Source organism: Acinetobacter sp. SFD (assembly GCF_001647575.1).
Taxonomy (GTDB): domain Bacteria; phylum Pseudomonadota; class Gammaproteobacteria; order Pseudomonadales; family Moraxellaceae; genus Acinetobacter; species Acinetobacter pecorum.
In genome coordinates this window covers 173,015-230,685 of sequence record NZ_LSZJ01000011.1, presented here as the reverse complement: position 1 = coordinate 230,685, position 57,671 = coordinate 173,015, and the positions used below count along the sequence as shown (strand labels likewise).

54 protein-coding genes, 2 tRNA genes and 1 pseudogene (2 of these 57 running past the window's edge) are annotated in these 57,671 nt (G+C 41.9%); 32 read left to right on the top strand and 25 right to left on the bottom strand.

Annotated features, from left to right (window positions below; genetic code table 11):
- The 4 genes and pseudogenes from AY605_RS06570 to gltA all read right to left on the bottom strand — a co-directional run.
- Positions 1-1,173, bottom strand: the 5' portion of a protein-coding gene (locus AY605_RS06570; protein ID WP_064095642.1) for a hypothetical protein. 744 nt of this gene lie to the left of the window's left edge; only the first 1,173 of its 1,917 coding nucleotides appear in the window; the start codon lies at positions 1,171-1,173; its stop codon lies off the left edge, out of view.
- Positions 1,170-2,627: a site-specific integrase gene (locus AY605_RS06565; protein WP_064095641.1), complete on the bottom strand. Its 1,458-nt coding sequence runs from the start codon at positions 2,625-2,627 to the stop codon at positions 1,170-1,172. The genes AY605_RS06570 and AY605_RS06565 overlap by 4 nt, the downstream gene beginning before the upstream one ends.
- Positions 2,628-2,762: 135 nt before the next feature.
- Positions 2,763-3,053: pseudogene (locus AY605_RS06560) on the bottom strand (hypothetical protein); the annotation flags it as partial.
- Positions 3,054-3,201: 148 nt separating this feature from the next.
- Positions 3,202-4,476 (bottom strand): citrate synthase, encoded by a 1,275-nt coding sequence (gltA, locus tag AY605_RS06555; RefSeq protein ID WP_064095640.1) that lies wholly within the window; start codon positions 4,474-4,476, stop codon positions 3,202-3,204.
- A 1,006-nt stretch (positions 4,477-5,482) separates the two neighbouring features.
- On the opposite strand from gltA, the gene sdhC reads away from it, so the two are divergent.
- The 9 genes from sdhC to sucD all read left to right on the top strand — a co-directional run bounded on the left by sdhC (position 5,483) and on the right by sucD (position 17,519).
- On the top strand, positions 5,483-5,881 hold the full coding sequence (gene sdhC / locus AY605_RS06550; RefSeq protein WP_081406340.1) for a succinate dehydrogenase, cytochrome b556 subunit: 399 nt from the start codon (positions 5,483-5,485) through the stop codon (positions 5,879-5,881).
- On the top strand, positions 5,881-6,246 hold the full coding sequence (sdhD, locus tag AY605_RS06545) for a succinate dehydrogenase, hydrophobic membrane anchor protein (protein ID WP_064095638.1): 366 nt from the start codon (positions 5,881-5,883) through the stop codon (positions 6,244-6,246). The genes sdhC and sdhD overlap by 1 nt, the downstream gene beginning before the upstream one ends.
- A 12-nt stretch (positions 6,247-6,258) precedes the next feature.
- On the top strand, positions 6,259-8,157 hold the full coding sequence (locus AY605_RS06540; protein WP_064095637.1) for an FAD-binding protein: 1,899 nt from the start codon (positions 6,259-6,261) through the stop codon (positions 8,155-8,157).
- A gap of 14 nt (positions 8,158-8,171) precedes the next feature.
- Complete coding sequence (locus tag AY605_RS06535) at positions 8,172-8,882, top strand: succinate dehydrogenase iron-sulfur subunit (protein WP_064095636.1); 711 nt, start codon at positions 8,172-8,174, stop codon at positions 8,880-8,882.
- 851 nt (positions 8,883-9,733) lie between these two features.
- On the top strand, positions 9,734-12,556 hold the full coding sequence (locus tag AY605_RS06525) for a 2-oxoglutarate dehydrogenase E1 component (RefSeq protein ID WP_064095809.1): 2,823 nt from the start codon (positions 9,734-9,736) through the stop codon (positions 12,554-12,556).
- 18 nt (positions 12,557-12,574) lie between these two features.
- On the top strand, positions 12,575-13,789 hold the full coding sequence (gene odhB / locus AY605_RS06520) for a 2-oxoglutarate dehydrogenase complex dihydrolipoyllysine-residue succinyltransferase (RefSeq protein WP_064095634.1): 1,215 nt from the start codon (positions 12,575-12,577) through the stop codon (positions 13,787-13,789).
- 60 nt (positions 13,790-13,849) lie between these two features.
- The gene (gene lpdA, locus AY605_RS06515) at positions 13,850-15,280 is read left to right on the top strand and encodes a dihydrolipoyl dehydrogenase (protein WP_064095633.1); all 1,431 of its coding nucleotides are present in this window, start codon (positions 13,850-13,852) and stop codon (positions 15,278-15,280) included.
- 169 nt (positions 15,281-15,449) lie between these two features.
- The gene (gene sucC, locus AY605_RS06510) at positions 15,450-16,616 is read left to right on the top strand and encodes an ADP-forming succinate--CoA ligase subunit beta (protein WP_064095632.1); all 1,167 of its coding nucleotides are present in this window, start codon (positions 15,450-15,452) and stop codon (positions 16,614-16,616) included.
- A gap of 12 nt (positions 16,617-16,628) precedes the next feature.
- The gene (gene sucD, locus AY605_RS06505) at positions 16,629-17,519 is read left to right on the top strand and encodes a succinate--CoA ligase subunit alpha (protein ID WP_064095631.1); all 891 of its coding nucleotides are present in this window, start codon (positions 16,629-16,631) and stop codon (positions 17,517-17,519) included.
- Between the two features lie 66 nt (positions 17,520-17,585).
- Here sucD and AY605_RS06500 read toward each other — a convergent pair whose 3' ends face one another.
- From AY605_RS06500 to AY605_RS06490, 3 genes are all read right to left on the bottom strand, one after another.
- The gene (locus tag AY605_RS06500) at positions 17,586-19,292 is read right to left on the bottom strand and encodes a flotillin family protein (protein WP_064095630.1); all 1,707 of its coding nucleotides are present in this window, start codon (positions 19,290-19,292) and stop codon (positions 17,586-17,588) included.
- Between the two features lie 37 nt (positions 19,293-19,329).
- Positions 19,330-19,965 carry a YqiJ family protein gene (locus AY605_RS06495; protein WP_064095629.1) on the bottom strand — a complete coding sequence of 212 codons (636 nt, stop codon included), beginning with the start codon at positions 19,963-19,965 and terminating at the stop codon, positions 19,330-19,332.
- 313 nt (positions 19,966-20,278) lie between these two features.
- Positions 20,279-20,821, bottom strand: a complete 543-nt coding sequence (locus AY605_RS06490; RefSeq protein ID WP_064095808.1) for a hypothetical protein — start codon at positions 20,819-20,821, stop codon at positions 20,279-20,281.
- 323 nt (positions 20,822-21,144) lie between these two features.
- Here AY605_RS06490 and cysD point away from each other — a divergent pair, with 323 nt between their 5' ends.
- The 5 genes from cysD (at position 21,145) to AY605_RS06465 (ending at position 25,486) form a co-directional block, all read left to right on the top strand.
- Positions 21,145-22,059: a sulfate adenylyltransferase subunit CysD gene (gene cysD / locus AY605_RS06485; RefSeq protein ID WP_064095628.1), complete on the top strand. Its 915-nt coding sequence runs from the start codon at positions 21,145-21,147 to the stop codon at positions 22,057-22,059.
- Positions 22,060-22,207: 148 nt separating this feature from the next.
- Positions 22,208-23,821, top strand: coding sequence for a sulfate adenylyltransferase subunit CysN (gene cysN / locus AY605_RS06480; protein ID WP_064095627.1), 1,614 nt, complete (start codon positions 22,208-22,210; stop codon positions 23,819-23,821).
- Positions 23,822-23,966: 145 nt separating this feature from the next.
- Positions 23,967-24,239, top strand: a complete 273-nt coding sequence (locus AY605_RS06475; RefSeq protein ID WP_064095626.1) for a hypothetical protein — start codon at positions 23,967-23,969, stop codon at positions 24,237-24,239.
- 435 nt (positions 24,240-24,674) lie between these two features.
- Positions 24,675-25,193 carry a PadR family transcriptional regulator gene (locus AY605_RS06470; RefSeq protein ID WP_064095625.1) on the top strand — a complete coding sequence of 173 codons (519 nt, stop codon included), beginning with the start codon at positions 24,675-24,677 and terminating at the stop codon, positions 25,191-25,193.
- 32 nt (positions 25,194-25,225) lie between these two features.
- Positions 25,226-25,486, top strand: a complete 261-nt coding sequence (locus AY605_RS06465; RefSeq protein WP_064095624.1) for a DUF2798 domain-containing protein — start codon at positions 25,226-25,228, stop codon at positions 25,484-25,486.
- 18 nt (positions 25,487-25,504) lie between these two features.
- On the opposite strand, the gene AY605_RS06460 is transcribed toward AY605_RS06465, so the two are convergent.
- Both AY605_RS06460 and AY605_RS06455 read right to left on the bottom strand, forming a co-directional pair.
- Complete coding sequence (locus AY605_RS06460; protein ID WP_064095623.1) at positions 25,505-25,849, bottom strand: thioredoxin family protein; 345 nt, start codon at positions 25,847-25,849, stop codon at positions 25,505-25,507.
- Positions 25,850-25,872: 23 nt separating this feature from the next.
- Positions 25,873-26,316 carry an N-acetyltransferase gene (locus tag AY605_RS06455; RefSeq protein ID WP_064095622.1) on the bottom strand — a complete coding sequence of 148 codons (444 nt, stop codon included), beginning with the start codon at positions 26,314-26,316 and terminating at the stop codon, positions 25,873-25,875.
- A 129-nt stretch (positions 26,317-26,445) separates the two neighbouring features.
- Here AY605_RS06455 and AY605_RS06450 point away from each other — a divergent pair, with 129 nt between their 5' ends.
- From AY605_RS06450 to AY605_RS06440, 3 genes are all read left to right on the top strand, one after another.
- On the top strand, positions 26,446-27,438 hold the full coding sequence (locus AY605_RS06450) for an NAD(P)H-quinone oxidoreductase (protein WP_064095621.1): 993 nt from the start codon (positions 26,446-26,448) through the stop codon (positions 27,436-27,438).
- A gap of 245 nt (positions 27,439-27,683) precedes the next feature.
- Positions 27,684-27,884 (top strand): hypothetical protein, encoded by a 201-nt coding sequence (locus AY605_RS06445; protein WP_064095620.1) that lies wholly within the window; start codon positions 27,684-27,686, stop codon positions 27,882-27,884.
- 136 nt (positions 27,885-28,020) lie between these two features.
- Complete coding sequence (locus AY605_RS06440; RefSeq protein WP_064095619.1) at positions 28,021-28,926, top strand: helix-turn-helix transcriptional regulator; 906 nt, start codon at positions 28,021-28,023, stop codon at positions 28,924-28,926.
- Positions 28,927-29,079: 153 nt separating this feature from the next.
- Here AY605_RS06440 and AY605_RS06435 read toward each other — a convergent pair.
- Positions 29,080-29,165: transfer RNA gene (locus AY605_RS06435), tRNA-Leu, on the bottom strand.
- 10 nt (positions 29,166-29,175) lie between these two features.
- Positions 29,176-29,249 (bottom strand) — tRNA-Cys (locus AY605_RS06430).
- Positions 29,250-29,402: 153 nt separating this feature from the next.
- Between AY605_RS06430 and folD the strand changes: the two genes are divergently transcribed.
- Both folD and AY605_RS06420 read left to right on the top strand, forming a co-directional pair.
- Positions 29,403-30,251, top strand: coding sequence for a bifunctional methylenetetrahydrofolate dehydrogenase/methenyltetrahydrofolate cyclohydrolase FolD (folD, locus tag AY605_RS06425; protein ID WP_064095618.1), 849 nt, complete (start codon positions 29,403-29,405; stop codon positions 30,249-30,251).
- Positions 30,252-30,388: 137 nt separating this feature from the next.
- On the top strand, positions 30,389-31,057 hold the full coding sequence (locus tag AY605_RS06420) for a class I SAM-dependent methyltransferase (protein WP_064095617.1): 669 nt from the start codon (positions 30,389-30,391) through the stop codon (positions 31,055-31,057).
- A gap of 61 nt (positions 31,058-31,118) precedes the next feature.
- On the opposite strand, the gene AY605_RS06415 is transcribed toward AY605_RS06420, so the two are convergent.
- The gene (locus tag AY605_RS06415; RefSeq protein WP_064095616.1) at positions 31,119-31,541 is read right to left on the bottom strand and encodes a hypothetical protein; all 423 of its coding nucleotides are present in this window, start codon (positions 31,539-31,541) and stop codon (positions 31,119-31,121) included.
- 134 nt (positions 31,542-31,675) lie between these two features.
- A complete protein-coding gene (locus AY605_RS06410; protein WP_064095615.1) occupies positions 31,676-33,505 on the bottom strand; it encodes a phosphoenolpyruvate carboxykinase (GTP) in 1,830 nt (609 codons plus the stop codon).
- A 415-nt stretch (positions 33,506-33,920) separates the two neighbouring features.
- On the opposite strand from AY605_RS06410, the gene AY605_RS06405 reads away from it, so the two are divergent.
- The 4 genes from AY605_RS06405 (at position 33,921) to groL (ending at position 37,780) form a co-directional block, all read left to right on the top strand.
- A complete protein-coding gene (locus tag AY605_RS06405; RefSeq protein ID WP_064095614.1) occupies positions 33,921-34,859 on the top strand; it encodes a diacylglycerol/lipid kinase family protein in 939 nt (312 codons plus the stop codon).
- Entirely contained in the window at positions 34,840-35,616 is a 777-nt protein-coding gene (locus tag AY605_RS06400; RefSeq protein ID WP_064095613.1) for a metallophosphoesterase family protein, read from the top strand. Before AY605_RS06405 ends, AY605_RS06400 begins: the two co-directional genes overlap by 20 nt.
- A 169-nt stretch (positions 35,617-35,785) precedes the next feature.
- Positions 35,786-36,076 (top strand): co-chaperone GroES, encoded by a 291-nt coding sequence (locus AY605_RS06395; protein ID WP_064095612.1) that lies wholly within the window; start codon positions 35,786-35,788, stop codon positions 36,074-36,076.
- Between the two features lie 69 nt (positions 36,077-36,145).
- Positions 36,146-37,780, top strand: a complete 1,635-nt coding sequence (groL, locus tag AY605_RS06390; protein ID WP_064095611.1) for a chaperonin GroEL — start codon at positions 36,146-36,148, stop codon at positions 37,778-37,780.
- Between the two features lie 399 nt (positions 37,781-38,179).
- Here the strand turns inward: groL and AY605_RS06380 are convergent, their stop codons facing one another.
- Positions 38,180-38,554: a hypothetical protein gene (locus AY605_RS06380; RefSeq protein WP_064095609.1), complete on the bottom strand. Its 375-nt coding sequence runs from the start codon at positions 38,552-38,554 to the stop codon at positions 38,180-38,182.
- 541 nt (positions 38,555-39,095) lie between these two features.
- Here AY605_RS06380 and AY605_RS06375 point away from each other — a divergent pair.
- A complete protein-coding gene (locus AY605_RS06375) occupies positions 39,096-40,904 on the top strand; it encodes a YadA-like family protein (protein WP_064095608.1) in 1,809 nt (602 codons plus the stop codon).
- 69 nt (positions 40,905-40,973) lie between these two features.
- Here AY605_RS06375 and AY605_RS06370 read toward each other — a convergent pair whose 3' ends face one another.
- Positions 40,974-41,468, bottom strand: coding sequence for a copper resistance protein NlpE (locus AY605_RS06370; protein ID WP_064095607.1), 495 nt, complete (start codon positions 41,466-41,468; stop codon positions 40,974-40,976).
- 240 nt (positions 41,469-41,708) lie between these two features.
- Here AY605_RS06370 and AY605_RS06365 point away from each other — a divergent pair, with 240 nt between their 5' ends.
- Positions 41,709-42,863, top strand: coding sequence for a helix-turn-helix transcriptional regulator (locus AY605_RS06365; protein WP_064095606.1), 1,155 nt, complete (start codon positions 41,709-41,711; stop codon positions 42,861-42,863).
- A 388-nt stretch (positions 42,864-43,251) separates the two neighbouring features.
- On the top strand, positions 43,252-43,836 hold the full coding sequence (locus AY605_RS06360; RefSeq protein ID WP_064095807.1) for a 1-acyl-sn-glycerol-3-phosphate acyltransferase: 585 nt from the start codon (positions 43,252-43,254) through the stop codon (positions 43,834-43,836).
- A 68-nt stretch (positions 43,837-43,904) separates the two neighbouring features.
- On the opposite strand, the gene AY605_RS06355 is transcribed toward AY605_RS06360, so the two are convergent.
- The 3 genes from AY605_RS06355 to AY605_RS06345 all read right to left on the bottom strand — a co-directional run bounded on the left by AY605_RS06355 (position 43,905) and on the right by AY605_RS06345 (position 45,958).
- Positions 43,905-44,231 carry a hypothetical protein gene (locus tag AY605_RS06355; RefSeq protein WP_064095605.1) on the bottom strand — a complete coding sequence of 109 codons (327 nt, stop codon included), beginning with the start codon at positions 44,229-44,231 and terminating at the stop codon, positions 43,905-43,907.
- Positions 44,232-44,363: 132 nt separating this feature from the next.
- A complete protein-coding gene (locus AY605_RS06350; protein WP_064095604.1) occupies positions 44,364-45,125 on the bottom strand; it encodes a 3-oxoacyl-ACP reductase in 762 nt (253 codons plus the stop codon).
- Positions 45,126-45,223: 98 nt separating this feature from the next.
- Positions 45,224-45,958: a sulfite exporter TauE/SafE family protein gene (locus AY605_RS06345; RefSeq protein ID WP_064095603.1), complete on the bottom strand. Its 735-nt coding sequence runs from the start codon at positions 45,956-45,958 to the stop codon at positions 45,224-45,226.
- Between the two features lie 237 nt (positions 45,959-46,195).
- Between AY605_RS06345 and AY605_RS06340 the strand changes: the two genes are divergently transcribed.
- Positions 46,196-46,441 carry a hypothetical protein gene (locus tag AY605_RS06340; protein ID WP_064095602.1) on the top strand — a complete coding sequence of 82 codons (246 nt, stop codon included), beginning with the start codon at positions 46,196-46,198 and terminating at the stop codon, positions 46,439-46,441.
- Positions 46,442-46,528: 87 nt separating this feature from the next.
- Here AY605_RS06340 and rsmD read toward each other — a convergent pair whose 3' ends face one another.
- Positions 46,529-47,086 (bottom strand): 16S rRNA (guanine(966)-N(2))-methyltransferase RsmD, encoded by a 558-nt coding sequence (rsmD, locus tag AY605_RS06335; RefSeq protein WP_064095601.1) that lies wholly within the window; start codon positions 47,084-47,086, stop codon positions 46,529-46,531.
- Between the two features lie 2 nt (positions 47,087-47,088).
- Positions 47,089-49,140: a penicillin-binding protein 2 gene (gene mrdA / locus AY605_RS06330; RefSeq protein ID WP_064095600.1), complete on the bottom strand. Its 2,052-nt coding sequence runs from the start codon at positions 49,138-49,140 to the stop codon at positions 47,089-47,091.
- A gap of 238 nt (positions 49,141-49,378) precedes the next feature.
- Between mrdA and AY605_RS06325 the strand changes: the two genes are divergently transcribed.
- The 4 genes from AY605_RS06325 to AY605_RS06310 all read left to right on the top strand — a co-directional run bounded on the left by AY605_RS06325 (position 49,379) and on the right by AY605_RS06310 (position 52,309).
- Positions 49,379-49,894, top strand: a complete 516-nt coding sequence (locus tag AY605_RS06325; protein WP_064095599.1) for a hypothetical protein — start codon at positions 49,379-49,381, stop codon at positions 49,892-49,894.
- Positions 49,895-49,959: 65 nt separating this feature from the next.
- The gene (locus AY605_RS06320) at positions 49,960-51,276 is read left to right on the top strand and encodes a hypothetical protein (protein ID WP_064095598.1); all 1,317 of its coding nucleotides are present in this window, start codon (positions 49,960-49,962) and stop codon (positions 51,274-51,276) included.
- 75 nt (positions 51,277-51,351) lie between these two features.
- Positions 51,352-52,011 (top strand): adenylate kinase, encoded by a 660-nt coding sequence (gene adk / locus AY605_RS06315; RefSeq protein WP_064095597.1) that lies wholly within the window; start codon positions 51,352-51,354, stop codon positions 52,009-52,011.
- A gap of 88 nt (positions 52,012-52,099) precedes the next feature.
- Positions 52,100-52,309, top strand: a complete 210-nt coding sequence (locus AY605_RS06310; RefSeq protein WP_064095596.1) for a hypothetical protein — start codon at positions 52,100-52,102, stop codon at positions 52,307-52,309.
- Positions 52,310-52,344: 35 nt separating this feature from the next.
- Here the strand turns inward: AY605_RS06310 and nth are convergent, their stop codons facing one another.
- A complete protein-coding gene (nth, locus tag AY605_RS06305) occupies positions 52,345-53,058 on the bottom strand; it encodes an endonuclease III (RefSeq protein WP_064095595.1) in 714 nt (237 codons plus the stop codon).
- A gap of 1 nt (position 53,059) precedes the next feature.
- The gene (locus AY605_RS06300; protein WP_064095594.1) at positions 53,060-53,851 is read right to left on the bottom strand and encodes an RnfABCDGE type electron transport complex subunit B; all 792 of its coding nucleotides are present in this window, start codon (positions 53,849-53,851) and stop codon (positions 53,060-53,062) included.
- 349 nt (positions 53,852-54,200) lie between these two features.
- Between AY605_RS06300 and gdhA the strand changes: the two genes are divergently transcribed.
- A complete protein-coding gene (gdhA, locus tag AY605_RS06295; RefSeq protein WP_064095593.1) occupies positions 54,201-55,544 on the top strand; it encodes an NADP-specific glutamate dehydrogenase in 1,344 nt (447 codons plus the stop codon).
- A gap of 67 nt (positions 55,545-55,611) precedes the next feature.
- On the opposite strand, the gene AY605_RS06290 is transcribed toward gdhA, so the two are convergent.
- The 3 genes from AY605_RS06290 to rlmH all read right to left on the bottom strand — a co-directional run.
- Positions 55,612-56,394, bottom strand: coding sequence for an META and DUF4377 domain-containing protein (locus tag AY605_RS06290; protein WP_064095592.1), 783 nt, complete (start codon positions 56,392-56,394; stop codon positions 55,612-55,614).
- Positions 56,395-56,529: 135 nt separating this feature from the next.
- Positions 56,530-57,306, bottom strand: a complete 777-nt coding sequence (locus AY605_RS06285) for a dioxygenase (protein WP_064095591.1) — start codon at positions 57,304-57,306, stop codon at positions 56,530-56,532.
- A gap of 106 nt (positions 57,307-57,412) precedes the next feature.
- On the bottom strand, positions 57,413-57,671 hold the 3' portion of the coding sequence (gene rlmH, locus AY605_RS06280; protein ID WP_064095590.1) for a 23S rRNA (pseudouridine(1915)-N(3))-methyltransferase RlmH. Its footprint extends 224 nt past the window's final position; only the last 259 of its 483 coding nucleotides appear in the window; its start codon lies beyond the right edge, outside the window; it ends in the stop codon at positions 57,413-57,415.

Genomic DNA, 57,671 nt, shown 5'->3' with positions numbered 1-57,671 from the left:
CCTTAATCTAATGAAATTTTTGAATCTAGGCATAAATCCTACAGGTATTTCAAAACTGCACTCTTTACCTGCAGCTCTCCATTTTATTGTTCTGAATAATTGATGAGTGCTAGATATATGAAATTCATTATCCCATTGCAAATTGAGTATTTGTGACCAATTCATTCCTGTTTGTGCAGTAAATAAAATAATAAAAGCATTCAGCGCAATAGTTCCAATGTGTATTCTTTGGCTATGCCTAAAATTTTGATTAGCCGCAATTAAATTATTTTCTGCATTTTTTAAAAGATGGTAAGTGTTTCTTTGATTTATAATGGGTTTTAGTCTTAATTTATCAATTTGTTCAATTGTGTTTAATATTCCTAATTGGTAGTTATAACCTAAACAAGTATTACGTTTGTCTAATGATTTAAGAGGATGAATAAACCATGACTCTGCAGGGAAAATCCAAAGCTTATTGTTTGGGAAATTTAAATATGTGGGCATGTTGAGTTCATGTGGATATTGTTTATGCTCAAGGATAAAAGAGACTATTCCATCAAAAATATTTTCACACAATGATAAGACTTTTGCCTGTGAATCTTCACTTGGAGGTTGTGTGCTTTTCTTGAGTTTTTGGTTTATTCGAATTATGTTCACACCAATGGCAAATTCATCATCTTCAAAAAAATCACATAAGAATGTAATAACTGAACTTTGTTGTCTTGAAGCACTATTTATTGTGATCTCGTCTCTTGAGACTTTTTCTTTTAAATATTGGGTGTACTGAATTAATGCTAGTTTAGCTATTTCTTTTTTATTTAATAGATCATAAAATTTATTCTGATCAGCCCAAAATACAAAGGCTACTGAACGTGAGATCATATCTCTAATAGTTTCAATACGTTTTCCACTATGGATAATATGTTCTGAAATAAAAGTTATAAGTCGGCGTACATCATCCTTGCGAGGTTCATACACAGAATCTATCTGTACAAGTCTTCCTTCATTTGAAATTCTTTTAACACCTAAATGTGATTTGGCTGTAGGTTGTCGAATTAAATAGCACAATGCACCTATATCAATGGTCTTACCCAGAGGAAATTTCACCACCACTTGTTCAGGGCGAAGAATTGTAATATTAGAATGAATTGGTAAATCATAGACTTGTATAATTCTTCGCTCTAAATTCATAATTTCTGATCCAAGTCAAGTGAGGTAACAATCTTAAATAGGTGATCATTATATGAGTCTGACACTTGTCTAATATGTTTTAAATTTTGTCGGTATTGTAGATATAAGTCTGTCGTTGCTGAGGATTCATGGCACATTCTAACTCTGACAAATTCACGAGCTTGGTGAAGACTTATTTGTCCTCTAGCAACATATTCTAGCTGTTCATCTGTTAGATTCATGCCAAAAGTAGCTCTTAAATCATGAAAGCGATATTTAAATTTTGGATTGTTCAATTGATTTTGAATATATGGAATTACTTTATCATTTATAAATTGCCTCACAGTTTGTCCATTCTTAGCATGATGAAGTGCAAAATTTTCATGAAAGTGTTTAATCTCCGCTTTAGACTGATAATAGGGTGTACCGCGATTACTTAAAAATAAATATTGATCATCTGAATCACCCAACAGTGATTTTTTTCTTCGTACCTGAGCATTTTCACTTTGTGAATAGATATGTAGTTTTTGGTAGAGCCAAAGAGGAATATGCAAAACTATTTTCTTATCATTTTTTGTGTCAATGCCTGTGCTAGGTCCTGCAGGAATTCTGATTTCCTTTAATTCTGAACCCTCCATATTGGTAAATACATGATGCAATCTCATAGTGAGAATAGTCTGAATTCGTGCACCACTTGCCAACCCTAAGAGGTGGATTAAAAGCATTTCAGTGTTCTTTAATGCAGATAGGGCCTCTAGTAAGTGAATTTGTTCATCTTTGGACAATGGTCGAAGTAGTCCACCATCATTAATGGTTTCAGCATATGGATTATTTGATTTAGTGACTTTGATAGAGACATCTGTTGACTTGATTTTTTTTGTAAAAGTTGAACCAAAATCATTTTTTAAATCTATAAAACGATCTGATTCTTTCCACATAGGAAATTCAGGCTTCAGTAAGTCTTCGTTTTTTAACCAACGATAAAATGAGATTACAGTACTCATTCTTCTACGGGCAGTGGAAAAGCTGATTTTTTCAGCTTCAATCATTGTTCGTAGATATGCTCTATAGCGATATGTAGGTCTATATAATTTGTTTTTATCGAAAGTAACCCAATTCACATTTGTATCATCTAAAAATTGCCTAAATGCGACTAAATCACTAGCTATATTTGAATAGGTTGCCATAACTACATTAAGACTATTTTTTATTCTATCTAAGATGTAAATATTAGCTTCAGCCCAAGGCACTCCATAACTATCAACAACTAGAGGATATAAATTAAATTGAACAGGTGACTTAGTTTCTCGTGTTCCATAAGTTGGATCATATTCAAAAGAGTTTTGTGTTATATGCGCAACGTGGTATTTGGTTTGTGTTGGTAGGGTTATTTCTGTTGCTTCAAAATGTGAAGGTTGCACAACTTTTGTCTGAGCAAATTTAGATAAGGTTATTTTTCTAGCCTTGTTTGTCATATTGAAGCCAAAGTCTTTTTATAGAAGTTGCCTTAAACCTTACAAAAAAATCTTAGTTAAATAAATATCTTAAATTGAAACAGGGTTTGTCCATTTTTTATTAAACTTATATTTGTTGTCATTTTATTTAAAACTTATAGATATCATCTCATGAATGAATAGTGCCTGATATGCCAAGCTTTCCTGTGAATAGTCTTCTCGATAATTTAAATTGCGTGCATGAATATAGCCGCTGGGTGCCATAATGACATGTCTGGATTGCCAGGGAAGGTAGGGGTGGTTCATGACTTTGACTGTTGAATAGTCAATCAGGTTGCCAAAGACCTGCTGGCAGATGTTGATTTCACCAGGAGTTAGGCTGCGATATTTGAACTGTTCAAAATGGATAAGCTTCAGAATGAAAGGCAGAGCAGTGTAAAACAACATCAAGTACAAATCCTGTTCGAGTTTTAATTTATGAATTTGGTTTAGATTTACTCATTTTAAAGATATTAAATAACCTAAGTGTAGGATTTTGTCAGTAATAAAAAACCACCCTAAAGGGTGGTTTTTCTGTCTTTCAACGTCGTTCGAATTAACGAGCGATATCGCGTTGAACTTCGCCAGTATAAAGCTGACGAGGACGACCGATCTTGTAAGGACCGCTGTGCATTTCTAGCCAGTGGCTGATCCAGCCCACAGTACGTGCAAGCGCAAAGATCACAGTAAACATTTCTGTCGGGATACCAATCGCTTTAAGAATGATACCTGAGTAGAAGTCTACGTTCGGGTAAAGGTTACGTTTGATGAAGTATTCGTCAGAAAGTGCGATACGTTCAAGTTCCATAGCCAAGGCAAGCTGTGGATCATTGATGCCAAGCGCACCAAGAACTTCGTCGCAAGTTTCTTTCATTACTTTCGCACGTGGATCGAAGTTTTTGTAAACGCGGTGACCGAAGCCCATCAGTTTAACTTCTTTGGTCTTCACTTTTTCCATGAAGCCAGCAACGTTTTCTACAGTGCCGATTTCGTCCAGCATCTTAAGAACAGCTTCGTTCGCGCCGCCGTGAGCAGGGCCCCAAAGTGCAGAAATACCAGCTGCGATACATGCATACGGGTTCGCACCGGTAGAACCAGCTAAACGTACTGTAGATGTAGATGCATTTTGTTCATGGTCAGCATGCAGCGTGAAGATACGGTCCATTGCTTTTGCAAGGATAGGATCAACTTTGTAATCACGGTCTGCCGGAGTTGCGAACATCATGTGAAGGAAGTTTTCAGCATAGTTCAAGTCGTTACGTGGGTAAACGAACGGTTGACCGATCGTGTACTTGTAGCTCCAAGCCGCCAGTGTTGGGATCTTCGCGATTAAACGAATCGCGGTGATTTCACGGTGGTTTACATCTTCAATGTCAAGATTGTTGTGATAGAACGCAGATAACGCACCAACCACACCCACCATGATCGCCATAGGATGTGCATCACGACGGAAACCATTGTAGAAACGGCTAACTTGATCGTGAACCATCGTGTGGTTACGCACTTTAGCGTCAAATTCTTCTTTTTGTTCAGCAGTTGGAAGTTCACCATTTAATAGTAAATAGCAAGTTTCCAGGTAATCTGCTTTAGTTGCTAACTGGTCGATTGGGTAGCCACGGTGTAAAAGTACACCTTTGTTACCGTCGATGAACGTGATTTTAGATTCGCACGCCGCTGTCGCCATAAAACCAGGATCAAAAGTAAAGTGACCTGCAGCCAACACATCTTTAACGTCGATTACATCTGGGCCCAATGTGCCGCTGTAAATTGGTAGTTCAATTTCTTTGCCATCAAGCTGTAAAACGGCTTTCTTGCCAGTTGCTTCAGACATTCAATAGATCTCCTGTCCTGGTGAATGTATATCCGGTTTGCCTATCAATTTTTTAATGCACAAAACGGACGGATCAAAAATTTGCTATAAGATTAGTGAGTACTGAAATTTTGTCAATTATACTTATGGATGAAAAATGACAGTCGCACAGCAATTTAGTCAGATTTGTTCAGTATAAAAAGTTCAGTAAAATCACAGCATCAAACCTCTATAATAAGTCAAATTAATGCTTAGGTGCAGAAAAAAATAGATTGCCTGGAGTATTTGTAAGCGTTTTTTTCTTATAAGAAATCGAGGTGAAAGTTGTCAGAAGTTAAAGCCAATATGCTTAAAACTATATAAATCTCATAACTTACATGGTTTTTGTCATCCAAAACTTCATATTTGGAATTAGAAATAAAAGCAATTAATTGGATTTTTAGTTCTGTTTAATTGATTAAAAAATAGCTTAATAAATGGCCAGTTTTATAGCAGAAGGGCGTGGTATAAAAATAAATAAATGATTTTTTGAATCCAAATAGCCTAAATCGATTGAAAAAACCATCGTAATGAATATTAAGTGGCTATTTAACAACGAGATATCTTCATGATTGATCTGCTTTTTATGGAGGGCAATTGGTCTGTAGAATATAGGCAATTGATTTTAATCTGATTTAAAAAGAGATTTAAATAATATTTGTGTTTGAACTGTGCGTCTTTAGTCTAAAACGAGCACATGAGTCTTTAGGTTGAAAGTAGATTAAATTAATCAAATTAATTTTTTAAAAACAATCATATAGATAAGATTAAGGAGGACTGGGAGGGTAGAGAGATTTAAATTGTTGATGTTAATGATTCTTATTTAATGGCTTTTTCTCCAAAAAGCCAAATTCCGCCGTTTGTATTTTGATAGTTGACGTTTTATAATTCAGTGTCGTTTTGATTTTAGGTAATGAATTTGCCTAAAAATGCCAGCTTTCCTTCGAATTAATTCCAACAAACTCCGGATGGAGTTTTTACTTACAGGATGCCCGCTGTGAAAAGCAACAGACCTGTCAATTTGTCCATGGGTCAAGTTTTAGAAGTAAACTTAAAATCACCCGTGGCTATTGCATCAATTCTACACCGTCTTTCAGGTGTTATCGTATTTTTACTCGTACCGGTCCTTCTCTGGCTCTTAGACAAGTCATTGTCTTCGCCTGAAGGTTTTGCGCAAGTTCAAGAAATCATGAGTGGTTTCATTGTTCGTTTCATTGTATGGGTATTTGTCGCCGGCTTGATTTTTCACTTCATCGCTGGTGTTAAGCATTTACTTGCTGACATGGGTGTTGCTGAAGAACTAGAAAGTGGCCGTGTTGCATCTACTATCGCATTAATCTTGTCTGCAATCGGTATTGTTGCAGCATTTGTATGGATCGTACTCTAATGAAAAGCGCTACTGGTTTAACAGGTTCAGGTTCTCGCGATTGGTTTCTCCAACGTATCAGTGCTGTAGTTCTAGCTGTTTATACCGTTGTTGTACTGGGTTGGATTCTCCTAAATGGCGGTTTCAACTTTGAACAATGGTACGGCTTTATGATGACAGTGCCAATGAAGATCATGTCTTTATTGGCGGTCTTATCTCTTGTTGCACACGCATGGATCGGTATGTGGCAGGTATTCACTGATTATGTGACTACTCGTCAAATGGGTCCTTCAGCTTCAGGTTTACGCCTTGTACTGACTTCAGCAGTGATCATTGCTGTACTTGCATATGCAATCTGGGCCATCCAGATTTTTTGGGCGAATTGATAGGAAACAATCATGGGCGCTATAAACCCTAAAGAAGATTACACAAATATTCCACACGAAACTTTCGATGCTGTCATCGTTGGTGGTGGTGGTTCAGGTATGCGTGCGTCTTACCAACTTGCTCAAGCTGGTTTGAAAGTTGCGGTTCTGACAAAAGTATTCCCAACCCGTTCACACACTGTTGCTGCGCAGGGGGGTATCGGTGCATCTCTTGGTAATATGCAAGAAGATAACTGGCACTACCACTTCTATGACACCGTTAAAGGTTCGGACTGGTTAGGTGACCAAGACGCGATCGAGTTCATGACTCGCGAAGCGCCACAAGTTGTATATGAGCTTGAACACCTAGGTATGCCATTCGACCGTAATGCTGATGGTACAATTTACCAACGTCCGTTTGGTGGTCACTCAGCAAACTACGGTGAAAAAGCGGTTCCACGTGCATGTGCTGCTGCCGACCGTACAGGTCACGCACTTCTTCACACGCTTTATCAAAGCAACGTGAAAATGGGTACTCAATTCTTCGTAGAATGGATCGCACTTGATTTGATCCGTAATGAAGAAGGCGATGTACTTGGTGTTACAGCAATTGACCAGGAAACAGGTAAAATTGCGGTATTCCAGGCGAAAGCAACATTATTCGCTACAGGTGGTGCTGGTCGTGTGTACCGTGCATCTACTAACGCTTATATCAACACTGGTGACGGTCTTGGTATGGCAGCTCGTGCAGGTATTCCATTACAAGATATGGAATTCTGGCAATTCCACCCAACGGGTGTTGCGGGCGCAGGCGTATTGTTAACTGAAGGTTGTCGTGGTGAAGGTGCAATCCTTCGTAACAAAGACGGCGAACCGTTCATGGAACGTTATGCGCCTACTTTGAAAGATTTGGCACCGCGTGACTTCGTATCACGTTCTATGGACCAAGAAATCAAAGAAGGTCGTGGTTGTGGTCCTAAAGGCGATTATATCCTGCTTGATATGACGCATTTGGGTGCGGATACGATCATGAAACGTCTTCCGTCTGTATTCGAGATTGGCAAGAAATTCGCGAACGTTGATATCACTAAAGAGCCAATTCCGGTAGTACCAACAATCCATTATCAAATGGGTGGTATTCCGACGAATATTCATGGCCAGGTTGTTGTTCCTGAAACTCGCGAAACTGAAGCGCTTGTTACTCACTACGACAAAGAAAATGATGTTTACTCAACCAATCAAGAAGGCCGTGACTTTACTAAACCAGTGAAAGGCTTCTATGCAATTGGTGAGTGTTCATGTGTATCTGTACACGGTGCAAACCGTCTAGGTACAAACTCATTACTTGACTTGGTTGTATTTGGCAAGGCTGCTGGTCAGCACATCATCGATTACGTGACTAAACATCACGGTGATGAATACGAACCACTGCCTACCACTGTACTTCAACAAACTGTTGAGCGCGTTCGTAAACTTGACGAATCGACTTCAGGTGAGAATGCACAGGAAGTTGCTGATGCAATTCGTGACATCGTTCAAGATCACGCTGGTGTATTCCGTACATCTGCACTGCTTGAAGAAGGTGTAAAACAGATTCTTGCAATTGAACCGCGTGTACGCAACATTCACTTGAAAGACAAATCTAAAGTATTCAATACAGCACGTATTGAAGCACTTGAAGTTGAAAACCTGTATGAAGTTGCTAAAGCAACGCTTATTTCAGCTGCAGCGCGTAAAGAATGCCGTGGTGCGCATACGGTGGTAGACTTTGAAGAGTCTCCAGACCATCCTGCTTACCCATACGGTCGTCGTGATGATGAGTGGATGAAACATACTCTTTGGTTCTCTGCTGACAACCGTCTAGAGTACAAGCCAGTTCGTTACCGTCCATTGTCGGTTGATGCGATTCCACCTAAACCACGTACATTCTAATCAGGAGAATTCAGATGAGTAGAGGTACTCGTACATTTCATATCTACCGCTATGATCCTGATAAGGATAAAGCACCGTACATGCAAACTTTTAAGCTGGAACTGACTGATAAGCACCGTATGTTGCTTGATGCGCTTCTTGCATTGAAAGTACAGGACGAAACTTTAACGTTCCGTCGTTCATGTCGTGAAGGGATCTGTGGTTCTGATGGTGTGAACATCAATGGTAAAAACGGTTTGGCGTGTCTTTGGAACCTGAACGATTTACCAAATGAAATTACTGTTCGTCCATTGCCTGGTCTTCCTGTGATTAAAGATCTGGTAGTTGACATGAACCAGTTCTACGATCAGTACAACAAGATCCATCCGTTCTTGATCAACAATCAGCCTGCACCTCCTAAAGAGCGTTTACAGTCTCCGGAAGAGCGTGAGCATCTTGATGGTCTTTACGAATGTATTCTATGTGCATGCTGTTCAACTTCATGCCCATCATTCTGGTGGAACCCGGACAAGTTCTTGGGTCCTTCAGCATTGTTGAATGCTTACCGCTTCATCATTGACTCGCGTGATACTGGAACACAAGAACGTTTGGCTCGTCTTGACGACCCGTTCTCATTGTTCCGTTGTAAAGGCATCATGAACTGTGTATCTGTATGTCCTAAAGGTTTGAACCCTACTAAAGCAATCGGTCACATTCGTAACATGCTTTTAGATATGGCTGGCTAATAGGCTGATCCTCTAGTTTGAAAAAGGCACACCTCAGGGTGTGCTTTTTTATGCAAATTATTCAAGAAAAATAATCAATCATAAGATAAAAATAAGAAGACCATACTTAATATGTATAGAGTTGATTCAGGCAATTTCGGAATAAGGAAGATGTTAAACATCATTAATGGCGGACACTGGATTATTTGGAGGTATTTATGGCTTTTAGAGCTAAAAATGAGCTGAAAAATAACAAGATCGGTGTAAAACTGACCTGAAAAATAACAAGAACGATGTTATTATATAACGGAAATTTGAAAAGGGAGTGGATTGAGAAGTTTGCTCTCTTTTTATTTATCGGAAATGCTTAGAACTTAAGTCTACATTGAATCTATTTTTAGGATAAAGCACCATATATTAGAGTAAAATATCTGAACTGTATTTAGCCAATTTATAGAAGGTATGTGTCAAAAAAATCAATTGAAAAGTGGAGAACATGGTAGCATTCAGCCCATGTATATCTTTAAAAAAAGCACTTTTAGGTACATTTTTTAAACACTGTAGAATCTGGGACTGGTATATAAAGATAGAACTGAGTCGCTTTAGAAAAAACTTTTGTTCATGCTTATTTTTTTCTAAGTCGATTTGCAAAAAATTGCCTGGTTTCGATCGGGTATTCGATGAGTGATGATACCGCTGAGGGGTGTTATTGTTCATTATACATATCAAGATTTTCTTGGTGTGGTGATAACGCCTCATGGCTTATGCCTTATGGGGGACTAGTATCATATTACCAATTTGATGCTAATAATCCTGGGTTTTGCTTAAAAAGCATCCTGAAAATGTTTTTGCAATAGGAAATGGGTCCACAAATGCAAGAAGTTGCTGACGCTCTGCGTCTTGACACTGAACTTTCCGCTGATAGTGCAGCGTACATTGAAGAACTTTATGAGCAGTATCTGACTGCTCCAGATTCAGTGGGTGCTGACTGGAGAGCGTACTTCGATAAATTCCCAAAAGGTGATCAACCACACAGTAATGTACGTGAGCAATTCCTGCTGCTAGGTCGCAATTCAAGCCGGATTCAGCCTGTTGTTCAGTCAACAGTCAGCTCAGAACATGAACGTCGTCAAATTGGCGTGTTACAGTTGATTGCTGCGTACCGTAATCGTGGCCACCAGAAGGCAAAACTGGATCCATTAGGTTTGGCAAAGCGTGAAGTTGTACCTGACCTTGATCTGGCTGCGCACGGTTTGACTCAGTCTGACCTGGATACTGTATTTAATACTGGTAATCTGGCGATTGGTAAAGAAGAAGCGACCCTGGCAGAAATTGTCGAAGCATTAGAATCTACCTACTGTAATACAGTAGGTTCTGAATACATGCACATCGTAGACACTAAAGAGAAACGTTGGATTCAACAACGTCTTGAAGGTGCGCGTGGTAAATTTAACTTCTCTGCAGATCAAAAGAAACATATCCTTGAGCGTTTGACTGCAGCCGAAGGTCTGGAAAAATATCTTGGTAATAAATTCGTTGGTGCTAAACGTTTCGGCGTTGAAGGCGGTGAAGCATTCATCCCGATGGTCAACGAAATCATTCAGCGTGCAGGTTCTGTAAGTTGTAAAGAAGTTGTGATCGGTATGCCTCACCGCGGCCGTTTAAACCTTCTTGTTAACATCATGGGTAAAAACCCGGCTGACCTGTTTGGTGAGTTCGAAGGTAAGTCTATTCACAAGAAAGGTTCTGGTGACGTTAAGTATCACCAAGGCTTCTCTTCAAACGTCATGACTCCGGGTGGCGAAGTTCACCTGGCATTGGCGTTTAACCCTTCACATCTGGAAATCGTTGGACCTGTAGTTGAAGGTTCAGTACGTGCACGTCAAGTACGTCGTAAAGACATTGGTGGCGATGATGTATTGCCATTAATCGTACACGGTGATGCTGCATTTGCCGGTCAGGGCGTCAACCAGGAAACTTTCCAGATGTCACAAACTCGCGGTTATACCGTGGGTGGTACGGTTCATATCGTGATCAATAACCAAGTGGGTTTCACCACTTCTGATCCACGTGATGCGCGTTCTACAGAATACTGTACTGACATCGCAAAAATGATTCAGGCGCCAATCTTCCATGTCAATGGTGATGATCCTGAAGCGGTGGTGTTCATTTCACAATTGGCACATGACTTCCGTCATACTTTCCGTAAAGATGTTGTGATTGACATGTTCTGCTACCGTCGCCGCGGTCATAACGAAGCAGATGAGCCGGCTGCAACTCAGCCAATGATGTATCAGGTGATTAACAAGAAAGCGACTACACGTACGCTTTATGCGGATCAATTGGTACAGCAGGGTATTCTTGATCGTGCAAGCGCAGATCAGATGGTAGAAAACTACCGTTCAGATCTTGAAGCGGGTAATCACGTTGCCAATGCACTGGTCCTTGAGCCGAACAAAAAAATGTTTGTGGACTGGACGCCTTATCTGGGTCATGAATATACTGACGAATGGGATACAACTTTCCCAATTGAACGTCTGAAAGAGCTGGGCGTAAAAATGCGTGAGCTTCCTGAAGGCTTCGTGATGCAGCGTCAAGTTGCAAAAGTAATTGATGACCGTCTGAAAATGCAAACAGGCGAAATGCCACTGAACTGGGGTGCTGCTGAAACTCTGGCGTATGCATCTGTACTAGATGAAGGTTACTTGCTTCGTTTAACAGGTGAAGATGTAGGCCGTGGTACCTTCTCGCATCGTCATGCGAAACTGCATAATCAGGTAGATGGTTCAACTTATATTCCACTTTGTCACATCAAAGAAAACCAGCCGCGTACTGCAATCTATGATTCTTTATTGTCAGAAATGGCGGTATTGGCATTTGAATATGGCTATGCGACCACTCTTCCAAAGAGCTTGATCATCTGGGAAGCACAATTTGGTGACTTTGCAAACTGTGCACAGGTTGTAATCGATCAGTTCATCTCATCTGGTGAAACCAAATGGGAACGTGTGTGTGGTCTGACCATGCTTCTTCCGCATGGTTTCGAAGGTCAAGGTCCAGAGCATTCATCTGCACGTTTGGAACGTTTCTTGCAGTTATGTGCTGAAGACAACATGCAAGTGATCACACCGACTACACCTGCACAGATTTTCCATGCATTACGTCGTCAAGCGATTCGTCCAATTCGTAAGCCGCTGATCGTTACTTCGCCGAAATCTTTACTTCGTCACAAGCTGGCTGTATCGAGCCTGGAAGAGCTGGCAAACGGCACATTCCAAACTGTGATCGATGAAGTAGATAACATCAACAAGTCAGAGGTAAACCGTCTGATTCTGTGTGGGGGTAAGGTGTATTACGATCTGATTGAAAAACGTCGTGAAAAAGAATTGAACAATACTGCTATTGTACGTATTGAACAATTATATCCATACCCAGAAAAACGCCTGGCAGAAGTTCTGGCTCAGTATCCAAACGTGAAAGATCTTGTTTGGGCACAAGAAGAACCGAAAAACCAAGGTGCTTGGTTGTTCATTGCACCGCGTCTTTATGATGATGTGATGAAAGCGGGTAAACAAGTACGTATTAGCTATGCCGGCCGTGAAGCTTCTGCTGCACCGGCATGTGGTTCACCATATTTGCATGCAAAACAACAAGCTCAGCTCATCAACGACGCGCTTGCGATCGATGCTGAATAATCCAGGAGATTCTAAGTAATGGCAACCGAAATTAAAGCACCGGTATTTCCAGAGTCAGTTGCGGACGGTACGATCGCAACTTGGCACAAACAACCAGGTGAAGCAGTTTCACGTGATGAAGTGATCTGCGATATTGAGACTGATAAAGTTGTTTTAGAAGTTGTCGCTCCTGCAGACGGTACACTTGCATCTATTATTAAAGGTGAAGGCGATACTGTTCTTTCAGCTGAAGTAATTGCACAGTTTGAAGAAGGTGCTGTTTCTGGCGCTACGCAAACTCAAGCAGTTCAGTCTGAAGAGAAAGTTGAACAAGCTGCTGCGCAAACTGAAGCGGGTAATGCACCGATCGTTGAACGTCAACAGGTACAGGATCAGGCTCCAGCCGTGCGTAAAGCATTGACTGAATCTGGTGTGGCTGCTGCTGATGTCGAAGGTACGGGCCGTGGTGGTCGCATCACTAAAGAAGATGTGGCAAATCATCAGGCGAAGCCGGCAGCACCTGCAGCGCAGCCATTAAGCGTTGCGGTGGGTGAGCGTATTGAGAAACGTGTTCCGATGACACGTCTTCGTAAGCGTGTAGCTGAACGTTTACTTGCAGCAACTCAAGAAACTGCAATGTTGACCACGTTCAACGAAGTGAACATGAAACCAATCATGGAAATGCGTGCTCAATACAAAGATGCATTCGAGAAGCGTCATGGTGCGCGTCTTGGCTTTATGTCATTCTTCGTTAAAGCAGCAACTGAAGCCCTAAAACGCTATCCAGCGGTAAATGCTTCAATTGATGGCGATGATATTGTTTATCATGGTTACTATGACATCGGTGTTGCAGTTTCATCTGAACGTGGTCTTGTGGTTCCTGTACTTCGTGATACAGACCGCATGAACTATGCTGAAGTTGAAAACGGCATCCGTGCATATGCTGCGAAGGCACGTGACGGTAAGCTGGGCATCGAAGACATGACTGGTGGTACATTCACGATCACCAATGGTGGTACTTTTGGCTCATTGCTTTCTACACCAATTCTAAATACGCCACAAACTGCGATTCTGGGTATGCATAAAATCCAGGAACGTCCGATGGCTGTAAATGGTCAAGTAGAAATCTTGCCGATGATGTATCTTGCATTGTCTTATGACCACCGTTTAATCGATGGTAAAGAAGCAGTTGGTTTCCTTGTAACAATCAAAGAATTGTTAGAAGAGCCAGCACGTCTTATCCTTGATCTTTAATTTTTAAGAATATATTTATGGGCTTAGGGCAAAACTCTAGGCCCATTTTTGGAGATGAACATGTCTCAATTCGATTTAGTCGTAATTGGTGGTGGCCCGGGCGGCTACGAAGCAGCAATTCGTGCAGCTCAACTTGGTTACAAAGTTGCGTGTATCGAAAAACGTATTCATAAAGGCAAGCCAGCTTTGGGTGGTACTTGCTTAAACGTGGGTTGTATCCCGTCTAAAGCATTGCTTGATTCTTCACATCGTTATGAAGATACCGTTCAGCATTTAGATGACCATGGTATTACGACCGGTGAAGTTAAATTTGATCTTTCTAAAATGATGAGTCGTAAAGACAAAGTTGTAGATCAGTTGACTGGCGGTGTTGCCCAGTTGCTTAAAGGCAACGGGATTGAATGGTTGCAAGGTACAGGTAAATTGCTTGCGGGCAAAAAAGTTGAATTCACACCATTTGAAGGTGAAGTTCAAGTTTTAGAGCCTAAATACGTGATTCTTGCGACAGGTTCTGTACCAATTAACATTCCTTCAGCTCCTGTAGATCAAGACTTAATCGTTGATTCTACTGGCGCACTTGAATTCACTGAAGTGCCTAAGCGTTTAGGTGTGATTGGTGCGGGTGTAATCGGTCTTGAGCTAGGTTCAGTATGGCGTCGTCTTGGTGCAGAAGTTGTTGTATTTGAAGCAATGGACGCATTCTTGCCAATGGCTGATAAAGCATTGTCTAAAGAATACCAAAAAATCCTGACTAAACAGGGTATGGATATCCGTATCGGTGCGAAAGTTTCTGGCACTGAAATTAACGGTCGTGAAGTGACAGTTAAATATACCCAAGCTGGTGAAGATAAAACTGAAACTTTCGATAAATTGATCGTTTGTGTAGGTCGTCGTGCCTATGCTGAAGGTCTACTGGCTGAAGATTCAGGTATCAAGCTGACTGAACGTGGTCTGGTTGAAGTAAATGACTGGTGTGCAACTTCAGTTGAAGGTGTATACGCAATTGGTGATTTGGTACGTGGTCCAATGCTTGCGCATAAAGCCATGGAAGAAGGTGTGATGGCTGTTGAGCGTATTCACGGACATGCTGCGCAAGTAAACTATGACACCATTATTTCTGTGATCTACACACACCCAGAAGCGGCGTGGGTTGGTTTAACAGAGCAGCAGGCTGTAGAAAAAGGTCACGAAGTAAAAACTGGCCAATTCGGTTTTGCTGTCAATGGTCGTGCTTTGGCTGCGGGTGAAGGTGCTGGTTTCGTGAAGTTTGTTGCTGACGCAAAAACGGATCGTCTATTGGGTATGCATGTGATTGGACCTGCTGCGTCTGATATCATCCACCAAGGCATGATCGCACTTGAGTTTGTATCGTCAGTTGAAGACCTGCAGTTAATGACATTTGCTCATCCAACCTTCTCTGAAGTGGTGCATGAAGCAGCTCTTGCTGTTGATGGCCGTGCAATTCACGCGATTCAGCGTAAACGTAAGTAATGCAAAAAAAGAGCGACTTAGGTCGCTCTTTTGTATTTCATGGTTGTTTTTATTGGAACAATCATCTAAAAATAAAGATAACGATTTGAAGAAATGCTGGTGCTGCTTTGACGGACGTCTGGGTGCTGGTGAGTTATAACAAGCTAAAGAAGTAATAAAAGGTTATTCCATGAATTTACATGAGTATCAAGCAAAAGCGCTATTAAAAAAATATGGTATGCCTGTACAGGAGGGCATACTGGCCACTAATGCCGATGAAACGGTGCAAGCTTTTGAGCAGCTGGGTGGAAAGTTCGCAGTATTGAAAGCACAGGTACATGCTGGCGGTCGAGGTAAAGCAGGCGGTGTAAAAGTAGTAAAATCGGCTGCCGAGGCTGCTGAATATGCCAACCAGATAATTGGTTCACGCTTGGTCACTTATCAGACGGATGCCAATGGTCAGCCAGTCAATAGCATTTTAGTCTCGGAAGATGTTTATCCGGTTGAGCGCGAGCTGTACTTGGGTGCTGTAGTCGATCGCTCGACTCGCCGGATCACTTTTATGGCATCAACTGAAGGCGGTGTTGAGATTGAGAAGGTAGCTGAAGAAACCCCGGAAAAAATCATTAAAGTTGAAGTTGAACCTTTAGTCGGTTTGATGCCATTTCAGGCACGTGAAGTTGCTTTTGCACTGAAACTGAAAGATGGACAAATCAATCAATTTGTAAAAATCATGACAGCTGCCTATCAGGCATTTGTAGAGAATGATTTTGCACTTTTTGAAATCAATCCGCTCTCCGTGCGTGAGAATGGTGACATTCTGTGTGTTGATGCGAAAATCGGAATTGATTCAAATGCGCTATACCGTTTGCCAGAAATCGCGGCTATGCGAGATAAATCTCAGGAAAATGAGCGCGAACTGAAAGCCTCTGAATTTGATCTGAACTATGTGGCACTTGAGGGTAACATTGGCTGTATGGTTAATGGCGCGGGTCTCGCCATGGCAACCATGGATATTATCAAGCTCTATGGCGGTCAGCCAGCCAACTTCCTGGATGTGGGTGGTGGTGCCACGAAAGAGCGTGTGATTGAAGCTTTCAAAATTATCCTTGCAGATAGCTCTGTACAGGGCGTATTAATCAATATTTTTGGTGGAATTGTACGTTGTGACATGATTGCTGAAGCAATTATTGCAGCGGTTCAGGAAGTAAATGTGACTGTTCCTGTGGTTGTTCGCCTTGAAGGCAACAATGCGGAATTGGGTGCAAAATTACTGGATGAATCAGGTTTGAAGTTGATTTCTGCACATGGTCTTGCTGATGCTGCAGAAAAAATTGTTGCTGCTGTAAAAGCTTAAGGAGTATCAATCATGAGCGTATTAGTTAATAAAGACACCAAAGTGTTGGTACAAGGTTTTACAGGTAAAAACGGCACATTCCATTCTGAACAGGCTTTGGCTTATGGCACTAAAGTTGTGGGCGGTGTCACTCCAGGAAAAGGCGGTCAAACCCATCTGGATTTACCCGTTTTTAATACCATGCGTGAAGCGGTGAAGGAAACTGGCGCAGATGCTTCGGTGATTTATGTTCCGGCACCTTTTGTACTGGATTCCATTATTGAAGCGGTTGATTCCGGCATTGAATTAATTGTGGTAATTACTGAAGGTGTACCAACCCTCGACATGCTGAAAGCCAAGCGTTATCTGGAAACCAATGGCAACGGTACACGTCTGATTGGACCAAACTGTCCGGGTATTATTACGCCGGGTGAATGTAAGATCGGGATTATGCCGGGACATATTCATCAACCAGGTAAAATCGGAATTATCTCGCGTTCAGGTACACTGACTTATGAGGCCGTGGCACAGACCACTAACCTAGGTTTAGGTCAGTCGACCTGTATCGGTATTGGTGGTGACCCGATTCCGGGCATGAACCAGATTGACTGCTTAAAACTGTTCCAGGAAGATCCGCAAACTGAAGCCATCATTATGATTGGTGAAATTGGTGGTACGGCAGAAGAAGAAGCAGCTGAATATATTCAATCGAATGTGACTAAGCCGGTTGTTGGTTATATTGCGGGCGTAACTGCGCCTAAAGGCAAACGTATGGGTCACGCAGGTGCGATTATTTCAGGTGGCAAGGGTACAGCTGAAGAAAAATTTGCAGCCTTTGAGCGTGCGGGCATGGCCTATACGCGTAGTCCTGCTGAACTCGGTTCAACCATGCTGCAAGTGTTAAAAGATAAAGGTTTGGCTTGATATCTAAAGTAAGGCTGTAATAAAAAAGCTCCCAGATGGGAGCTTTTTTATATCTCAGTCTATTTTTCAGGTTTTAGCTTTGAGACTCTGGGTCATGCCATTGATATCACCACCTTGAATACCCAGCTCACTCATCAAGCTATCAATTAAAGGTGCCTGACTACGATAACGCAGGGCGCTATTGACAACCTGATCTGAAAGGGCAACATTGCCCCCTTCATGATGTGCATCTGCCTGACAAGAACCGGCATGACTGCCATGTAGTCCATTGACCTGAAGAATTTTGATATCGTCAATATTTTCCATTGGCTTGACGCTTTCCCGGATAATTTCAGGCAAGTATTTCAGCATGGCCAGACGAATCTGCATTTCAACCTGTTCTGGTGACAGAACATTATTGGCTTCATTGACCGCACGGGTACCTTCAGCATCTACCTGATACTGTTTCTCCATCGCTTGAGCCAGTAGGATTTTCGCATCCGCTTCACCCTTGGCTTTGAGACGGACCTTTTCAGCTTCAGCTTCAGCAGCAATGCGTACGGCTTCTGCATCGTCTGCTGCCGCCTGTTTGCCAGCTTCAGCGGCCACTGTAATTGCAATCGCATCTTTTTCAGCATGTTCTTTGGCCGCAACCAGCTCGACCGCCTTTTGACGCTCTGCCTGCTGGATTTGACGCACGGTGACAACTTCTTCTTCTGCTTTTACCGCCTGCGCACGGGCGTGGTCGGCCTGGGCTTTGGCTTCAGATTCGGCACGGGATTTTTCCGCAATGGCAATGGCACGATCCTGTTCAGCCAGTTCAATGGTTTTCTTTTGTTCGACTTGGGCTTTTTGAATCAGCTGTGCTTTTTGAATGTTTTCATTCTCTACATCACGGGCGGCCAAAATACGCTTGAGTTCGACCTCGCGTTCAGCCGCAATTTGGGCTTCCTCTGCTTCGCGTTTTTTGCCAGCTTCCTGAGCGGCAATTTCAGCCAGCTGTTCAGCACGTCGAATGGCAATTTCACGTTCCTGCTGTAGCTTGGCATATTCTTCTTCACGAATAATTTGCAGGCGAGCCTGTTCAGCTTCCAGATTCTTGGTTTTAATTGCCAGATCTGTATCTTGTTCAATATGGTTACGCTTGCGACGACGATCCTCAATAGTTTCAGTAAGCTTGGTCAGGCCTTCTGCATCAAAAGCATTTTGTGGATTGAAATATTTAAATCCGGTCTGATCCAGACCAGTTAGTGAAACAGTTTCAAGCTCCAGACCATTTTTATGTAAATCTTCAGACACCACCTGCTGAACTTTCTGTACGAAATCCACCCGCTTTTCATGTAGTTCTTCCATAGCCATTTCTGCGGCTACTGCGCGTAGTGAATCGACAAACTTGCCTTCCACCAGATTTTTTAGTTCATTTGGTGACATGGTTTTTTGACCGAGTGTTTGTGCTGCGGTGGCAATTGAATCAGCGGTAGGTTTGACCCGTACATAGAATTCGGCCATGACATCGACACGCATCCGGTCACGGGTGATTAGTGCCTGATCATCTGCACGACGCACCTCAAGGCGCAAGGTATTCATGTTTACCGGAATAATTTCATGCAGGACTGGAAGCACAATGGCACCTCCGCCTAAAATCACTTTTTCTCCACCCCAGCCGGTACGTACAAAGGAAATTTCCTTGCTTGAACGACGGTATAAGCGTGCAATGATGAGACCGAAGGTCACCAGTGCTACAAAAATAATTCCCGCAATAATTAAAATATTATATAAATCAAATTTTAACATTGTTATAAAGTCTCAATTGAGTTTTGGCTAAATAAAATTAAAGTTCAATGGCTTGAAAGCCATTTTTAGTTTTTTGGGTCAGAACCACATCCTGGCCTTGATTTAAAGTCTGATTACTTTCAGGTTCAACCAGCACATAATGGGTCTGCCCATACTGGTCCTGAACTCTGGCCTGTGCCGGAGAATTCACTCTAGCGTCTCCCAGGATAATGGTCGCGGTACGTCCGATCAGTTCATCGCTATGAATGGCGGAAGTTTCATCTTCAGGCAGAAGCTTGCTTGCCGCCTTGGCAAGAAAGCGTACTACGGGCATACACAGAAACAGGCAGGCTGGAGAAATCAGCCAGACACTGAAAAGTTGGCTGGTCAGGCGTTCAAATATGCCCTGAATCAATAAACCACTCAAACCATAACTGGTCAGAAAAATAATCAGCCAGATAAATAAAGGCAGACGTCCCAAATATAACCAGTCAAATACTTTGCTGAAAACACCGGGAGGGTGATCCGGACTTATTTCCGGATGCAGGGGGTCGTCAGGTAAAAACTGTTCAAACATATGCTGTGATCCGCCACCGAGCAACAGCAGAATGCACTCAAGTGCAGCAAACATCAGCATTAGGCTTAAACTGATGCTAAATACGATATTGGATGGATGTGTAAACAGTTCCCACATTTTTTATCTCTATAATTATGTTTTTAGGAAAAGTATCTGAAATTTTTTATCAGGCTTACGATAGCAGTAATTGTAGTTTTTGTATGCAAAAAAATAACAAAAAACCTGATAAACAGGGATTGAATATATAGATTATTTAATAATCAGTGAACTATTAAAATTAATAATAAACTATAAGCGAATCAGATTCTTGATAGAGAAATGGAATAATTCCATAGAAATTATGGCAAGTAACGCCTGTTGTCTGTATGTTTCTGGGAAAAATATAAAGATACTTCAACCAGAGTATCTTTATATTTTCTATTTAAATCTGCTAGAGCAGGGCGGTCTGAATTCGCACTTTCATATCGAGGGTCTGTTGCAGAATATACTGCTGCATCCATTTAACCTGTTCACCCATAGGATTGACCTTGACTGCGGTATTCAGGAAGTTCAGATCAGGCTGACTGAAAAGCTGTTGTTGCAGGGTTTGCTCCAGCATTTGACTACTACTCGTCAAAGGTAATGCCACCAGATAGAAGGCTTTAGGATAATTATAAAAGGCATATAGCAAGTTAAAGGCTTTTTGATCTCCTTTGAGATGGCTGACACCAATTTCGTAAGCTGCATTCTGGTTGCTATAGGTGATGCCCACTAGAAATTCCCAATGACCTTCATGTAAACGTAAAGCAAACTGCAATCCGATTTGGTCTGCGGTCAGTGCATGTTGCAGATAGATATTCAAGGGCTTGCCATCATCACTAAAAGGTTCTTGCAGAACTAAAATATGCTGCTGGTGCTGATAAATGTAGCCGGCAAGCTGAGCCTGTTCCAGGCGGTGTTTTACTGTGCTGAGATCAAAAGCGCTATAGGGCATAAATAACATATATGAAAGGGCAGAGTTGAGCTTACTCTAGTAATTTTTCAACTGTTTGAGAACCACTACTTTAGATTATTTTTCTATGATTTTATTGGTTTGTTGACAGAGTGTCCCTGGATAAATACTACAAAATATCCAAGCCTGCGTTATGCAAAACCTTGATTCATAAAAACTGATATTCATTATTGATGAATTTTTATATGAGCTTTTGATATATCAATATCATAAAACAAGCAATGGATAGGATAGGTAAATCACTATAATGAATATAAATTTTCAAAAGTGTCATAAGTACACGTTTTTCTAAGCTGGTGTTGTCCATGTCGTTAAATGAGGAAAGACTTACTCATCTCAAACAGCTCGAAGCTGAGAGTATTCATATCATCCGCGAAGTTGCTGCCGAGTTTGAAAATCCGGTCATGCTGTATTCAATCGGTAAAGATTCAGCAGTAATGCTGCATTTGGCACTAAAAGCGTTTTATCCTGCAAAACTTCCATTTCCATTGCTGCATGTAGATACAGGCTGGAAATTCAAAGACATGATCACGTTCCGTGACAACATGGCCAAAGAACATGGCTTTGATCTGATCGTGCATCAGAACAAGGAAGGCCGTGATGCGGGCGTAAATCCATTTGACTATGGTAGCTCAAAATATACCGACATCATGAAAACCCAAGGTCTGAAACAGGCGCTGGACAAATATCAGTTTGATGCAGCTTTTGGCGGGGCACGTCGTGATGAAGAAAAGTCACGCGCGAAGGAACGTGTGTATTCATTCCGTGATTCTAAACACCGTTGGGACCCGAAAAACCAGCGTCCAGAACTGTGGAACCTTTACAACGGTAAAGTGAATAAAGGCGAAAGTATCCGTGTATTCCCATTGTCTAACTGGACTGAACTAGACATCTGGCAATACATCTATCTTGAAAATATCAAACTTGTGCCATTGTATCTGGCGGCTGAACGCCCAGTGGTTGAGCGTAATGGCACGCTGATCATGGTGGATGATGAGCGTATGCGCCTGAATCCAGGCGAAGTACCACAAATGAAATCGGTTCGTTTCCGTACTCTAGGCTGTTACCCGCTTACGGGTGCTGTGGAATCTACAGCCAACACCTTGCCGGAAATTATCCAGGAAATGCTTTTAGCGACCACATCTGAACGTCAGGGCCGTATGATCGATCATGATGAAGCAGGTTCGATGGAAAAGAAAAAGCAGGAAGGTTATTTCTAGAGTCTCGTAATCTCCCCTAACCCCCTCTTTAGAAAAGAGGGGGGAACTCCAAAAATTGATTGGAGGAAAGTCCTCCTTTATTAAAGGAGGATTTAGGTGGATTTAAAGATTAGCAACCGATTTCAACGTATTTGTGGAGCTTTGAGCAATGTCTCATCAATCTGATTTAATCAGCCAAGATATCTTGGGTTATTTGAAACAACATGAAAATAAAGACTTATTGCGTTTCCTGACGTGCGGTAACGTAGATGATGGTAAATCAACTTTAATTGGTCGTCTGCTTTACGATTCAAAACTGATTTATGAAGATCAGCTGCAGGCAGTTACCCGTGACTCGAAAAAAGTCGGTACTACTGGCGATGCACCTGATCTGGCACTTCTTGTAGATGGTCTGCAGGCCGAACGTGAGCAGGGCATTACTATTGATGTGGCTTACCGTTATTTCTCGACTGAAAAACGTAAGTTTATTATTGCTGATACACCGGGACATGAACAGTATACCCGCAATATGGCGACAGGTGCGTCGACTGCAGATCTTGCGATCATCCTGATTGATGCGCGTTATGGCGTGCAGACCCAAACCCGCCGTCACTCATTTATTGCGAGTCTATTAGGAATTCATAATATCGTAGTGGCCGTGAACAAGATGGACCTGGTTGAATTCTCTGAAGCACGCTTCAATGAAATTCAGGCAGAGTACAACAAGTTCATTGAACAGTTGGGTGAACGTAAGCCTGAAAATATTATTTTCACGCCAATTTCTGCACTCAACGGTGATAACGTCGTTAACAAATCACCAAATACGCCGTGGTACCAAGGTCAAACCTTAATGGAGACTTTGGAGACTGTTGAAATTACGCGTAATACCAGCAAGGATGAATTCCGTTTTCCGGTTCAGTATGTGAACCGTCCGAACCTCGACTTCCGTGGTTTCTGCGGTACCATCGCACTGGGCGAAATAAAAGTTGGTGATGAGATTGTTGCGCTGCCATCTGGCAAGAAATCCACAGTCAAAGAAATTGTCACTTTTGATAGTAATCTGGATCACGCTGTTGCGGGGCAAGCCATTACTTTAACTTTGAATGATGAAATTGATATTTCACGTGGTAACGTTCTCGTTAAAGCGGGTGAGCAGCCTTTAATTTCACGTTCTGCGCGAGCTTCAGTGGTTTGGATGAATGACCAGTCGCTAGTCATTGGCAAACTTTATAACGTGAAGTTCGGTACTCAGACCATTCCAGCAAAAGTTGCGAAAATTCACTATCGTACCAATGTCAACACATTGGAAAAAATGGAAGTTGAGCAACTGGAGTTGAATGCAATTGCTGATGTCACCATCGAATTTGATGCGCCAGTGGTTTTCGACCGTTATCAGGATAGCCGTTATACCGGCTCATTCATCTTTATTGACCGTTTAAACAACGTGACTGTTGGTGCGGGGATGGTTGAGATGGCAGTGGAATGGACTGCGCACAACGAGCCTGTAACGGCTGAAACGCGTGCTGCGCGTTTAGGTCAGAAACCTGCAGCGGTAACTGTATCTGCTAAGGCATTGGAAAATGCTCAAGCACTTGAAAGCCTGCTAATCCAGCAAGGTGTGGTTGCAATTGCAAAAGCAGGTCTGACTGCTGATCAAGTTACGCTGGTTCGTGAAACCGGTGTAGTTATAGTAACTGATGCAACTGAAGGTACAGATGTTACTTTTGCTCAGGAATTAGCTGAAGAACTTGCTGAGAAAATTGTGGAACTGGTTCGTCTATAAGACTGGACTGGTTTTAGAGAAACCCGCTGTAAGGCGGGTTTTTTATTGCCTAAATTTTGTTTGCATGAAAATCATTCGATTAGTCAAAATGTGATCTTTCAATTTACTAGTCAATTAATACAATGCTCCATAAATGGGGGTATTTATGAAAAAATTATTATTACTGGTTGGTGTGTGTGTAGCTTTTGGAGCTGAAGCCAAACAGAGTAGTCAAAGTGTTGAAGCGATCAAGCAGAAAATTATTAAAGAGTCGATTGAGAGTTATCAGGGCAATTGTCCATGCCCTTACAATACTGCACGTAATGGCAGCCGTTGTGGGAAACGCAGTGCTTATAACCGCGCTGGTGGATATGCACCACTTTGTTATCCGGAAGATGTAAGTGAAAAGATGATAAAAAATTTTTTGAGTCGGAAATAATTAAGAGTTAATCTGTTAAAAAAGAGAAATTGAAATGTTGTACTTTAATTTAAATGGGGTAAAAGGTGAACAAAATAATAATCAACCATTTTTATAAGAATGGGATGGAAGAATATCACTCTCCATTGATGGATTATGCATATCAATTTGAAAGAAAATTAATTTATAACACTTTCTTCTTATCAAAAGCTTGAATGTTATAAACATGATATTAAACATGGTAAAAGAAAACTATTGAGGTTGAATGAATTAAGTGGAAGTTTATTTGAGTCCGAATCATCAAGTTTGACTTTTCTAAAAGAAATGAGAAATAAAATTATTCATGATGGTTTTCTAGATGCTTAAGTTGATCAAATAAAAGTTGAATTAGAACTAGAATTTTAATTAAATTCTCAATAAGATATATCTTAATTAAATTTAAGATATATCTTAACCATGCCTGTAAGTCCTCACTCTGTTATTTCAGAAGAACAAGAAAACTCTCCAAAACTTCGCAAACGTCTGTTTGAAGCAGGTGAAATGAAATTGCTGGTGCTGCATTTTATTGCCCAGGCACCCAGGTTTAGCTATGACATTATTAAAGAAGTGGCTGCTCTGGTCGGCGGAAACTACAAGCCGAGCACCGGTACGATCTGTCCAACCATTAGTTATTTGGAAGAGCAGCAATATACACAAGTGACTATGAGCGCTGATGAGCGCAAGCAATATCACATTACTGACGAAGGTCTTAAGCATCTGGAAAGCTATCAGGAAATCCTGCAAAAAGTTCTTCGTCGGTTTGAAACCCGTCGCCGGATTAAAGATGATGAGCGTTATACCGACATTAATACTGCGATGGAAAGTCTGAAAGCTGCATTGCGATTCAAATTGTTTGATGATGAATTAAGCACTGAAGATATTCAAAAGATTGCAAGACAGATTGACCAAGCAGCAGTAAACATCACACGTCTGTAATTCGATTCATGATTTAAAAATTAGGTAAAATGATGAAAAATAGAGTTCCAAAATTTCATGCCAAACATCTGAACTGGCTGATGCCGCTGATTCTATCTGGCATCATGAGTGGCGCAATTTCCTGCTTTAATCTGCTACTGAATAAAGGCTGGAGTGATCAGTTTATCTCAGTGTGGCTGCATGCCTGGAGCATGTCATGGCTGATGGCATTTCCACTGATTCTGGTGGTGCTGCCACTGGTGCGTAAATTCCTGATGCAGTTTGTGCAGATGCCGAATCAATCTGTCAAATAGGGGATTGATCTGCTTGCATCAGTTGGATAATTCATCCATTACTTGGGTCAGAATGGCTTTCATTTCAGTCAGACTTTTTACACCGGCTATACGGTGAATAATCTGGCCATTTTTAAAAATCAGGGTGGAAGGTAGGCCATAGACGTTATAGCGTAAAGTCAGAATCGGTGACTGGTCAACATTGATCTTGCCGAACTTGATGGTTGGTTTGTGCTCAGCATAATACGCTGCCAGTTGTTCAAATACAGGAAAGTTTTGAACACAGGGTTTGCACCAGTCTGCATAGAAGCGGATCACCGCAAGGCCTTCATACCATTCAAAATCGCTATAATTATCTTCGTTATAAAGGATGACTGCTGACATAAGTTGCCCTTATATGTTCCAGATCAAGGCCTGCACCAACTCATACCTAGTTCTGCATGGCCGGTATTTTGGTCAATCTCTGGACTGGTCATTTTAAAACCTTGTTTCTGGTAGAACTGAACTGCTGAGGTATTTTCAGCATACACATTTAAATGCAGTTGCTCACATTGCTGTTTCAGGAAATTCAGCAGACGTACGCCATAACCTTTGCCCTGCTGGGCGGGATCAATGAAAAGTGCGGCCAATACCTGCTCTAATCTTAGCAATGAGGCAAAACCCAGAACTGTATGATTTTCTTTGATTATATAATTTTCAGAAAGAGGCAGATATAGATCACGCATGGCAATCAGCTGTTGTTGCCAATATGTTGCGGGAATAAAGGCATGTGCCTGTAAGGAGGCATTTAGCCAGATGTCTAGAACTGGATTTATATCCTCTGTTTCAACTTTTTGAATAATAATAGTCATGGGCTGCTTGATATCAATTTATAAAATACCCCAAAGATTATACATAAGTCCATTAGCCTTCAATCCATAAGCGTTCTATGTTCAAATAAGTTTAAGAGAGATAAAACATCAATGTTAGGGAAACAATCCATGTCGCAACAAAACATGCAACACGTCATTATTACAGAACCGGGTGGGGTGGATAAACTCGCTTATGAAACAGTTGCTATTCCTGAACCCAAAGCTGACGAGGTGCTGGTCAAGGTTCATGCTTTTGGGATTAACCGTCCGGATATCTTGCAGCGTCAGGGTATATACCCGATGCCAAAAGGCGTAACTCCTGTTCCAGGGCTGGAAGTGGCAGGTGAAGTGGTTGCGGTCGGAACTGATGTAAGTCAGTTTAAAGTCGGTGACAAGGTTTGTGGCCTGACCAATGGTGGTGGCTATGCAGAATATTGCGTCGTACCTGAAAGCCAGACTTTAAATATTCCTGAAGGCGTGAGCTTTGTGCAGGCTGCTGCGATTCCTGAAACCTTCTTTACGGTGTGGGCAAATGTGTTCCAGATGAGTAAAGCCAAGGCAGGAGAAACGGTACTGGTGCATGGCGGAACCAGTGGGATTGGAACCACGGCACTCATGCTATGTAAATCCTTGGGTATTAAAACCTTTGCCACAGCAGGTAGTGACGAAAAAATCCAGGCGATTTCACATCTGACCACAGGAATCAATTACAAGACTCAGGACTTTGAGCAGGTCATTAATGAAGCAACGGATAATGCAGGTGTAGATGTGATTCTGGATATGGTCGGTGCGCCATATTTAGAGCGTAATTTGAATTTGCTCCGCCGTGATGGCCGTCTGGTATATATCGCATTTTTGGGTGGTGCCAAGGCTAAGGAAGTGAAACTGGGTCAGATCATGATGAAACGTCTGACTATTACTGGTTCAACCATGCGTGCACGTAGCACGGCTGAAAAAGCTGAAATTGCACAAGGTTTGAAAACGCATGTAGCACCCTTATGGGCAAAAGGCGAATGTCTGCCAATGATTTATCAGACCTTTAAGTTTGACCAGATTCAGGAGGCGCATGCAGCCATGGATACGGGTGAACATATTGGAAAAATTGTGGTGGAAATCATCTAATTATTCTTGTGATTAGAATACTAAAAACAATAAAAGCCAACTTGTGTTGGCTTTTATTTTGCATAAAAAATGACGACCAATTTAAATTAATTGATTGATATGGGGGTTTAAATTTTAAAAAATGGTAAAAATGTTAATTGTTCGACACAACCTGTCGAAACTGGGGAGTAAATTAACAATTAAAATTAACCTGACTAAATTGTTTGGTATTGAATGAAATATCACATAACAAAAGGAAGTATATGATGAAAATAGTGTCAGCTCCCTATACGCGTGAACATGGCTTTCGGGCATTAAAGCGGTTGCATAAAGTCATTATTCTTAATCAGTTCATCCGTTCAGATTTACATAAGCTGTATCAGGCTATGCTGCATCTGGAACGCTATATGGAACGGCTGAACCGGAAAAGTTCTAAATCTGCTTTTAAACGCCGTAAAAAAGCTTAAAAAGACTGTTCCTATTAGCCTTAAGTTGAAGTAATTAACTCTAATCTCATTTTTATTAAGCTGTATAATTTTCCCATAATTTAAAAATTCTAAGCAGAGTATGCATTGCGCTAAAAATAGCGAAAAGAGGGGATTTATGAAGGGCAATGCGTCAACGCATGAGCGCCTCGCAGAACGTTTGGCCAGTATTTTAACCAAACTTAATATAGGGCATCAGTTAAATGTGCAGGAGTTGGCACGAGAATTTCAGGTGAGCACCCGAACGATTGAGCGTGATTTTGATCGCCTTAATTCTTATTTGCCGCTGATACAGGATGAACATACAAAACGCTATTATCTTGAACCTTCCTATTTAGGACGTTTCAAGTTACAGGATATCCAGAATTTTGCCCAATTGTCCGGGATCAGTGATCTGTACCCGACGCTGGACATGTCTTTTATACGTGAACTGCTGGATGAGCGGGCAAATCAGGTGTTTTCGGCAAAAGGCTACTATTTTGAAGATGCCAAACAGTTTGCCGAACATTTCAAGCTGCTTGCAGGTGCGATCTATAAACGTCAGCAGATTGAGCTACTTTATTCAGATCAAGTGCGAATTATCCAGCCTTATCGCTTGATTCATCATCATGGTATCTGGTACTTGGCTGGTGTGATTCAGGGCGAGTTGAAAACCTATCGCCTAAGCCAGTTGCAGCAGGTAAAACTGGTCTTCAAGGCTGAAAGTTTTGAGCATGATTCTGAAGTACTGAAAATGCTAACAGATGAAGACAGTATCTGGTTTGGACGGCAAAAACAGCAGGTTTTGGTCAAGGTACAGCCTGCAGTCACAGTATTTTTTAAAGAGCGCCGTTTATTTCCGGAACAGCAGATTGAGCAGGAGTTGGAGTCTGGAGAATTATTGATTAGTTGCCAGATTCGTCATGAAATGCAGTTACTGCCTTTGGTGCGTTACTGGTTACCTTATGTGAAAATCATTGAACCGATTCATTTTCAGCAAAAACTGGAACAGGATCTGCAAGGATATTTACGCTCTGCCGGATGATATTTTAAATGAAAGCAGGGCGCTGCATAATAGGTAATGAAACTTAAACAGGAAATTTAGACTTACTCATTTTTAGAATAACTAAATTACAGGCATAAAAAAACCAGCTTTCGCTGGGTTCTTTTATTTGCACCATTTTCTATAGTAGAAGAATGGTGCCCGAGGCCAGACTCGAACTGGCACGCTTTGTGGGCGGGGGATTTTAAATCCCCTGTGTCTACCGATTTCACCACTCGGGCTTTAACAAGATGGAGGCGGAGGTCGGAATCGAACCGGCGTCCACGGAGTTGCAGTCCGCTGCATGACCACTCTGCCACCCCGCCGCGTCTTGTTGATGCGTATATTATCAAGCTCAGAAAAAAAAACAATAGTGTATTCATTCGTATGCGCATAAAAACAGCATCTGGCGGAAAATATTTAGCATTATCATGTAGAATGTGCAAAATTGATTCATATCAACACTTGGGAGAAATGCTGTGGCATTAGTTCTAGACGGTCGTGCATTGGCGAAGCAAATAGAAGCTGACTTGTTTACTCGCGTAGAAGCGCTGAAAGCAAAATCAGGTCGTACTCCAATTCTTGCGACGATTTTGGTAGGTGACGATGGTGCATCTGCTACTTATGTTCGCATGAAAGGCAATGCTTGCCGCCGTGTTGGTATGGATTCACTTAAAGTGGAACTTCCTAAGGAGACCACTACTGAAGAATTACTTGCTGAAATTGAAAAACTAAATGCAAACCCAGATGTACATGGTATTTTGCTCCAACACCCGGTTCCTGCGCAAATTGATGAGCGTGCATGTTTTGATGCAATTTCGCTTGAAAAAGACGTAGATGGTGTCACTTGTCTGGGCTACGGCCGTATGGCAATGGGTGAAGCAGCTTATGGTTCTGCAACGCCTGCAGGCATCATGACCATCCTGAAAGAAAACAACATTGAAATTGCTGGTAAACATGCGGTAGTGGTTGGTCGCTCTGCAATTTTGGGTAAACCAATGGCAGCAATGCTGCTTGAAGCCAATGCAACTGTGACCATTTGCCACTCACGTACTCAAGATCTTGCAAGCTTCGTGAAGCAAGCAGATATCATTGTTGGTGCGGTAGGTAAGGCTGAGCTGATTCAGAAAGACTGGATCAAACCCGGTGCAGTAGTTGTAGATGCCGGTTTCCATCCACGTGATGGCGGTGGTGTGGGGGATATCCAGTTACAAGGTATTGAAGAAATAGCTTCTGCTTACACGCCAGTTCCAGGTGGTGTAGGTCCTATGACCATTACCACCTTGATTCGTCAAACGGTTGAAGCTGCTGAAAAAGCGCTAGGTTAATTTTAAATCCTCCCTAACCCTCCTTTTTCAAAGGAGGGAACTCTGATCGTTATTTTTGGATGGAGTTTCCCCTCTTTTTTAAAGAGGGGTTAGGGGAGATTATTTAAAGATATAAATACCAATTAAAAAGAAATCCAATGAGCTGTACTTTCCAATTCCCCAAAGCCCCCGAGCATTTACTTCAAGTCTTACATGAGGTAATCCCTGGTTGTGAGTTGCTGGCACAGCAATTGCCTGAAACGCCAATTTCACTTTGGCTGATTCCACCAGTATTTCCGGCAGATAAGCTGGATGATGAAGTAATTCGTCGCATCTGGAATGATACGCCGTACTGGATCTTCTGCTGGGCATCAGGATTGGCGATGGCTCAATGGCTATTGGCAGAGCCGCATCATGTCAAAGATAAGGTGGTGCTGGATTTTGGTGCAGGGTCGGGTGTAGTAGCAATTGCCGCAAAAATGGCGGGCGCGAAACGTGTGATTTGTTGTGACATCGATCAGGTCAGTCTGGAGGCATGTCGGGCCAATGCTGAGCTGAATGATATCGAGCTTGAATATCTGGATGATCTATATAAAGCCGAGCAGGTGGATATTCTGTTAGCTGCAGATGTGCTTTATGATCAGTGCAACCGTTTCTTCTTGGACGAGTTTTTAAAATTTGCCCCTGAGGTATGGGTTGCAGATAGTCGGGTCAAAAACTTTAGCCATCCCCTATACGAAAAACTGGAGGAACGCAGCGCAACGACCTGGCCAGATTTAGATGAATCACCCGAGTTTCGTAATGTCAGTTTTTATAAAACCCTTTAAAGTTTAAAAATAAAAGGGCTGTTAGCCCTTTTATTGCCTCATTTTAAATAAGTATCAGTGATTAAGAGCAAGTATAACGAATTACACGCATGATCGTCGGACGGGCATCTAAGGCTTCGCGTGCACCGGGGTTATCGCTATTATATAAATCAGGTGTATTACTTAAGCTGATTTGCGTACGGCTGTTCCCTAATTGTCGGCCATATTGTTCTTGTTCCGCAGTGGGATTGGGAATTTCATTTATGCTTAGAATCTGGATATTGTAAGTTTTAGAGTTGCCTAAAACCTGTCTGCAAGCGGCTTGCAGGCGGTTTCCATCTTGGCTTGGTCGCCCTGCGAGTGTATAGCTCAGGGTCGCAGCATTTTCTGAACGCTCCAGGACTTCATAACCTGTCTGGCCATTAAATTGTTGTGGTGCTGTCTGGCATGCGCTGATGAGTAGACTGCTGAGACCTAATCCTAAAAAAATTGTGGTTTTATTCATAGTTATATTCCCTGATGTATTGTCCCGAGTATGCCATAGTTTGCCAGATCTGTTGATCTGGCGAATTGTGATCAATTGTTTAGACACCTAATAAAAAAGGCCGCTTACGCGACCTTCTTAAATTAAATCAGCACTTAAGCAGATTTAACAGCTTCAAGTAATTCAGCTTGACGTTTTTTCAACGCTTCAGGTAAACGATCACCTAATTTGTTAAATAATTCAGTGTGGCTTTCAAGCTCTTTGATCCATTGATCTTTGTCTTGAGAAGTTACCAGGTCAAACTGTTCTTTAGAGAAATCAGTACCGTTCCAGTTCAACTGTTCGTAAGTTGGAACACGGCCAATTGGAGTCTCAACAGCAGTTGCACGACCTTCACAACGGTCAATGATCCACTCAAGAACACGCATGTTTTGACCGAAACCAGGCCATACGAAGTTGCCTTCAGCATCACGACGGAACCAGTTCACGTTGTAGATACCTGGAAGCTTGTTGCCTGCAGCAGCAGCTTTCTCGCCCACTTTCTCACCCATTTCTAACCAATGCGTGAAGTAGTCAGCCATGTTGTAGCCAGCAAATGGCAGCATCGCGAATGGGTCACGACGAACAACACCTTGTTGACCAACAGCAGCGGCAGTGGTTTCAGAACCCATGGTTGCAGCTTTATACACGCCATCAACCCAATCAATAGCTTCTGAAATTAGCGGTACTGTGTCTGCACGGCGACCACCGAAGATGAACGCAGAAATTGGAACACCCGCTGGATTTTCCCAATCAGCATCGATAGAAGGGCATTGACCAGCAGCAACGGTGAAACGAGCGTTTGGATGCGCTGCTTTTTCTTCGCCAGTGTGTGGTTGACCTTTCCAGTTGGTCAGGTTAGCAGGTGCTTCTTTAGTCAGACCTTCCCACCAAACTTCGCCGTTGTCAGTCACAGCAACGTTGGTATAGATCACGTCTTTGTGCAGTGTAGCCATACAGTTCGGGTTGGTCTTGGTATTAGTACCAGGCGCTACACCGAAGAAACCAGCTTCAGGGTTGATTGCGTATAGACGACCGTCTTCACCTGGTTTGATCCAGGCAATATCGTCACCTACAGTTTCAATCTTCCAGCCTTCGTAGCCTGCTGGTGGAATCAGCATCGCGAAGTTTGTTTTACCACAAGCAGATGGGAATGCAGCTGCGATGTAGTGTTTTTCGCCTTGTGGATTTGTCACGCCAAGGATCAGCATGTGTTCAGCTAACCAGCCTTGTTGACGACCCATATAAGATGCAATACGTAAAGCTAGGCATTTTTTACCAAGCAATGCATTACCGCCGTAACCAGAACCGTAAGACCAGATTTCACGCGTTTCTGGATAATGCACGATCCATTTTTCAGGGTTGCAAGGCCAGGCAACGTCTTTTTGACCTTCTTCTAAAGGTGCACCAACTGTGTGTACACATGGAACAAATTCGCCATCAGTACCCAAAACGTCATAAACAGCTTTACCCATACGAGCCATTTTAGACATGCTGACTGCTACATAAGGAGAGTCAGTCAGTTCGATACCGATATGTGCAATATGAGAACCTAAAGGACCCATAGAGAAAGGTACAACGTACAAAGTACGGCCTTTCATAGAACCGTCGAACAAACCGTTCAGGCGAGCACGCATTTCAGCAGGCGCTTCCCAGTTATTGGTCGCACCAGCGTCTTCTTTGTTTTCTGAACAGATATAAGTACGACCTTCAACACGAGCAACGTCAGAAGGATCAGAATTTGCAAGATAAGAACCCGGATGTTTCTCCTGGTTAAGCGCTTGCATTGTGCCGTTAGCGATCATCAAGTCGATATAACGTTGATATTCTTCTGCGCTACCGTCACACCATTCAATTTTTGCTGGTTTTGTCAATTTAGCAATTTCTTCCACCCACGCAATAAGCTTAGGGTGACGAACGAATTCTGGTGCGTTCACTTGGGTCATGGTGAGGCCTATCTCAAATGTGTACAAAATGTTGTACAAAGTACAATCTGGTCAATAAAATACTGACCAGATGAAATATGAAAAAAAAGTGGCTGTATTAAAGCATAAAATCGTAAAAAAAATAAGACCAAAGAAGCGTTGGATTTTATTTGGAATATTATGCTATTTTCTATTTAAATATAGAAAAAACAGTTAGATATAAATAAATTCAAAGACTTAATATTGTATTTATTAATTTTATGTATAGTATTTATTTTAATTATTTTATTTAAAATCAATAATATAAATAAAATGGTTTAATCTGGTTTGTCATTGATTAAATAAATGGTCACTATTTGAATTTTACATAAAGCCACTATTAATTGTGTATGAATTGGACAAAATGCCAATAGGTCTACATTAATCTGAACAAAAAATGTCTAATCAATCTAAACCCTTATCGATTATTTATAACCATAATTCTGGTTTTCGTTTACTCGATCAGCAAGAAAATTATAAGCAATTGATGGAAATTTTTTCAACGCATGGTTATCAGATTAAAAGCTATGAAATCAATGATTCACAGCAATTTAAAACAATTATGGCCGAAGTTTTGCTGCGCCATCAGCAGTCTGTCGAACCTGGGGTAGTGGTCGCAGCTGGTGGAGATGGAACATTGAACTCTGTCGCAAAGCATTTGCTTGAAACGCAGATTCCGGTAGGTATTTTGCCCTTAGGTACTTTTAATTATGTAGCAAGGTTGCTGGGTATTCCTTTGGACTTGGTTGAAGCCGCACAAGTCATTGCCACAGGTCAGATTAAATCTATTCATGTCGCTCGTATTAATCAGGAAATTTATCTGAATAATGCCAGTTTGGGACTCTATCCTTTATTTATAAAAAAGCGTGAAGATTACAACCGGATCTTTGGGCGGCTACCTATACATGCCTATACCTCTGCGCTAGATGTGCTGATTCGCGATCGCAAAGAATTAAAACTCAAAATCTGGGTAGATCAAAAAAAATACCCGGTTAAAACTCCACTGATTTTTTTTGGTAATAATCCACTACAACTGGCCGAAATGAAAATGCGGATTGCTCAGGCAGCGGAACAGGGGAAGGTTGCCGGTGTCGTGGTTGCTAAAAGTGACAAAATGACGTTGTTTAAGCTGGTATATCAGCTCATCCGGGGCAAGATTGATGAAGCATCGGATGTGTATAGTTTTGCTGCGGATCAGGTACGGATTGAATCTAGACGTAACAAGCTGATGATCGCCATAGATGGGGAGACTGTAGAAATGACACCTCCTCTAAATATTTCAGTTTTAAAAAATGCTTTAAATGTAATGGTGCCGCATGATTCTACATCTTTCTGATCTGCATTTTGGTACAGAAAGACCGGAGTGTTTAAAAGCGATTCAGCAATTTTGTCAGTCTCACCCATTGGAGGCGGTAGTGGTGAGCGGCGATCTGACGCAACGTGCGCGTTTTGGTCAGTTCTTTGACTGTAAGAAATTTCTGGATCAACTTGATACACCCTATATGGTAATTCCAGGTAATCATGATATTCCGCTTTATCATTTGTGGAATCGGTTTTTCAATCCATTCACCCGCTACCAGATTTTTTTTGGTGAACTGGAGCCGGTGTTTGAAACAGAAAACTTTTACCTGATTGGCGTGAATTCAATCCGACGCCGGTATCATACCAAAGGACATTTATCGCTTGAGCAGATTCAACGTATTGATATGAAGCTGGCTCAAGCGCCGGTTTCCAAACTAAAAATCATTGTCAGCCATCAACCTTTTTATGTGCCTTTTCAAAACAAGCGCGGTTTCAAGGACAGCCCACTGATGGCTAAAATTGCGTTACAAGCCTGGGCGGAGCATGGCCTGTTTGGTGTGTTGCATGGACATCTGCATCAACCAGCGACTTATGACCTGAACCAGATATTTGAGCTAGGACTGGATCATCCGGTTTACGATGTACATGCGGGGACTTCTGCCTCAAATCGTCTGCATCAAAATGAACCTAATAGCTTTAACCTGATTGATGCCACAGGAAACATTTCTCAATATCTGTTCGATGAAATGGCACAATCTTTTGTGTTTAAAGCTGATCTGCCCAAGAAATAGACGAAAATTAAGAATTCTTTAAAAAAAACCAATTTTTTTTCATTTTTGCCCTTGAAGCGTTTTATTCCATCTCCATAAAAGTGACATCAAAAATTTTTGATGATGACCCATGGAATAATTAAGTCGTCATCAGTGACCTTAAAAAAGACTTAGTCTGATGGAGTTATTTATGAGCAACATTCGTCCATTACATGATCGCGTTGTTATTCGTCGTGTTGAAGAAGAAACTAAAACAGCGGGAGGGATTTTACTTCCTGGTTCGGCTGCTGAAAAACCTGCTCAAGGGGAAGTTATTGCAGTTGGTAATGGTCAAATCACCGACAATGGTGTACGTGCACTAGATGTAAAAGTTGGCGACAAAGTATTGTTCGGTACGTATGCAGGTACTACTGTAAAAGTAGACGGTGAAGAGCTTTTAATCATGAAAGAATCTGACATTTTAGCAGTATTAGAAGCTTAATCTACGCTAAAAAGTTTTATTCGTTCCAAATCAGATTTTGTAAAGATACAATAATATTCGGAGTCAAATATGTCAGCTAAAGACGTAAAATTTGGTGATTCAGCTCGTTCAAAAATGATTGCTGGTGTAAACACCCTTGCAGATGCAGTAAAAGTTACGCTTGGTCCTAAAGGCCGTAATGTTGTCATCGATCGTTCTTTTGGTTCGCCGCACATCACTAAAGATGGTGTTACTGTAGCCAAAGAAATTACTTTAAAAGACAAGTTCGAGAACATGGGTGCTCAACTTGTTCGCGAAGTATCTTCTAAGACCAATGACATCGCAGGTGACGGTACAACGACTGCGACTGTTCTTGCTCAAGCAATCTTGAACGAAGGTATCAAGTCAGTAACTGCGGGTATGAACCCAATGGACTTGAAACGCGGTATCGATATTGCAGTACGTTCTGTTGTTGAAAACATCAAGGCAACTGCAAAACCAGCATCAGACTCTAAAGCTATTGAACAAGTAGGTTCGATCTCTGCTAACTCTGATACGACTGTAGGCCAGCTGATTGCGCAAGCGATGGAAAAAGTAGGCAAAGAAGGCGTGATCACGGTTGAAGAAGGTTCAGGCTTCGAAGATTCGCTAGACGTAGTTGAAGGGATGCAGTTCGATCGCGGTTATATCTCTCCGTACTTTGCAAACAAACAAGATACTTTGACAGCAGAACTTGAAAATCCGTTCATTCTTCTTGTTGATAAGAAAATCGGTAATATCCGTGAACTGATCACTGTACTTGAAGCTGTTGCAAAAACTGGCAAACCGCTGCTGATCATTGCTGAAGATGTTGAAGGTGAGGCACTAGCTACACTTGTGGTAAACAACATGCGCGGCATCATCAAAGTATGTGCAGTGAAAGCGCCTGGTTTTGGTGATCGTCGTAAAGCAATGCTTCAAGATATCGCGATCTTGACTGGCGGTACTGTAATTTCTGAAGAAATCGGCATGCAGCTTGATCAAACAACACTTGATCACCTGGGTACAGCACATAAAGTAACTGTGTCTAAAGAAAATACTGTAATTGTCGATGGCGCTGGTGATGCAACTCAGATTTCTGAGCGTGTACAGCAAATCCGTGCACAGATTGAAGAGTCGACTTCAGAATATGACAAAGAAAAACTTCAAGAGCGTGTAGCGAAACTTGCTGGCGGGGTTGCTGTCATCAAAATCGGTGCTGCAACTGAAGTTGCAATGAAAGAGAAGAAAGATCGCGTAGACGATGCGCTTCACGCGACTCGTGCTGCAGTTGAAGAAGGTGTTGTTGCTGGTGGTGGTGTTGCTCTGGTACGTGCAGCTAAAGCACTTGAAGGTGTAACAGGCGCGAACGATGACCAGAATGTAGGTATCAACATTCTTCGCCGCGCGATCGAAGCACCGCTTCGTCAAATTGTATCTAACGCGGGTGATGAGCCTTCTGTAGTGATCAACGCTGTTAAAAATGGCGAAGGTAACTTTGGTTACAACGCTGCAACTGGCGAATACGGTGACATGCTAGAGATGGGTATTCTTGACCCAGCGAAAGTAACTCGTTCTGCACTTGAGCACGCTGCATCTGTAGCTGGCCTCATGTTAACAACTGAATGCATGATCACTGATATTCCAGAAGACAAACCTGCGATGCCTGATATGGGTGGTATGGGTGGTATGGGCGGTATGATGTAATTCATCAGCTGATCATTTCATAAAAAAATCCCCGCAATTGCGGGGATTTTTTGATTAAAAAATATGGTTTCCTTTAATAAGTAAAATTAAGTGATTGATTGAAATTGTTTTTTGCTTATGAACCAGGTCACAGTTTTATAGACAAAAGTATATTTTTGTGGCTTTTTTATTGGTTTTTTATTGTAGATGGTTTATGATTTAATCAAATATTGATTTATTATTTTAAGTATGGAACAGAAAAAAAAGGCATGTTTAGGAACTTGTTATGATCCTATAGATTCAGTGGTCATTAAAAAAAATGAGCTGAAAAGATTATATGCAAAAATAAGAGAATATGAAGATTTGCTTGAGATCTACAGGAAGGAGAAGCAACATTATATGAAGCTTCTACATAATAAATTATCTTAGAATTTCATCTATCAATGAAGTAACCAGTTTCTTTTGAGAATTACTTAATCTTCTGAATTTCAATAGAAAATCTAAATCCATTGACTCTAATGAATTACTATTAGGTGTGTTTATTTGATCAATGTCTCCAAAACGTAACCATTGATTAGATACATTTAACCATAAGGCTAATATGGCTAACTTATCCTGATTAGGAATTGCTTTACCTAATAACCAGTTATTGGCTGACTGTACACTGATAGGTTGACCATTGTAACGGTTGTTAAATTCATTCGCCAAGTAAGTGGGACTAATAGGATGCTTTGCTTCCAGCAAAGCTTTATTTAAGCGTTCAGCAAATAGCTTTTTTTCTTGTTGATTACTCATAATCCAAAATAAATCATATACCTTTTTGTATTTTATGCTTTTTGTACAATTATTTGTTTATTAAATTGTAGCTTTAAAGTTAAATTAATCAAAAAACAAAAAATATATTAAATAAAAAACAAACTTGTGATCTCTATCCAAGGTATCACCTCCTTTTTGTAGCGGCCTCCTAAGATGAAAAGGACTATTGAGATACGAAAAGTTATTTATTAGATTAACTTAATTAGTAAAATTTCCACAAATTTATATCAACTTTCACTTTATATATATTTTTTTGCGTATCGTATTTTATAATTAACTAATTGAAATTAATAAATATTTATATTTTGTTAATACCTCTAGGTAATTATTGCTTTAAAATTAAATCAAATATTGATTGATATTATTGTTTCTTTTTGTTTATTATTGCTGCAGAACCGCTATGACAGCGGTTTGTAGTGGATGGCAGTCTCCAGAACAACCAGACATTCAAATCAGTTTTGCTGGTTTACATCAATCCTAGGGTAGACCAGTCTTTTTATAAAAATTGAAGGAAATTTATATGAAATTTCAAAAGACATTATTGGCAGCAACTTTAGCATTTGCAGCTTTCACTTCTACAAATGCAGCACTTAATAATTTACCTGATCCAGTGAAAGCAGATGCTTGGGTTTATCAGAATGCTGAAGGTGATGTGGTACTTAAGTTAGCCAATGGTAATGAGGGATATGAGTACTGGAACCTTGAATTTAATGAAGATACAAATAAATACGAATTTGGTTCGGTTGTAGCAAATGGTCAATTACCTGCAGGTTATGAATTAGCGTTAGGGGGTCAAGTAGACTCTCAAACCGATTCTGATGCTGGTGGTGTAGTTGATCATGGTATTACGCCTAACAATAATGATGAAGGTGTTCTGCATGTTTGGTCTCAATCTCAAAACCAAACAGGTACTGCTGCATATGAAGAGAAATTTGTAGAAGGTACATTCATTAGTGCTGATGGTAATGTTGTTATCGAAGTGGAAGCATATAATGCAGAAGGTGGCAACCAAGTAAATACTGGTACTGTTAATACTTTAGTAGCTGGCGCTTTACCAAATGAATTAACTGGTAAATCTAATACGCAGTTGGAAACTCACGGAGTTTTAGCCTATAACCTTGACTTTGCTGCTAATGGTAAAGTTACAGGTACTGGTGCTGCATTAACACATAATGGCTTGGGTCTAGCTTCTGTATCAGATTTTGATGGGCAGGCTTACGATAATATAGAGATTGATGCTACTAAAGGTACTGTGACAGCTTCCATCACAAAACCAAATGCTGATGTAGAAAAGTTCGAAACACGTTCATACCGAGATGACAAAGATAATACCTATTTTGAACTTGTAGGTAAGGGGCTGTATCAAGTAAATCAAGATGGGACTGTTTCTGCATCAAATGCAAAAATTAGCACACTTACACAATATGCGACAGGTGTAGCAGACGTTGCTACTGGTACAACTGAAAGTACGACGGTAACTAAGAGTGTTAATTCTAACGCAGTTGTTTATGGCGAATCTAAAAGTACTCAAGCAAGCGCAACAAATGTGCTTATAAGTAGCGCAGTTGCAGGTGGCATTTTTGAAGAAGGCGACCGTTTCGGTTTAGGTGATGTAGGTACAACTACAGAAGTATCTTCCCAATCAGTAACTACTGGTATTGTAAAATCTGAAGATGGTAAAAATACTTATGGTGTAGTTGTTTCTCAAAAAGAAACTGGTAAAGCAGATAAGTTCACAGAAGTAAATGCAGATGGTATCAACACTACAGGCGTAATTAATGCTGCTGACTTCCAGATCGGTGGTGTAAGTATCGTTCAAAATATTCAAACTTCTGTAGGTGAAGCAACTCAGGAAGTTGTGGCACAAGTTGAAACTCAATTAGCTGCAAATCAAACATTCGTAACCGAAGCTGTAGCTGCAGTTGATGCAGGTTTAACAGCAGCGGCAACAGACCGCCAGGCGATTCGTGCTGCAGCTGTAGAGGGGGATGCAGCAACTTTAGCCTCTGCAAATGCTTATACTGATAATGCAGTTGCAGGATTCAATAGCCGTGTTGGTCAATTGAACAGCCGTATTGATGATGTAGAGAAGACTTCTTACCGTGGTATCGCTATCGCGTTAGCGACTCAACAACAAATTCCTAACATCGGTGCTGGTCAGTACGCAGTGTTTGGCGGTGTAGGTCACTATGAAGGTGAATCTGCTGCTGCTCTAGGTGTTGCAAGTGTTCTTGCTGATGGTCGTACTTCTCTAAGCGCTGCACTTGGTTTCGGTGGTAGCGAAGTTGGTGGTCGTGTAGGTGTTTCATATGTGTTTGGCGGTAAATAATTTAAGCTTAGCCTGATTGAAACTAAAAAATCCCCGCAATTGCGGGGATTTTTTTATATGTTTACAAAATTAAGATGCAGATTTTTTAACTAATTTATAATTTAAATTACTGTCAATTTTTTTACCTGATTCTACATCACGTGCTTCAATAAAATTTTCACCCACAAAAAACTTACGATTGTCAGCATGGTTATCTAGAGTAATGATTGACGGATCTTGAGGGTCAAAACTGAAACTTCCTTTAGTCTCAAACTCATTCTTTCCAGTTTTACCCAAATATTCTTCATTGAGCTCATAGGTTTTATCCGGATGTAGGTCTAATTCAACTTTAATTCCTTCGCAGTCAGCACAAGGGAAAACACCTCCGTATTCACCCGCCCAGTCTAGTGAGGTTTGTGCGCTATCAGCACGAGCCATGTTGGTATCTGCAGTGTTTTTTTCCATGGTTGCCGGGCTTGATTCAGCATTATTATTCATCGGTTCATTATTATTTGGCTTTGAACATGCGCTTAAGGCTACTGCAAGCGTGACTGCTGTCGCTGCAATAAGTGGTAGTTTTTTCATTGTTCGGACCTTATTGATTTAGTTGCTATCACTTAGCTTAAAAGTAGTCTGTACAGATAACTAGGGCAATCCTGTTAATGTTTGATTCATTAGGTGAATGAGGCTGAAGTTACTCCTAGTTGAATAGAATTAAATAATTTTTATCAAAGTTCAAAGTAACTTTATGCTGTTTCGTTCTGGGATTCTGAACGCTATTATTAAGAAAATAATGATAATGATAATGATAAAGAGCAGAGGATAATGAAGTTAGAACGAGAAAATAATCTGATCGCAAAAATTTATGATGCTGCTTTATTGCCGAATCTATGGCTGGATGTAATCAAAGATATTGTGAACCATACTAAAAGCAAGAGCGCAATTTTTACCGGTCTGGATCAGCTTAATCCAGGTTATGATTTTGTGTATACGCATAATATCCCAAATGAAACTCTGGCCGCTTATCAAGATGACCGAATCAGAGTAGTTGATATGAAACTGCATATGCCATTATGGAATGGAAGCGAGATAGGAGAGGCATTAAGTCAAAGCTGTCAGCATTATGCCCAGCATCCGGGAACCGATCACTATGTATTCTATGAAAAATGTTTAAAACCGAGTGGTATCTGTCATCTGGCAGGAGTACTGCTGGATCGGGGGAATTATCGTTGGGCAGTATTGGGTATTCATCGTACACGTGAAGTGCAGCCTTTTGCACAGGTTGAGCTGGATTTTTTAAGGCGTATCAGTCTCCATTTACGTCGGGCTTTGCAAATTCATCGGCAAATCAATGTCATCCAGCAAGATAATTTAAGCTTGTATACGGTACTGGATAATTTCAAGACAGGAATTTTACTGCTGGACCAAAATTTGTGTTTAAGCTATTCCAATCCGGTTGCACAAAAGATGCTAGATCAAAGTTCATGTCTTGATTTAGATATGCATAATCGTCTGAAAGCCGCTTCTGGGCAGCAGACACGTCTCGATCAATTGCTGGAAAGTGCTTTACTCGAAGATGCGGCTATTCACACAGAAGCAGGCGGGGTTCTGGCGCTAAGTGATACTATGGGCGCGCAACTCATGCTTACAGTGGTGCCCTTTAAGAAATTAAGGAATATGCAACATCTACAGTCTGCCCAACATCAGGTTGCATTATTTATGACCCATAAAAGCCAGCATTATTCACTTTCAAGAGCTTATCTACAACAGTGCTATCAACTTTCTAAACGGGAATTTGATTTATGTGAGTTGTTGATTAATGGATATAAAATAGAAGATATTGCAGAGCAGTGTGGCATTACCCTTAGTTCGGTTCGGACTTATTTTAAAAATATCTATGAAAAAACCCATTGTTGTTCGCAAATCGAGCTGATGCATTTATTGATGGGCTGTACGATTCATTTTGAACATGTTGATTAAAATAGTTAAATTTAACTTTAAAATTTAATCGAGTTTAGCCAAATTATTTGGCCTACTCTGAGTAAAATGAGTGCTTATATCTACAGTTGAAAATATGATGATTATCATAATATTTGAGAGACATACTTGATTTTTGCCAGCCTGTTGCAGGGCTTTCAAGGTCTGAATCTTCCTTTATTTCGTACCATTTTAAAGCTAAGAGCATAAATCGTTTTATGATTTATTTATCAGTGGGGAATTAAATATTAGAACTATAAATTAATCTTTCATTTGAAAAATCTAATTATACAAATATAGATTAATTGGTTGTTTATTGATCTTTTTGCACTATCTATATTTGCTTAGGTTGTTAAAATTCGCGCAATTTTGAATAGAATTGGTGCGTGACGTGTTTGAGAAGTTAGCAGAACAAAGCCTGAATATACTGGGTTGGAAAATTGACAATCACTGGCCATTAGATTTAGATCAATGTGTCATGATTGCTGCGCCACATACCAGTAATTGGGATGCACTTTATGCGCGTCTGGCTTTGAAAGCATTAGGTGTGAATGTTCGCTTAACCATTAAAGACAGTTATATGAAGTTTCCATTGGGGCCTTTTGTTCGGGCTATGGGTGGAATCGGTATTGATCGCCGACCTAAACAGCCGGGGGAGCCTCGTCCGAGTATGGTTCAGGTGATGTCGGAATTATTCAAGACCCATCCGAAACTGGTCATGCTGGTCACGCCAGAAGCGACCCGAGCCAAGCAGGAACAGTGGAAGACGGGTTTTTATCATGTCGCCATCAATGCCGGTGTGCCAATTGCATTGGCCTATATGGACTATGCCAAGAAAAAAACTGGTGTAGGAAAAATTGTCTATCCGACGGGGGATTATGAAAAGGATATGGCAGAAATCATGGCATTTTATGCAGATATTGAACCAAAATTCCCTGAATGCTTCAGTGTAGATCAGCGCTATTATCAGAGTTAAAATTAGGTTGGAAAAAAGCAGGAAAATATTTCCTGCTTTTTTTTCGTCTAATCTTAAAATTGACAGGCTTAAGATGCATTTTCAGAAGCGGGTAAAATTCCTCCCAGGTTTTGGCAGGCATCTTTATACAAAGCATATTGTTGTTCCACTACCTCATGTAGCGGTAGATCAAACAGCTTTTCACCCTGATGATACTGTTTGATATAAGACTCGACTTTGGATTTGCTGCTGTACAACATCTGCTGATAATAATCAGTCATACTGCTATGTGGCATTTGTGCGGTATCTACCTTGGCACAGTGGAAATTTCGCAGTAATTGTTCGGATTTTTTCAAATCGCTGGACATACAACCTGCCAGCAGCAAGGTACTGAGCAATGTCGTGATAAATTTCATGAAAGTAGGCAAAAGGTTTTATGAGAACGCTCTATTGTAGAAGTAAAAACTGTTCCAAAAACCTTTTTAATCTACCAAATGGTTAAAAAATAGAATAATAGAATTTTAAAATCAATTGCATGCACTAAGCCCCTAACCTTTGACCAGGCCGCCATCTACAATCAGGTTTTGTCCTGTGACTGCACGTGAATAAGGCGACAGAAACATCAAGATTGCAGCGGCAAATTCTTCGGGAGTAATCACACGGCGTAAAGGGGTCGATTGAGCAATCAGGTCAAAGACAAAGTCAGGTGTGGCCTTACTGGCATCTGTGGTTTGTAACAGGCCGCCAGAAAGCATATTTACATTAATACCATACTGTCCCAAATCCTGTGCCGTAGTACGGGTAAACGCCAATAATGCGGCTTTGGCAGCAGTATAGTCATGATAAGGAACTACCGGATTTTGCACGAGGTTTGTACCAATATTCACAATCCGGCCAAATCCTGCCTGTTTCATATCATCCAGTGCGGCTTGGGTGGTATTTAAAGCTGCCTGTACTGCACCGCTGAACTGCTGTTGCAACATTTCCCAAGTGAGTGTTTCAACTTTAGGCCGTGCATCGCCATTAAATTCAAATTGAATCAACGCATTATTGACTATCGCATGAATTGCTTCCCCAAAATGATTTTTTGCCGCGGCAAATAAAGCGCGTACCTGATCAGCCTCAGTAACATCTGCCTGATAAGTAAATACCTGCGCAGGATATTGTTGGGCCAGCTGTTCAGCTTGCTGCTGACTGCTATGATAGTTGACGACCACGCGCGCACCCTCAGCGAGTAAAGCCCGGGTAATGGCTAAACCCAAACCACGTGCACCGCCAGTAACAAGAACGATCTGATCACGAATCTGCATAATGATGATCTGTATTGCGAAAGAATGGCCTTAAAATAGCATTTATCTTGCTAGATTCAAGCTTTAGAGGGAAAACAGGGCGTGGCTTTTTCTTATGCCTAAATGAATTGAGATGCTAATAGAAAACAGCCAGTACTAAAAAGTAAACTTAAGATAATACGTTTAAATAGTAATTCTGAAATTTTATAAAATAATTTTGCCCCTAGAATCGCCGGAAGGCTCACAAAAACAATCAGCAAGGCCATATAAGGTAAATGGCTTTGATTAATCAGGCCTTGCCATAGATACGTACCCAACGTGAAAAGCTGAATGGCAAAATTGAAATGCCGCAAAATATAGCGCTGCTGCGCTTTGGGTATTTGCTTTAGCATGACCCAGGCTGAAGGAATAGCGCCGCAAAAACCACCCAGTCCGCCTAAGATGCCACCCATGAAGCCTATACCACTATCCGCTAATTTTCCTGAATGCTGAATCATTTTAAGTTGTGGGCTAAGCAGCATCACCGGGCACCACAGCACCAGAAAAAATCCTAGGACTATTTTGAAGGTATCTGCTTGAATGATCTGCAACAAATAAGTACCAAGCGGTACACCGATCAGGCCGGCAATCAGATAAGGCAGTACTAACTGTCTGGATAAAAAGGGCTGCGTCTGTTCCTGACTCAGTGAAATCACATGACTCCAGACCGAGGCAAATACCAGCAGGGGCGCGGCTAGTTGCGGAGCTAATACCCAAACCCAGAAGGACATGGCAATCAGGGCAAAGGCAAAACCAGTCAGACCCTGAACAAAACCTGCGACCATCGCACCAAAAATAAATAACAACCAGGTCATAAGGATCGGTACGAAATTAAAGTCAGTAGTATTAAAAAGATAACTGGAAAAACCAAGTACTTGCTTAGTGGTATTTATGCAAATCTCAGTGCAAATTGATATAAACGCCAAGGAATTTAGCTCTTGTCTGCATCGGAAATCAAGAAATCCGAGCATAAAATAAAACAAGAATCCAACACGGAGTTTCTGAATTATCAATCAAATTGCCGGATACTGAAACCTGTACCGCAAGAGGTAATGAACATGAAAATAGTAATATTACTTTCTGTATTGGCAGTCTCATTAACCGGTTGTGTTGTAGATCCTCACGATGATTATCGCGGTCATAAAGATCGGGATAAACATCATGATCGACCACATGGTGACCGGGACTGGAATAACAACAAAGATCGTCCTGACTGGAATAACAACAAAGACCGTCCTAACTGGAATAATCCCGGCCAAAACAATCGGAATCCGCCACCTCCATCTCCGACCCGTTAATTGCTCTGTTATCCGCTCATTAATTTTTAAACCCTATGATTTGACCAAAAGGATTTCTTATTACAGGAATCCTTTTAAATTTTGGTCTTACAGATGCGTTTTTTGATAGAGTCCTGCACGGACCATTCCGGCTTTGGTATTTTTAATTAAACGCCATGAGGCGGGTAATTTAAGAGATTGCAGATCGCGGTCCGCTTCTACATAAATATAAGCATTATCCTTGATCAGATGATTTGCCTGTTCAGACAAGGTTTCCCATAAATTCAGGCTATACGGCGGATCTAGAAAAACCAGATCAAATTGTGTCTGCAGCGTGGGCAAAACTTGTTGCGCAGTAGCTACTTTCAATTGGGCACGTGTCTTGGTGACTTTCAATAGTTCCAGATTCTGAGTTAAAAATTGAGCCTGAGTACGATCAGGTTCAATCATCACCACTGAGGCAGCGCCACGAGATAATGCCTCAAAAGCCAATGCCCCTGAACCGGCACACATATCCAGAACCTGGGCATTTTGCACCTCCCACATCAGCCAGTTAAATAGAGTTTCCCGGACACGGTCAGGCGTCGGGCGCAAACCCTCAATACTGGCAAAAGGTAGTTGACGACGTTTCCAGTCACCACCAATAATTCGAAGCTGGTTTTTCATTTTTAATCTCGTTCTACCGGTGTCGGAGCATGAGGCGCTGCGGGAGATGCAGCAGTATTTGTAGAAGCCGGAGCAGGAGGAGCGGACTGGCTACTGGCTGGAGCTGCACTAGAGGCTGCATCCTGACTTAGCATACCTGCACCACTTGGTAATTCAGCTGGCTTGATTCCGGCTGTCATCAGGCCGCCACTTAATTGGTGTCCCTGTGGGCGTATTGGATTTTTATCTTTATGCAGTAACCAGTAATCGAAAATTGGTCGGGCCAAGGCGGTTGCCGCACTACCACCACGACCATTTTCCAGAATGACTGCGATCGCAATTTCGGGCTGTTCAGCAGGGGCAAAACCGACAAAAAGACCGTGATCCAGCTGACGGTCGGTCAACAGGGATTCATTGTAGCGTTTGCCCTGAGCAATACTTTTAACCTGTGCTGTCCCGGTTTTACCCGCAATAGAGTATTGCAGGCCGCTTTTGATGCCTCGACCTGTACCCGACTGAATGACATCTACCATCGCCTCACGCATCTTGATCCAGTCTTCTTCCTGACCGTTAAAATCGATCTTGCCATGAGTACCATTATGTACCTTGAATGGTTTGGCACCGCGACTTTCACGCAGCACATGAGGAATAACTTTATTACCCTGGTTGGCGGTAATCGCAGTGGCCATAGCCAGCTGTAAAGGCGTGGAGGTAAAAGCACCCTGACCAATACTGACAGAAATGGTTTCACCACGTGACCATTTGGCATTACGGGTACGCATCTTCCATTCCGGGCTAGGATAAAGTCCGGAACTTTCACTTGGTAAATCGACCCCGGTTTTTTCACCAAAGCCAAACTGACGCATCCAGGTGTTCATTTTTTCAATGCCCATGCGGTAGGACATGACATAGAAATAGGTATCACAGGACACAATTTGTGCTTTATGCATATTTACTGAGCCATGCCCGGTTTTTTTATGGTCACGGAAGCGGTGACTGTCACCAGGCAAGGTGAAATAGCCTGGATCCGAAATAGCAGTATTCCAGTCCACCAGGCCATAATGTAGTCCGCCCAGACCAAACATCGGCTTGATGGTAGAGCCGGGTGGATAGGTACCCTGTACAGCCCGATTATAGAGAGGCTGATCGAGGTTATCACGTAGACCGCTGTAGTCCTTGGTACTGATTCCGGTGACAAACAGATTTGGATTAAAGCTTGGGCTGGATACTAGCGCCAGAATTTCTCCGGTCTTGGGATTCATCGCTACAATTGCGCCACGACGCCCAGCCAGCTGTTCTGAAGCTACTACCTGTAAGCCGTAATCGAGTGACAGGAACAGGTCGTTACCGCGCACCGGATCCTTGCGGCCCAGATGACGTAGCACATTACCAAAGGCATCGGCCTCTACCGATTCATTTCCTGGTACACCATGCAGAAGCTCTTCATAGGATTTTTCCACCCCGATCTTTCCGATCAGGTTGGTTCCGGCATACAGATCCTTGTCAATAGCTTTAAGTTCTTTGTCATTAATTCGACCTACATAACCAATCACATGCGCGAACAGATCACCATGCGGGTAGTAGCGGGTCATCTGGGTTTCAATATTCACGCCCGGAAACTGATATTTTACTTCACTAAAACGGGCAATATCATTTTCATTCAGATTGAGCTTGATCGAAACCCGTTCGGTCTTACGTGCTGTTTTAATACGGGTTTGAAAGCGTTCCAGGTCTTCTTCGGTCAGTTCCAGAATCGGTTTCAGGCGTTCGAGTGTCTGGTCGATGTCCTGTACATCGGCACGACTTAAAGTGGCAGTAAAGACTGGATAGTTGTCGGCCAACAATACGCCGTTACGGTCATAAATATAACCGCGTGCTGGGGGTAAGGGCTGCAAGCGAATCCGGTTCTCGTCAGAAGCCGTACTAAAGCTTTCAAAGTTGAACAGTTGCAAATAGGCATAGCGGCTGACCAGCAGCAGCATAAAGAAAATCACAATCCCCATGGAAATCAAGACTCGACTGCGATAGATGCGCTTTTCTTGTTGTGCATTTTTTAAAGGAAAGTGCTGCTTCATACGCGATCGACTTAAGACCTGAGAGTGATTGAAAAGAATCAAAGTGGAATATTCTAACGCAAGTGCACTTGATTTGATAATGAAAAACTGACCTTGTCATCAGGTTCTATAAGCTTTGACTTTACAGACATTAAAATTGTAAAGTGCTGTATACAAGAGTTGTGATAATTCTGCTAGAGTAAAATCCAATAAAAATAGGACTATACCGAAAACTATAATTAAGGAAGATGGTGAAGGAATGAACAAGGTTTACCCTTTGTTAGCGTTTGCATTTTGGGCGAATGGGGCATATGCACATGATAAAATTAATACTACTGCTAAAATAGAACCTGAGCCGGCAAAAGCCTTTAATGTTGGTGTTGGTATTACCCAGGAATTGATACACTTAAATACTGAATGGGTTAATCCTTACGGGATTGCTTATGTGAAAGGTGGAGTTTTTCTGAATGATGACCATAAGATAGGAGCACAGGCAGGCTTTCGTTATCCGGCCTATCTCACTGGTAAAGACAATAATGGTTATTATGTCGGGGCTTATGCAGGGCATATCGATAGCAGGCGGATTGACAATGAGTACAAGACCCGCTTAGGTGCCGGTATTGACTTGGCTTATGTTTTGCTTAGTTCTGAACGGATCAGCAGTTTTAGTGTGGGGATCGGTGTGGGGGAGAAACTCGAAGACCGAACTGGTTTTGTTGTGGCTGAAACAGAACCCCGGCTACAATTTTCCTATACTTTAAGTATCGGTTTATAGACAAAATATTCGACCTTATTAATATGTGTATTCTGTGAACAAAAAATTAAATATGGAAATTATGCATGCTTGAGTACGTCAACGAGTTGTGGCAAGCCTTTGTAAATCGCCCAGATTTTTGGGCCGTGCTCAGCATTATTCCGGTGACTGCATTTGTAACCTGGGCTCACGTCTGGATGGCACTGAAAATGGTCTTTTATCCGATCAATTTTTGGGGTTTTCATTTAGGGCCCATTCCTATCGGCTGGCAGGGAATTGTGCCACGCAAAGCTGGGCGTATTTCAGGCATTATTACCGATAATACGCTCTCAAAACTAGGTTCCATCCGTGAGTTCTTACAGGCGATGGATCCCGATGACATGGCACGGATCATTGGGGAGCAGGTTGGTTTTGAACTGGAACATCTGATTGATGAAGTCATGATGGATCGCAATGCGGTCCTTTGGGAAAACCTGCCTTTTGCCATCAAGCGCAGAATTTATGCACAAGCACAGAAACAAATGCCGGCAATTTTACGTGAATTAGTGACTGAGCTGACCATGAACGTCGAGTCACTTGTGGATATGCGTGAAATGGTGGTCAGCCAGATGGAAGGTGACCGCCGACTTATGGTACGCATGTTCCTGAAAGTGGGTCAAAAAGAGATCAATTTCATCTGGCATATCAGTGCGCTCATCGGGATGTTCTTTGGTATTTTCCAGATGATTGTCTGGTTTGTGGTGCCTTGGCACTGGACCGTACCGTTCTGGGCTGCCATCTGGGGCTTTTTGACCAACTGGATTGCCATCTGGATGGTCTTCAACCCACTAGAACCACATCCGGTAAAATACCTGCAATTCTTTAGCCGTACCGCAGATCGCAAGTTTCCATGGATCAAACCGGTGATTCCTCGTATCGGCACCTATAACATACAAGGCGCATTTATGAAACGTCAGGATGAAGTCTCTGACGTCTTCGCAAGTGTAGTCACAGAAGATCTGATTACGTTAAAATCGATCATGACCGAGATGATGTATGGCGGCAGAAAAGATAAAACCCGCCGCATTATCAAACGTCATATTAATGAAATTATGGAAACACCCCTGGTCAGAACCTCTTTACAGCTGTCTTTAGGACCAAAAGAGTATGCAAAACTCAAGACGGACTTGATCGATCGCTCGATTGAAATTACGATGGTACCTGTATGCGACCCAGCATTTAATGCGAGCCGTGCACAGAAAATCTATCAAATGTTTAGAGACCGCATACGTGAGTTGACTCCGAAGGAGTTTCAGAATCTTTTACGTCCTGCATTTCAGGAAGATGAATGGATTCTGATTTTATTGGGTGGGGTAACCGGTTTTGTCGCGGGTTTAATCCATTTGTTTGTGGCTTTCTTATAATGAGATGCCGGGGGACACAATCGGGTGATTGTGGTCGTGGCGTCATACATATTGTTTAAATGAGGATGTTTATATATGCGCATTATCTTACTCGGACCACCTGGAGCAGGTAAAGGTACACAAGCTCAGTTGATCTGTAAGCGCTACAATATCCCACAAATTTCAACCGGTGATATGCTCCGTGCTGCAATTCGTGAAGGAACTGAATTAGGTCTACAAGCTAAAAGTGTCATGGACAATGGCGGTTTGGTTTCTGATGAGTTGATCATTGGTCTGGTCAAGGAACGTATTGCGCAACCTGACTGTGTAAACGGCTGCATCTTTGATGGTTTCCCGCGTACCATTCCTCAAGCAGAAGCCTTGGAAAAAGAAGGCATTGCAATTGATCACGTGATTGAAATTGATGTGCCAGATGAAGAAATCGTTCAACGTCTGTCAGGCCGTCGTCAGCATCCGGCGTCTGGTCGTGTTTATCACACCGTTTACAACCCGCCAAAAGTGGAAGGTAAAGATGATGAAACAGGTGAAGATCTGGTTCAGCGTCCTGATGACCAGGAAGAAACAATTCGTAAGCGTCTAGGTTCTTACCACACTGAAACTGAACAGCTGGTGGGTTTCTACCAAGGCCGTGCAGCATCTGGGGAAAATGCACCGACTTATGACAAGCTGAATGGCTTGCGTCCAATCGACGAAGTTCAAAAAGATCTTTTCGCGATTTTAGATCAATCAAAATAATCATTAACCGATTATTTTGACAATCGAAGAGCCCTAAGCCATATTAGGGCTCTTTTTTGTTGTGTATTTAAACAGGGTGCTTGCTGCTATGAAATTTGGCATATTGGTATTAATGGTTATATTGCTGGCAGTAGTGGTGGGTTTGTTCTATATCAGTTTTAAAATACTTAACAAGGTACGCCAGGAAGAACGGGCAGAAAATGCCGGAAAAGTACCGGCACGTCAGTTACATCCCAAATTACAGGCAGAACTTCAACAGAAGCGCGAACAAGAGCAGGCTGAGCAAAATAATAAATAAATGCTTTGAGGTACTCTAAACGAAAAAAGCTGAGCTTAAGTTTCAGCTTCAATATTTTTCACCGGAATTGCACGATCTGCACCAAACTCAAACCGGTCCGGCCAGTTACATACATCTGCAACTACACATTCATGGCATTTCGGTTTACGTGCAACACAGCAATAACGGCCATGTAAAATCAGCCAGTGATGTGAATCAATAATAAATTCTTTTGGAATGACCTTCACTAAACGATGCTCGACCTCAAGCACATTTTTACCAACTGCCAGTCCAGTACGGTTACCGACCCGGAAAATATGTGTATCGACCGCCATGGTCGGCTGACCAAAGGCCGTATTCAGTACCACATTCGCCGTTTTACGACCTACACCCGGCAGGGCTTCCAGATCCGCACGATTATCCGGTACCACGCTGTTGTGCTTCTGAATCAGCATTTCACAGGCTTTAATCACGTTGACCGCTTTCGAGTTATATAAACCAATGGTCTTGATATATTCCTTCAAACCATCGATACCTAGCGCATAAATTGCTTCCGGTGTATTGGCGACTGGAAACAGTTTGTCTGTGGCTTTGTTGACACTGACATCTGTGGCTTGGGCTGACAGCGTGACTGCGACCAGCAATTCAAAGGGATTAGCATAATTCAGCTCGGTTTTTGGATTGGGTCGCTGTTCACGCAGGCGTTCAAAAAAGGTCTGAATCTGTTTTTTGGTCATGTTTTTAACGGGCTTGGCCTTGGCAATTGTCATGTTATCCCTGTAAAGCCTGTAATTGCTGTGTCAATTCTTCGAGCTGGGTACGCTTTCGGGCATCTTCACGAACTGAGAGTTGTTTTTCCAGTTTTTTAATTTGGGTACGTAGTTTTGCCAGTTCAATCGTGGTCTTGGAATCAAGTGATACGGGGGCATTCTCTGGCTTGCTCGCGACTTCAATCACGGGGAGTTGCTCATTTAAAGCTGAGAAACGGGCAAACAGGGCAGTATCGATTTCTGCACGGACCACAGGTCCTTTACGATCGGTACGCCGTTTTTCTTCACGCTGGATGTGCGCATAGTAACGCTGACGCAGATCATCCTGTTCTGCAATGCGCTGTGCTTCAGTCGGTAAGGGTTGTTGATCTTCAACCAGATCGATGCAGTCTACTGGACAAGGCGGGATACAAAGCTCACAACCGGTACACAGGTCAGTAAGCACTGTATGCATCAGTTTACCTGAGCCAATAATTGCATCGACCGGGCAGGCACTAATACATTTGGTACAGCCAATACATTCATCTTCACGAATAACCGCTTTCATGCGCTGGGGACGACCATCGGCTTGAACTGGCCAGACGCTTTCTTCAGCCGGTAGTTTAGAGCGATTTAATAATACGGCCAGAGCATCGGCAACAGGCTGCCCGCCAGGTACACATTTGTTGGCATCTTCACCCTCAGCAATCGACTGGGCATAAGGTAAACATCCGTCACGGTGACCGCAGAGTCCACATTGGGTTTGAGGGAGTAAAGCATCAATCGATTGGACCAGAGAAATAGGCGAATTCATGTATAACCAGCATTACTCATGGCAAGCATGAGAGAGTAAGTGAAACAAAATATGTCGATTTATCAATTTTAACATGTTTTTTGGATGCTGAGTGGTGCACGAATTAAGGTCATTTTATGCCTTATTTTTAGGCATAAAATGACAATTAGGTATTGATTCAATTGGTATTTAATAACCTAGAAAAAATATTCATAATCAATATAAATATTTGTTATCAAATTAATTTTAAAGTATTTTCAAAAAAAGTATTGTAGATTGGTTACAAAAGATATTTAATATTTTGCGCCAAAATTTAACATTGATTGTAAATTTGACCAATTTTGATCCATTTTCTGCTGAGGATTAAGCGTTGAAATACAACACACTTAATGAGTTCCTAGATTACGTAAAATCACGTGATGCACATCAACCAGAATTTCTTCAAGCTGTAGAAGAAGTGATGACCAGTTTGTGGCCGTTCATTGAAAAGAATCCACAATACGCAGCACATGGTTTGCTAGAGCGTCTAGTTGAGCCAGAACGTGCGATCCAGTTCCGAGTTTCTTGGGTAGATGACCAAGGTCAAACTCAGGTAAACCGTGCGTTCCGCGTACAGTACAACTCAGCGATCGGTCCATTCAAAGGTGGTATGCGTTTCCACCCTTCAGTGAATCTTTCAATCCTAAAATTCTTAGGCTTTGAGCAAACATTTAAAAATGCTTTAACCACACTTCCTATGGGTGGTGGTAAAGGCGGTTCTGATTTTGACCCTAAAGGCAAATCAGAAGGCGAAATCATGCGTTTCTGCCAAGCTTTAATGATCGAGCTGTATCGTCACCTTGGTGCGAACACAGATATCCCTGCAGGTGATATTGGTGTAGGCGGTCGTGAAGTGGGCTACATGGCCGGCATGATGAAAAAATTAAGTAACGACACTGCATGTGTATTCACTGGTAAAGGCTTAACTTTCGGTGGTTCATTGGCACGTCCGGAAGCAACGGGTTACGGTACTGTGTATTTCGCTGAGGAAATGCTCAAGTCTCGTGACGAAAGCTTCAAGGACAAAGTTGTTGCGATTTCAGGTTCTGGTAACGTTGCGCAATATGCTGCTGAAAAAGCAATGTACCTTGGTGCGAAAGTAGTTTCACTTTCGGATTCTGCGGGTACAGTTTACGTTAAAGACGGTTTCACTGAGGCGCTTCTTGCTGAAGTTATGGAACTTAAGAATGTAAAACGTGGCCGTATTTCAGAGTTTGCCTCTAAACATGGTTTCGAATATCTTGAAGGCCAACGTCCTTGGGGTATTAAGTGTGATATCGCACTGCCATGTGCAACGCAAAACGAACTGGATGCAGACGATGCTGCTGCACTTCTTGCCAATGGCGTAATCTGTGTAGCTGAAGGTGCAAACATGCCTTCTACGCTTGAAGCGGTTGAGAAATTCGTTGAAGCGAAAATTCTTTATGCGCCAGGTAAAGCATCAAATGCAGGTGGTGTAGCAACTTCTGGTCTGGAAATGTCTCAAAACGCATTGCGTTTAGGTTGGACTTTCGAAGAAGTTGACGAGCGCTTACACGCGATCATGAAAGAAATTCACCGCAACTGCGTAAAATTCGGTACTAAGGAAGACGGTACTGTGAACTATGTGGACGGTGCAAACATTGCGGGCTTCGTAAAAGTTGCTGATGCTATGCTTGCTCAAGGCGTATTCTAAGTCTGACTTAGTCTAAGCTGAAAAAACCGAGGTATTTACCTCGGTTTTTTTATTTTTATTTTTTGCTTTAGAGGGTGGTTTTTACCACTTCACGCTCTACTGCCATATCAAATACATAGGCGTATTTAGACTGGTCTGCAGCCGGATTCTTAATTTCATAACGCTTTACCCGGATAATCTGACGCTCATCTGGTGAGTGCTGAAAGCCTTCAATCTGGTCATAGAATAAAGTCCAGTCTTTATCGACCTGAGTCTTTAAACCTTTATCATCATATTTAATTTCTTTCACCTGTAAACAGGTTTGTAGAGCTACCCCGGTACAGGTTTTGGTTTGTGGAGAAATTTCCAGGAAAATAGTTTCTGCTTGCCCTTGGTATTTAGTTTCTGGGGTCATTTTTCCAGTAAAAATATATTTTTTCCCATCGGCCGCAGTGATGCTTAATTTTGGCTGATTAGCATCACTGAGATCTAAGCTGAAAGGAATATCACGCTTTTGCAAAAGCTGGCTGACAAAACGCTCCTGTTCCATCAGTGCTGCATCACAGGCCATTTCGGTACCTACGACTTCGCTGGTCGTGATGATATTGTTTTTGACTGACCAGGTCGTTGCCAGTCCATTACAGCCCGTAGCGGCGTTCAGCCGGCCTTGAGCATCAAAATGGAGTACGATGGGCCGTTCTAGTCCACGATCCAGTTCCCAAGTGTAAGCAGAAAGGATTTGCACTGGTGTTTTTAATGTAGTCGATGGAGTGGAAATAGCTGTATCTCCTGAAGTCGCAGGAAGATGAGAGGATTGACACGCAATTAAAGCTAAAGGGAGCAGAGCAAGTGCAAAAATTCTTGATTTCATCAGTGTAATTCTATGTGCTAAATTTCAACGTGATTATAATCAGGAGATTAGTAAAAAATATGGATACAAATCGTAGCTTTTGCTAACAAAATGTATCCAAATCAGGGGCTAAATTTAGAAGCTCGGTATTATCGGCTAGTCGAAGCGGTAAATATCCATTCCTAATGCACCCATGGTAAAGCTGCTATGCACGACACTGAAGCGGTTTCCCGTACCCATAGCAAAGAATAAGGGTGCAAAGTGCTCCAGGGTTGGATGATTACGTTTGATATGGGGTAATGTTTGCCAGTCCAGTACGGCATCAAAATCACTATGAACCAGTTTATTCACTACATAATTACGGAAAGTTGAGGCCCATTCCGGAACCTCATCGGTATTTCCCTGCCAAGACAGTTCACGCAAATTATGAGTAATACTGCCTGATCCAATCAGAAATACCTGCTGTTCACGCAAAGGTGCCAAGGTCTGACCAATTCTGTAAATATCTTCAGCACTCATCGTGATTGGTAAAGAAATTTCAACCACTGGAATATCTGCTTCTGGATACATATGCAATAGCGGCATCCAGACACCATGATCTCGCGGGCGGGTACTATTGGCATGCGCAGAAAAACCGGCATTGGCCAGTAAGCCTAGCACTTGCTCAGCCAGTTCGGGATTTCCAGGAGCCGGGTAGCGTAATTCATACAACTCAGGTGGAAAACCGCGGAAGTCATGCCAAGTTTCAGGACGGATGCCGGTATTCACCTCTAGCGCTTCGCTTTCCCAGTGTGCCGACATGACAATAATCGCAGTTGGACGTGGCAGATTCAGGCTTAAGCGATGCAATGCTGGGCCTACCTGCTCGGGATTGAGTGCCAGCATGGGCGATCCATGAGAAATAAATAAGCCCGGCAAGGTCTGTAAGTTCATAAGTCAAACCACATTAGTTGAATGTTTTAATCATGCAATAAAAACAGGGATAAAGGCAGGGGTAATAATTCAACAAAACGTTGCATATACAGAACGCATTATTAAATTATCCCGCTCGATGATAGGGATGGTTATGGTTGATGCTCATGGCACGATAGAGCTGTTCAATCAGCATGACACGTACCAGAGGATGCGGCAGGGTTAACTTCGACAAGGACCAGTGCCATGCCGCAGCTTTACGCACGGCTTCCGAGTGACCATCCGGTCCACCGATCGCAAGTGCCACATCATTGCCTTCCAGCATCCAGCTTTTCATGGTTTCAGCCAGTTTTTCAGTACTGAATTCACGTCCGCCTACTTCTAGC

Bases quoted from the DNA above. Each gene is read 5' to 3' on its own strand.
- AY605_RS06565 (WP_064095641.1), bottom strand. From the start codon at position 2,627: ATGACAAACAAGGCTAGAAAAATAACCTTATCTAAATTTGCTCAGACA.
- gltA (WP_064095640.1), bottom strand. From the start codon at position 4,476: ATGTCTGAAGCAACTGGCAAGAAAGCCGTTTTACAGCTTGATGGCAAA.
- sdhC (WP_081406340.1), top strand. From the start codon at position 5,483: ATGCCCGCTGTGAAAAGCAACAGACCTGTCAATTTGTCCATGGGTCAA.
- sdhD (WP_064095638.1), top strand. From the start codon at position 5,881: ATGAAAAGCGCTACTGGTTTAACAGGTTCAGGTTCTCGCGATTGGTTT.
- AY605_RS06540 (WP_064095637.1), top strand. From the start codon at position 6,259: ATGGGCGCTATAAACCCTAAAGAAGATTACACAAATATTCCACACGAA.
- AY605_RS06535 (WP_064095636.1), top strand. From the start codon at position 8,172: ATGAGTAGAGGTACTCGTACATTTCATATCTACCGCTATGATCCTGAT.
- AY605_RS06525 (WP_064095809.1), top strand. From the start codon at position 9,734: ATGCAAGAAGTTGCTGACGCTCTGCGTCTTGACACTGAACTTTCCGCT.
- odhB (WP_064095634.1), top strand. From the start codon at position 12,575: ATGGCAACCGAAATTAAAGCACCGGTATTTCCAGAGTCAGTTGCGGAC.
- lpdA (WP_064095633.1), top strand. From the start codon at position 13,850: ATGTCTCAATTCGATTTAGTCGTAATTGGTGGTGGCCCGGGCGGCTAC.
- sucC (WP_064095632.1), top strand. From the start codon at position 15,450: ATGAATTTACATGAGTATCAAGCAAAAGCGCTATTAAAAAAATATGGT.
- sucD (WP_064095631.1), top strand. From the start codon at position 16,629: ATGAGCGTATTAGTTAATAAAGACACCAAAGTGTTGGTACAAGGTTTT.
- AY605_RS06500 (WP_064095630.1), bottom strand. From the start codon at position 19,292: ATGTTAAAATTTGATTTATATAATATTTTAATTATTGCGGGAATTATT.
- AY605_RS06495 (WP_064095629.1), bottom strand. From the start codon at position 19,965: ATGTGGGAACTGTTTACACATCCATCCAATATCGTATTTAGCATCAGT.
- AY605_RS06490 (WP_064095808.1), bottom strand. From the start codon at position 20,821: ATGCCCTATAGCGCTTTTGATCTCAGCACAGTAAAACACCGCCTGGAA.
- cysD (WP_064095628.1), top strand. From the start codon at position 21,145: ATGTCGTTAAATGAGGAAAGACTTACTCATCTCAAACAGCTCGAAGCT.
- cysN (WP_064095627.1), top strand. From the start codon at position 22,208: ATGTCTCATCAATCTGATTTAATCAGCCAAGATATCTTGGGTTATTTG.
- AY605_RS06475 (WP_064095626.1), top strand. From the start codon at position 23,967: ATGAAAAAATTATTATTACTGGTTGGTGTGTGTGTAGCTTTTGGAGCT.
- AY605_RS06470 (WP_064095625.1), top strand. From the start codon at position 24,675: ATGCCTGTAAGTCCTCACTCTGTTATTTCAGAAGAACAAGAAAACTCT.
- AY605_RS06465 (WP_064095624.1), top strand. From the start codon at position 25,226: ATGAAAAATAGAGTTCCAAAATTTCATGCCAAACATCTGAACTGGCTG.
- AY605_RS06460 (WP_064095623.1), bottom strand. From the start codon at position 25,849: ATGTCAGCAGTCATCCTTTATAACGAAGATAATTATAGCGATTTTGAA.
- AY605_RS06455 (WP_064095622.1), bottom strand. From the start codon at position 26,316: ATGACTATTATTATTCAAAAAGTTGAAACAGAGGATATAAATCCAGTT.
- AY605_RS06450 (WP_064095621.1), top strand. From the start codon at position 26,446: ATGTCGCAACAAAACATGCAACACGTCATTATTACAGAACCGGGTGGG.
- AY605_RS06445 (WP_064095620.1), top strand. From the start codon at position 27,684: ATGAAAATAGTGTCAGCTCCCTATACGCGTGAACATGGCTTTCGGGCA.
- AY605_RS06440 (WP_064095619.1), top strand. From the start codon at position 28,021: ATGAAGGGCAATGCGTCAACGCATGAGCGCCTCGCAGAACGTTTGGCC.
- AY605_RS06420 (WP_064095617.1), top strand. From the start codon at position 30,389: ATGAGCTGTACTTTCCAATTCCCCAAAGCCCCCGAGCATTTACTTCAA.
- AY605_RS06415 (WP_064095616.1), bottom strand. From the start codon at position 31,541: ATGAATAAAACCACAATTTTTTTAGGATTAGGTCTCAGCAGTCTACTC.
- AY605_RS06410 (WP_064095615.1), bottom strand. From the start codon at position 33,505: ATGACCCAAGTGAACGCACCAGAATTCGTTCGTCACCCTAAGCTTATT.
- AY605_RS06405 (WP_064095614.1), top strand. From the start codon at position 33,921: ATGTCTAATCAATCTAAACCCTTATCGATTATTTATAACCATAATTCT.
- AY605_RS06400 (WP_064095613.1), top strand. From the start codon at position 34,840: ATGATTCTACATCTTTCTGATCTGCATTTTGGTACAGAAAGACCGGAG.
- AY605_RS06395 (WP_064095612.1), top strand. From the start codon at position 35,786: ATGAGCAACATTCGTCCATTACATGATCGCGTTGTTATTCGTCGTGTT.
- groL (WP_064095611.1), top strand. From the start codon at position 36,146: ATGTCAGCTAAAGACGTAAAATTTGGTGATTCAGCTCGTTCAAAAATG.
- AY605_RS06380 (WP_064095609.1), bottom strand. From the start codon at position 38,554: ATGAGTAATCAACAAGAAAAAAAGCTATTTGCTGAACGCTTAAATAAA.
- AY605_RS06375 (WP_064095608.1), top strand. From the start codon at position 39,096: ATGAAATTTCAAAAGACATTATTGGCAGCAACTTTAGCATTTGCAGCT.
- AY605_RS06370 (WP_064095607.1), bottom strand. From the start codon at position 41,468: ATGAAAAAACTACCACTTATTGCAGCGACAGCAGTCACGCTTGCAGTA.
- AY605_RS06365 (WP_064095606.1), top strand. From the start codon at position 41,709: ATGAAGTTAGAACGAGAAAATAATCTGATCGCAAAAATTTATGATGCT.
- AY605_RS06355 (WP_064095605.1), bottom strand. From the start codon at position 44,231: ATGAAATTTATCACGACATTGCTCAGTACCTTGCTGCTGGCAGGTTGT.
- AY605_RS06350 (WP_064095604.1), bottom strand. From the start codon at position 45,125: ATGCAGATTCGTGATCAGATCGTTCTTGTTACTGGCGGTGCACGTGGT.
- AY605_RS06345 (WP_064095603.1), bottom strand. From the start codon at position 45,958: ATGACCTGGTTGTTATTTATTTTTGGTGCGATGGTCGCAGGTTTTGTT.
- AY605_RS06340 (WP_064095602.1), top strand. From the start codon at position 46,196: ATGAACATGAAAATAGTAATATTACTTTCTGTATTGGCAGTCTCATTA.
- rsmD (WP_064095601.1), bottom strand. From the start codon at position 47,086: ATGAAAAACCAGCTTCGAATTATTGGTGGTGACTGGAAACGTCGTCAA.
- mrdA (WP_064095600.1), bottom strand. From the start codon at position 49,140: ATGAAGCAGCACTTTCCTTTAAAAAATGCACAACAAGAAAAGCGCATC.
- AY605_RS06325 (WP_064095599.1), top strand. From the start codon at position 49,379: ATGAACAAGGTTTACCCTTTGTTAGCGTTTGCATTTTGGGCGAATGGG.
- AY605_RS06320 (WP_064095598.1), top strand. From the start codon at position 49,960: ATGCTTGAGTACGTCAACGAGTTGTGGCAAGCCTTTGTAAATCGCCCA.
- adk (WP_064095597.1), top strand. From the start codon at position 51,352: ATGCGCATTATCTTACTCGGACCACCTGGAGCAGGTAAAGGTACACAA.
- AY605_RS06310 (WP_064095596.1), top strand. From the start codon at position 52,100: ATGAAATTTGGCATATTGGTATTAATGGTTATATTGCTGGCAGTAGTG.
- nth (WP_064095595.1), bottom strand. From the start codon at position 53,058: ATGACAATTGCCAAGGCCAAGCCCGTTAAAAACATGACCAAAAAACAG.
- AY605_RS06300 (WP_064095594.1), bottom strand. From the start codon at position 53,851: ATGAATTCGCCTATTTCTCTGGTCCAATCGATTGATGCTTTACTCCCT.
- AY605_RS06290 (WP_064095592.1), bottom strand. From the start codon at position 56,394: ATGAAATCAAGAATTTTTGCACTTGCTCTGCTCCCTTTAGCTTTAATT.
- AY605_RS06285 (WP_064095591.1), bottom strand. From the start codon at position 57,306: ATGAACTTACAGACCTTGCCGGGCTTATTTATTTCTCATGGATCGCCC.